The organism is Streptomyces sp. NPDC034084 (genome assembly GCF_055575535.1).
This window is the reverse complement of sequence record NZ_JBVISK010000001.1, coordinates 507,674-562,592: the sequence shown is the minus strand read 5'-3', so window position 1 is coordinate 562,592 and position 54,919 is coordinate 507,674. Positions and strand designations below refer to the sequence as shown.

General features: G+C 73.4%; 52 protein-coding genes and 1 other RNA gene (1 of these 53 only partly in view). 28 read left to right on the top strand and 25 right to left on the bottom strand.

Annotated features, from left to right (window positions below):
- Window positions 1-763, bottom strand: partial view of an N-acetylmuramoyl-L-alanine amidase gene (locus tag ACZ51I_RS02535; protein WP_468871003.1) — the 5' portion only. 167 nt of this gene lie to the left of the window's left edge; only the first 763 of its 930 coding nucleotides appear in the window; its start codon is at window positions 761-763; its stop codon lies off the left edge, out of view.
- 619 nt (window positions 764-1,382) lie between these two features.
- Here ACZ51I_RS02535 and ACZ51I_RS02530 point away from each other — a divergent pair.
- Entirely contained in the window at window positions 1,383-2,987 is a 1,605-nt protein-coding gene (locus ACZ51I_RS02530) for a hypothetical protein (protein ID WP_468871002.1), read from the top strand.
- Window positions 2,988-3,016: 29 nt separating this feature from the next.
- Here the strand turns inward: ACZ51I_RS02530 and ACZ51I_RS02525 are convergent, their stop codons facing one another.
- Window positions 3,017-3,646: a class I SAM-dependent methyltransferase gene (locus ACZ51I_RS02525; protein ID WP_468871001.1), complete on the bottom strand. Its 630-nt coding sequence runs from the start codon at window positions 3,644-3,646 to the stop codon at window positions 3,017-3,019.
- Between the two features lie 580 nt (window positions 3,647-4,226).
- Here ACZ51I_RS02525 and ACZ51I_RS02520 point away from each other — a divergent pair.
- Window positions 4,227-8,972 carry a ricin-type beta-trefoil lectin domain protein gene (locus ACZ51I_RS02520; protein ID WP_468871674.1) on the top strand — a complete coding sequence of 1,582 codons (4,746 nt, stop codon included), beginning with the start codon at window positions 4,227-4,229 and terminating at the stop codon, window positions 8,970-8,972.
- Window positions 8,973-8,982: 10 nt separating this feature from the next.
- Window positions 8,983-9,651 (top strand): hypothetical protein, encoded by a 669-nt coding sequence (locus tag ACZ51I_RS02515; protein ID WP_468871000.1) that lies wholly within the window; start codon window positions 8,983-8,985, stop codon window positions 9,649-9,651.
- A 101-nt stretch (window positions 9,652-9,752) separates the two neighbouring features.
- Here ACZ51I_RS02515 and ACZ51I_RS02510 read toward each other — a convergent pair whose 3' ends face one another.
- Window positions 9,753-10,334, bottom strand: a complete 582-nt coding sequence (locus ACZ51I_RS02510; RefSeq protein WP_468870999.1) for a hypothetical protein — start codon at window positions 10,332-10,334, stop codon at window positions 9,753-9,755.
- A gap of 120 nt (window positions 10,335-10,454) precedes the next feature.
- Between ACZ51I_RS02510 and ACZ51I_RS02505 the strand changes: the two genes are divergently transcribed.
- From ACZ51I_RS02505 to ACZ51I_RS02495, 3 genes are all read left to right on the top strand, one after another.
- Window positions 10,455-12,635: an acyl-CoA dehydrogenase gene (locus tag ACZ51I_RS02505; protein ID WP_468870998.1), complete on the top strand. Its 2,181-nt coding sequence runs from the start codon at window positions 10,455-10,457 to the stop codon at window positions 12,633-12,635.
- 12 nt (window positions 12,636-12,647) lie between these two features.
- Complete coding sequence (locus tag ACZ51I_RS02500; protein ID WP_468870997.1) at window positions 12,648-13,835, top strand: lipid-transfer protein; 1,188 nt, start codon at window positions 12,648-12,650, stop codon at window positions 13,833-13,835.
- A gap of 75 nt (window positions 13,836-13,910) precedes the next feature.
- Window positions 13,911-15,347 carry an MFS transporter gene (locus tag ACZ51I_RS02495; RefSeq protein ID WP_468870996.1) on the top strand — a complete coding sequence of 479 codons (1,437 nt, stop codon included), beginning with the start codon at window positions 13,911-13,913 and terminating at the stop codon, window positions 15,345-15,347.
- A gap of 28 nt (window positions 15,348-15,375) precedes the next feature.
- On the opposite strand, the gene ACZ51I_RS02490 is transcribed toward ACZ51I_RS02495, so the two are convergent.
- From ACZ51I_RS02490 to ACZ51I_RS02475, 4 genes are read right to left on the bottom strand one after another with little or no spacing between them, the layout of a single operon-like run.
- Window positions 15,376-15,981: a response regulator gene (locus ACZ51I_RS02490; protein ID WP_468870995.1), complete on the bottom strand. Its 606-nt coding sequence runs from the start codon at window positions 15,979-15,981 to the stop codon at window positions 15,376-15,378.
- Window positions 15,978-17,129, bottom strand: coding sequence for a sensor histidine kinase (locus tag ACZ51I_RS02485; protein ID WP_468870994.1), 1,152 nt, complete (start codon window positions 17,127-17,129; stop codon window positions 15,978-15,980). The genes ACZ51I_RS02490 and ACZ51I_RS02485 overlap by 4 nt, the downstream gene beginning before the upstream one ends.
- A gap of 9 nt (window positions 17,130-17,138) precedes the next feature.
- Complete coding sequence (locus tag ACZ51I_RS02480) at window positions 17,139-17,861, bottom strand: ABC transporter permease (RefSeq protein ID WP_468870993.1); 723 nt, start codon at window positions 17,859-17,861, stop codon at window positions 17,139-17,141.
- Window positions 17,858-18,757: an ABC transporter ATP-binding protein gene (locus ACZ51I_RS02475; RefSeq protein ID WP_468870991.1), complete on the bottom strand. Its 900-nt coding sequence runs from the start codon at window positions 18,755-18,757 to the stop codon at window positions 17,858-17,860. The genes ACZ51I_RS02480 and ACZ51I_RS02475 overlap by 4 nt, the downstream gene beginning before the upstream one ends.
- A 274-nt stretch (window positions 18,758-19,031) precedes the next feature.
- On the opposite strand from ACZ51I_RS02475, the gene ACZ51I_RS02470 reads away from it, so the two are divergent.
- Genes ACZ51I_RS02470 through ACZ51I_RS02460 form a run of 3 tightly spaced genes read left to right on the top strand, consistent with a single transcriptional unit; the run spans window position 19,032 to window position 21,972 of the window.
- A complete protein-coding gene (locus tag ACZ51I_RS02470) occupies window positions 19,032-19,886 on the top strand; it encodes a MaoC/PaaZ C-terminal domain-containing protein (RefSeq protein ID WP_468870990.1) in 855 nt (284 codons plus the stop codon).
- A 52-nt stretch (window positions 19,887-19,938) separates the two neighbouring features.
- Entirely contained in the window at window positions 19,939-21,015 is a 1,077-nt protein-coding gene (locus ACZ51I_RS02465; RefSeq protein WP_468870989.1) for a Zn-dependent alcohol dehydrogenase, read from the top strand.
- A gap of 15 nt (window positions 21,016-21,030) precedes the next feature.
- Window positions 21,031-21,972, top strand: coding sequence for a 3-oxoacyl-ACP reductase (locus ACZ51I_RS02460; protein ID WP_468870988.1), 942 nt, complete (start codon window positions 21,031-21,033; stop codon window positions 21,970-21,972).
- 68 nt (window positions 21,973-22,040) lie between these two features.
- Here the strand turns inward: ACZ51I_RS02460 and ACZ51I_RS02455 are convergent, their stop codons facing one another.
- Both ACZ51I_RS02455 and ACZ51I_RS02450 read right to left on the bottom strand, forming a co-directional pair.
- On the bottom strand, window positions 22,041-22,175 hold the full coding sequence (locus tag ACZ51I_RS02455) for a hypothetical protein (protein WP_468870987.1): 135 nt from the start codon (window positions 22,173-22,175) through the stop codon (window positions 22,041-22,043).
- Window positions 22,176-22,222: 47 nt separating this feature from the next.
- The gene (locus ACZ51I_RS02450; RefSeq protein ID WP_468870986.1) at window positions 22,223-23,371 is read right to left on the bottom strand and encodes a hypothetical protein; all 1,149 of its coding nucleotides are present in this window, start codon (window positions 23,369-23,371) and stop codon (window positions 22,223-22,225) included.
- A 261-nt stretch (window positions 23,372-23,632) separates the two neighbouring features.
- Here ACZ51I_RS02450 and ACZ51I_RS02445 point away from each other — a divergent pair, with 261 nt between their 5' ends.
- From ACZ51I_RS02445 to ACZ51I_RS02425, 5 genes are all read left to right on the top strand, one after another.
- Entirely contained in the window at window positions 23,633-24,667 is a 1,035-nt protein-coding gene (locus ACZ51I_RS02445) for an ABC transporter substrate-binding protein (RefSeq protein ID WP_468870985.1), read from the top strand.
- A 75-nt stretch (window positions 24,668-24,742) separates the two neighbouring features.
- On the top strand, window positions 24,743-25,561 hold the full coding sequence (locus tag ACZ51I_RS02440; RefSeq protein ID WP_468870983.1) for a Nif3-like dinuclear metal center hexameric protein: 819 nt from the start codon (window positions 24,743-24,745) through the stop codon (window positions 25,559-25,561).
- Entirely contained in the window at window positions 25,558-26,301 is a 744-nt protein-coding gene (locus ACZ51I_RS02435; RefSeq protein ID WP_468871673.1) for a zinc ribbon domain-containing protein, read from the top strand. The genes ACZ51I_RS02440 and ACZ51I_RS02435 overlap by 4 nt, the downstream gene beginning before the upstream one ends.
- Entirely contained in the window at window positions 26,301-27,776 is a 1,476-nt protein-coding gene (locus tag ACZ51I_RS02430; RefSeq protein ID WP_468870981.1) for a bifunctional RNase H/acid phosphatase, read from the top strand. Before ACZ51I_RS02435 ends, ACZ51I_RS02430 begins: the two co-directional genes overlap by 1 nt.
- A 67-nt stretch (window positions 27,777-27,843) precedes the next feature.
- Window positions 27,844-28,644 carry a GNAT family N-acetyltransferase gene (locus tag ACZ51I_RS02425; protein WP_468870980.1) on the top strand — a complete coding sequence of 267 codons (801 nt, stop codon included), beginning with the start codon at window positions 27,844-27,846 and terminating at the stop codon, window positions 28,642-28,644.
- Here ACZ51I_RS02425 and eda read toward each other — a convergent pair.
- A complete protein-coding gene (gene eda, locus ACZ51I_RS02420; RefSeq protein ID WP_468870978.1) occupies window positions 28,634-29,272 on the bottom strand; it encodes a bifunctional 4-hydroxy-2-oxoglutarate aldolase/2-dehydro-3-deoxy-phosphogluconate aldolase in 639 nt (212 codons plus the stop codon). The two genes, ACZ51I_RS02425 and eda, sit on opposite strands and share 11 nt — an antisense overlap.
- 64 nt (window positions 29,273-29,336) lie before the next feature.
- Window positions 29,337-30,104: a peroxide stress protein YaaA gene (gene yaaA, locus ACZ51I_RS02415; protein ID WP_468870977.1), complete on the bottom strand. Its 768-nt coding sequence runs from the start codon at window positions 30,102-30,104 to the stop codon at window positions 29,337-29,339.
- Between the two features lie 217 nt (window positions 30,105-30,321).
- Here yaaA and ACZ51I_RS02410 point away from each other — a divergent pair, with 217 nt between their 5' ends.
- Window positions 30,322-31,764 (top strand): RNB domain-containing ribonuclease, encoded by a 1,443-nt coding sequence (locus ACZ51I_RS02410; protein ID WP_468870976.1) that lies wholly within the window; start codon window positions 30,322-30,324, stop codon window positions 31,762-31,764.
- On the opposite strand, the gene ACZ51I_RS02405 is transcribed toward ACZ51I_RS02410, so the two are convergent.
- A complete protein-coding gene (locus tag ACZ51I_RS02405) occupies window positions 31,709-32,605 on the bottom strand; it encodes a hypothetical protein (protein WP_468870975.1) in 897 nt (298 codons plus the stop codon). The genes ACZ51I_RS02410 and ACZ51I_RS02405 overlap by 56 nt on opposite strands.
- On the bottom strand, window positions 32,602-33,375 hold the full coding sequence (locus ACZ51I_RS02400) for a MerR family transcriptional regulator (RefSeq protein ID WP_468870974.1): 774 nt from the start codon (window positions 33,373-33,375) through the stop codon (window positions 32,602-32,604). Before ACZ51I_RS02400 ends, ACZ51I_RS02405 begins: the two co-directional genes overlap by 4 nt.
- A 91-nt stretch (window positions 33,376-33,466) precedes the next feature.
- Between ACZ51I_RS02400 and rnpB the strand changes: the two genes are divergently transcribed.
- Window positions 33,467-33,865: RNase P RNA component class A (gene rnpB / locus ACZ51I_RS02395), an RNA gene on the top strand.
- A 60-nt stretch (window positions 33,866-33,925) separates the two neighbouring features.
- Here rnpB and ACZ51I_RS02390 read toward each other — a convergent pair.
- Entirely contained in the window at window positions 33,926-34,423 is a 498-nt protein-coding gene (locus ACZ51I_RS02390; RefSeq protein ID WP_468870973.1) for a DUF1203 domain-containing protein, read from the bottom strand.
- Window positions 34,424-34,717: 294 nt separating this feature from the next.
- Here ACZ51I_RS02390 and ACZ51I_RS02385 point away from each other — a divergent pair, with 294 nt between their 5' ends.
- The 3 genes from ACZ51I_RS02385 (at window position 34,718) to ACZ51I_RS02375 (ending at window position 36,756) form a co-directional block, all read left to right on the top strand.
- Window positions 34,718-35,179, top strand: coding sequence for a VOC family protein (locus ACZ51I_RS02385; RefSeq protein ID WP_468870972.1), 462 nt, complete (start codon window positions 34,718-34,720; stop codon window positions 35,177-35,179).
- Window positions 35,180-35,270: 91 nt separating this feature from the next.
- On the top strand, window positions 35,271-36,353 hold the full coding sequence (locus tag ACZ51I_RS02380; protein WP_468870971.1) for an excalibur calcium-binding domain-containing protein: 1,083 nt from the start codon (window positions 35,271-35,273) through the stop codon (window positions 36,351-36,353).
- A 79-nt stretch (window positions 36,354-36,432) separates the two neighbouring features.
- A complete protein-coding gene (locus tag ACZ51I_RS02375) occupies window positions 36,433-36,756 on the top strand; it encodes a nuclear transport factor 2-like protein (protein WP_468870970.1) in 324 nt (107 codons plus the stop codon).
- 49 nt (window positions 36,757-36,805) lie between these two features.
- On the opposite strand, the gene ACZ51I_RS02370 is transcribed toward ACZ51I_RS02375, so the two are convergent.
- Both ACZ51I_RS02370 and ACZ51I_RS02365 read right to left on the bottom strand, forming a co-directional pair.
- A complete protein-coding gene (locus tag ACZ51I_RS02370) occupies window positions 36,806-37,582 on the bottom strand; it encodes an SDR family oxidoreductase (protein WP_468870968.1) in 777 nt (258 codons plus the stop codon).
- A 225-nt stretch (window positions 37,583-37,807) separates the two neighbouring features.
- A complete protein-coding gene (locus ACZ51I_RS02365; protein ID WP_468870967.1) occupies window positions 37,808-38,809 on the bottom strand; it encodes a Gfo/Idh/MocA family protein in 1,002 nt (333 codons plus the stop codon).
- An 82-nt stretch (window positions 38,810-38,891) separates the two neighbouring features.
- On the opposite strand from ACZ51I_RS02365, the gene ACZ51I_RS02360 reads away from it, so the two are divergent.
- Both ACZ51I_RS02360 and ACZ51I_RS02355 read left to right on the top strand, forming a co-directional pair.
- Window positions 38,892-40,169 carry a Bcr/CflA family multidrug efflux MFS transporter gene (locus ACZ51I_RS02360; protein ID WP_468870966.1) on the top strand — a complete coding sequence of 426 codons (1,278 nt, stop codon included), beginning with the start codon at window positions 38,892-38,894 and terminating at the stop codon, window positions 40,167-40,169.
- Between the two features lie 9 nt (window positions 40,170-40,178).
- Window positions 40,179-41,183: a small ribosomal subunit Rsm22 family protein gene (locus ACZ51I_RS02355; RefSeq protein ID WP_468870964.1), complete on the top strand. Its 1,005-nt coding sequence runs from the start codon at window positions 40,179-40,181 to the stop codon at window positions 41,181-41,183.
- Here ACZ51I_RS02355 and ddaH read toward each other — a convergent pair.
- Window positions 41,180-42,010 carry a dimethylargininase gene (gene ddaH, locus ACZ51I_RS02350; RefSeq protein ID WP_468870962.1) on the bottom strand — a complete coding sequence of 277 codons (831 nt, stop codon included), beginning with the start codon at window positions 42,008-42,010 and terminating at the stop codon, window positions 41,180-41,182. The two genes, ACZ51I_RS02355 and ddaH, sit on opposite strands and share 4 nt — an antisense overlap.
- 142 nt (window positions 42,011-42,152) lie before the next feature.
- Here ddaH and ACZ51I_RS02345 point away from each other — a divergent pair, with 142 nt between their 5' ends.
- On the top strand, window positions 42,153-42,785 hold the full coding sequence (locus tag ACZ51I_RS02345; RefSeq protein ID WP_468870961.1) for a TetR/AcrR family transcriptional regulator: 633 nt from the start codon (window positions 42,153-42,155) through the stop codon (window positions 42,783-42,785).
- Window positions 42,786-42,886: 101 nt separating this feature from the next.
- A complete protein-coding gene (locus ACZ51I_RS02340; protein WP_468870959.1) occupies window positions 42,887-43,666 on the top strand; it encodes a bifunctional DNA primase/polymerase in 780 nt (259 codons plus the stop codon).
- A gap of 79 nt (window positions 43,667-43,745) precedes the next feature.
- Here ACZ51I_RS02340 and ACZ51I_RS02335 read toward each other — a convergent pair whose 3' ends face one another.
- The 4 genes from ACZ51I_RS02335 to efeO are packed head-to-tail and all read right to left on the bottom strand — an operon-like array spanning window position 43,746 to window position 48,059.
- Entirely contained in the window at window positions 43,746-44,774 is a 1,029-nt protein-coding gene (locus ACZ51I_RS02335) for an SCO2278 family lipoprotein (protein ID WP_468870958.1), read from the bottom strand.
- Complete coding sequence (gene efeU, locus ACZ51I_RS02330) at window positions 44,731-45,612, bottom strand: iron uptake transporter permease EfeU (protein ID WP_468870957.1); 882 nt, start codon at window positions 45,610-45,612, stop codon at window positions 44,731-44,733. The genes ACZ51I_RS02335 and efeU overlap by 44 nt, the downstream gene beginning before the upstream one ends.
- A gap of 18 nt (window positions 45,613-45,630) precedes the next feature.
- Window positions 45,631-46,893, bottom strand: coding sequence for an iron uptake transporter deferrochelatase/peroxidase subunit (gene efeB, locus ACZ51I_RS02325; protein ID WP_468870956.1), 1,263 nt, complete (start codon window positions 46,891-46,893; stop codon window positions 45,631-45,633).
- Window positions 46,894-46,904: 11 nt separating this feature from the next.
- On the bottom strand, window positions 46,905-48,059 hold the full coding sequence (gene efeO, locus ACZ51I_RS02320; protein ID WP_468870954.1) for an iron uptake system protein EfeO: 1,155 nt from the start codon (window positions 48,057-48,059) through the stop codon (window positions 46,905-46,907).
- A gap of 206 nt (window positions 48,060-48,265) precedes the next feature.
- On the opposite strand from efeO, the gene ACZ51I_RS02315 reads away from it, so the two are divergent.
- Complete coding sequence (locus ACZ51I_RS02315; RefSeq protein ID WP_468870953.1) at window positions 48,266-48,934, top strand: PhzF family phenazine biosynthesis protein; 669 nt, start codon at window positions 48,266-48,268, stop codon at window positions 48,932-48,934.
- Between the two features lie 35 nt (window positions 48,935-48,969).
- Here ACZ51I_RS02315 and ACZ51I_RS02310 read toward each other — a convergent pair whose 3' ends face one another.
- Together ACZ51I_RS02310 and map are read right to left on the bottom strand one after the other, a co-directional pair.
- Complete coding sequence (locus ACZ51I_RS02310) at window positions 48,970-49,620, bottom strand: biliverdin-producing heme oxygenase (RefSeq protein WP_468870952.1); 651 nt, start codon at window positions 49,618-49,620, stop codon at window positions 48,970-48,972.
- A 112-nt stretch (window positions 49,621-49,732) separates the two neighbouring features.
- Window positions 49,733-50,590 carry a type I methionyl aminopeptidase gene (gene map / locus ACZ51I_RS02305; protein WP_225805100.1) on the bottom strand — a complete coding sequence of 286 codons (858 nt, stop codon included), beginning with the start codon at window positions 50,588-50,590 and terminating at the stop codon, window positions 49,733-49,735.
- Between the two features lie 59 nt (window positions 50,591-50,649).
- Between map and ACZ51I_RS02300 the strand changes: the two genes are divergently transcribed.
- Entirely contained in the window at window positions 50,650-50,883 is a 234-nt protein-coding gene (locus ACZ51I_RS02300) for a hypothetical protein (protein WP_468870949.1), read from the top strand.
- A 27-nt stretch (window positions 50,884-50,910) separates the two neighbouring features.
- On the opposite strand, the gene ACZ51I_RS02295 is transcribed toward ACZ51I_RS02300, so the two are convergent.
- Entirely contained in the window at window positions 50,911-52,206 is a 1,296-nt protein-coding gene (locus ACZ51I_RS02295) for an MFS transporter (protein ID WP_468870948.1), read from the bottom strand.
- 128 nt (window positions 52,207-52,334) lie between these two features.
- On the opposite strand from ACZ51I_RS02295, the gene ACZ51I_RS02290 reads away from it, so the two are divergent.
- The 3 genes from ACZ51I_RS02290 to ACZ51I_RS02280 all read left to right on the top strand — a co-directional run bounded on the left by ACZ51I_RS02290 (window position 52,335) and on the right by ACZ51I_RS02280 (window position 53,943).
- Complete coding sequence (locus ACZ51I_RS02290; RefSeq protein WP_468870947.1) at window positions 52,335-52,937, top strand: hypothetical protein; 603 nt, start codon at window positions 52,335-52,337, stop codon at window positions 52,935-52,937.
- A 47-nt stretch (window positions 52,938-52,984) separates the two neighbouring features.
- Window positions 52,985-53,683 carry an NADPH-dependent F420 reductase gene (npdG, locus tag ACZ51I_RS02285; protein WP_468870945.1) on the top strand — a complete coding sequence of 233 codons (699 nt, stop codon included), beginning with the start codon at window positions 52,985-52,987 and terminating at the stop codon, window positions 53,681-53,683.
- A gap of 80 nt (window positions 53,684-53,763) precedes the next feature.
- On the top strand, window positions 53,764-53,943 hold the full coding sequence (locus ACZ51I_RS02280) for a hypothetical protein (RefSeq protein WP_468870944.1): 180 nt from the start codon (window positions 53,764-53,766) through the stop codon (window positions 53,941-53,943).
- Here ACZ51I_RS02280 and ACZ51I_RS02275 read toward each other — a convergent pair.
- A complete protein-coding gene (locus ACZ51I_RS02275) occupies window positions 53,940-54,734 on the bottom strand; it encodes a site-2 protease family protein (RefSeq protein ID WP_468870942.1) in 795 nt (264 codons plus the stop codon). The genes ACZ51I_RS02280 and ACZ51I_RS02275 overlap by 4 nt on opposite strands.
- Window positions 54,735-54,919 lie beyond the last annotated feature (185 nt).

Sequence of the window (54,919 nt, the reverse complement as noted above, 5' to 3'; positions counted from 1 at the left end):
CGTCCAACCCCGTACCGGAACCGATGTAGTTGGCGGGTGACGTGCCGGTGGCGCGGACGAACCGGTCCGCGATCCGCTCGCCGAGGGCGCGGGAGGGGGCGACGATCCGCGTGGTGTCGGCGGAGCCCGCCCGTACCTTCGCGGGCAGGATCACGTGGAAGCCGCGGTGGCCGGCGGCCGAACCGTCCGCGTGGACGGAGACGACGGCGTCGGCACGGGCGGCGTTGCCGATCCTGGCCCGCTCGTCGATGCAGGGGCCCCAGGGGCGGTCGCCGTCGTGGGTGAAGACCACCCGGGCGCCGCGCGCGGTGAGGAGGTCCCGAAGCCGGTGGGAGACGTCGAGGGTGAACGAGGCCTCGGTGTACCCGGCGTTGGTGGAGGTGCCGGTGGTGTCGCACTCCTTGCGGTTCGTCCCGATATCGACCTTCTGGTTGATTTCCGTGGAGTGGCGGAAATTTCCGGAGTTGTGGCCGGGGTCGATGACGACGGTCCTGCCCGCGAGCGGGCGGCCCGCCTGGGACTGGACCGGCGAGCGGGTCGGCCGGGGGGTGGCGGAGGGCGGGGCGACCGGCGGCCGGGACGCCGTCCCGCTCTCACCCTGGGGCGCCGCCTGGCTCCCCTGGGACGTCTGGGACGCAGGGGCCTTGCCTGACGGTGGTGAGGCCGGGGAGGCCGCGCATCCCGCGAGCACGGCGCAGCAGCCCGTGGCGGCGAGAGCGAGGACGAGGGGGCGGCGGGCGGTGTTCCGGTGGTCGTACGGCACCCCGCGACTTTAGGCCCTGTGCGGGGTGAAATGCCGCAGCGGGTACGTCGCAGCTTGGTCACCGGCCTCGCGGAACGGTGGACGCGTGTGAGCGAACCGTGAAGGGTAGGTGGGAAGAGGCGACGGTGGGGTGACACCGCGCATGGACCCACGAGGGGGAACCGTGGTGGGGGAAGAACCGAACGACGCACGTCCCGAGCCGAACGACGCACGTCCGGAGCCGAAGGACAGACCTCCGGGCGACGGCCTGAACCAGCAGAACGAGGCGGCCTCCGGAACACCTTCCGACGCGGGGGTGCCTTCCGGGGCGACTTCCGGGGGGTCTGCGGGGGCGCCGGAGCCGCCCTGGGCAGCTCCGGCCTCCACTCCTGCTCCAGCGCCGGCTCCGTCGGCCCCGGACGTCCCCGCCGCCTCCGGCGCGGGAACGCCCACGCTCGCCTTCGGCCCGCCGCCCGGCGCGGGGACCGAGGCCGCTCCTCCGGCGCCCGCGGCGACTCCGCTCGCCGCCGCGGCGGCCACGCCGTCCGGTGCTCCGTCGGGTCCGGCGGCCGGTGCCGGTCCGGGCCCGGCGGCCGGCCCCGGTCCCGCGCCCGCGCCCGGCTGGGCCGGTGCCGGGACCGTGCCGCCGCCGCCCGGCGCCCCGCCCGGCTTCGGTCCGCCGCCCGGCTACGGCCCGCCCGGTTACGGACCGCCGCCCGGGTACGGTGCCCAGCCGCCCGCGCAGCCCCCCGGCGAAGCGAACCCGGCGCAGGCCGCCATGATCGGCCTGCTCAACCTCTCCTGTCTGGGCCTCGGATACGTGCTGCTGCGGAACTGGATCGGCGCGGCGCTCTGCTGGCTCGCCACCGCCGCCCTGCTCGTGGCCGCGCTCCCCGCCGACGTCGACGGCGTGCCCTTCGGGCTCCTCGTCGGCTACGGCGTCTTCCTGCTCGCCGTCGCCGCCGACGGCGCCCGGCGCGGACTGCGGGCCACCCTCCGGATCGGCGCCTCCTTCCGGCGCCTGGCGCTGCCGCTCGCCCTCGTGCTGCTCGCCGTGCCCGCGGGCGGCTCCCTCGCGTACGGCGCGGCCCGCGACGAGGCGAAGGAGCAGGCGCTGCTCGAACGGCTCGCTGCGGCGGACGCGCAGGTGAAGTCCGCCGACGGCCTCGCCTTCGACAAGGCGGAGCCGACCCTCCGCAAGGCGCTCGACACCTATGAGGACCTCGGCACGCAGCACGCGGGCTCGCGGGCCGGGAAGCTCGTCCCCGACCGCCTCGACGCGTACTACAAGACGGTCTCCGCCCCGTACGAGAAGAAGGAGTACTGCGCGGCCGTCCCGCCGCTCAAGCACCTGCGGGAGCTGCCCGCCACGGTGGACAAGGAGCTGCTCGGCTCCCGGCCCGCCAAGACCGACGAGCCGCTGGCCGAGTCGCTCTACGCCTGCGGCACGGCGGCGCTGGGCGTGCAGACGGCGAACCCGCCGGCGAGCGAGAGCCTCAACGAGCTCCTCGACACCTTCCCGGAATCGTCCCAGGCGGCCCGCGTCGAACCGGCCGTCCGCGCGGCGATCAAGACCCGGACGACGGCTCTCGCCGGCGCGGAGCCCTGCGACGCCACGGAGGAGCTGCGCGCGCTCCGCTCCTCCCTCGACAACATGCCGGACCCGTCCTTCCAGGCCGCCTCGAAGGAGGTGGCGGACGGGGTCCAGAAGGGCGACTTCGCCTGCGGGACCGACCAGTTCAAGGACAAGGAGTTCGCCACCGCGGCCACGACCATGACCGAGTACGCCCAGACGTACCCGAACAGCCCGCAGGCCGCCCACGCCCGCTCGATCGCCATCGCCGCCGAGATCGCCGAGGAGGAGCCCGCCGCCGGCAGGAGCCTGCCCCCGGCCGACGTCCCCGGCGGCACCCGGATGGTCATGGTGGTCAGCAACGACGGCCCCGGTGAGGTCGAGCTGCTCTACACGGGCCCCATGACCGGCAAGGTCACCCTCAAGGCGTGCGGGACCTGCACGAAGTACAAGACGCCGCTGCTCGTGAACTCCCCGAAGATCAAGGCCTGCACGGGCCCGTCTTCGAAGTACCCGAAGGCGACCCTGCTGCTGCCCGCCGGCGACTACCACTTCCTCCAGAAGCGGGCGGCCACCCGCACCTCGACGGCGGGCGACACCAAGTCGAGCAAGACGAAGATCGAACCGGGCTACAGCTACACCAACTGCCTGTACGTGACCTCGCTGTTCTGAGCCGTCACGCCCCCCGCGCCGCCGACCCGTCAGCGGCGGCGCAGGACCCGCAGCGAGTCGGTGACCGAGACCTCCTCGAAGTCACCGGACTCCAGGGCACGGAGGTAGATCCGGTACGGGGCCTGGCCGCCGTCCTCCGGGTTCGGGAAGACGTCGTGGATGACGAGCAGGCCCCCGGGGGCGACCTTGGGGGCCCAGCCCTCGTAGTCGTTCGTGGCGTGCTCGTCGGTGTGCCCGCCGTCGACGAACACGAGCCCGAGCTGCCCGCCCCACACCCGCGCGACCTGCGGCGACCGCCCGACCACGGCGATCACGTACTCCTCGAGGCCCGCCCTGCGCAGGGTCCGGCGGAAGGTCGGCAGGGTGTCCATGAGCCCCACCTCCGGGTCGACCACGCTCGCGTCGTGGTACTCCCAGCCCGGCTGCTGCTCCTCGCTGCCCCGGTGGTGGTCCACGGTCACCGCGACCGTCCCCGCCCGCCGGGCCACATCGGCGAGCAGGATCGTCGACCGCCCGCAGTACGTCCCGACCTCGAGCAGCGGCAGCCCGAGCTCGGCGGCCTCGACGGCCGCCCCGTACAGCGCGAGCCCCTCCCCGACGGGCATGAACCCCTTCGCGGCCTCGAAGGCGGCAAGGATCTCGGGCGAGGGCTCGGACATGGTGACTCCTACTGGCGGGTACGCGGTTACGGGCGCCATGGTGCCCTATGCGCCCCAGGTGAACCACACCGTCTTCCCCTCGGCCGCCCCGTCGCCCCCACCGGTCCGTCACGAGTGCCGTCCTCGCCCTGTGGAGCCGCGCAGCGCGGCGACCTCTCCGGTGAGCGGATCTCCGTTCCGCGTAACGAACTTCGAGGCCGACTCTTGCCGAGCGATGTTTACTCGGGGTTAAGTAGCGTCGCGCGCGTCTCGGGACCGACCATCCCGTCGTGACGCGCGCTACGTCATCGGCGGTCGGGGGGACAGCACCGCCACGGGGAAGGGCGGCATCGCCACGTCGTGATGCCGGTTCGCTGTGAACGTCGCCCAGGTCACCCCTGCCTGCCCTCGTTCCCTGTGAAGGATGCCTTCCTTGCGGTTCAAACCGGGGTTGTTCCACTCCCGACCACGCTCGTCCACCACCCTCACCACCCGTCTCACCACGGCCGTCACGTCCGTCGCGGCCCTGGCCGTCCTCGGCGGCCTGGCCGTCCCGCCCGACCTGGCCGCGCTGAGCGCCGCCCGGAACGCGGCGCCGGACATGGCGCCGGTGGCCGACTCGTACGACGGCTACGACGCCAGGACGGCCCAGCAGCTGCGCGAGGACCAGTGCATGGGCACCGAGGCCCTGCGCATGGGCGGGCCCAATCTGTACGCCCTCGCGCAGGGCGCCCTCGTACTGCCGCCCGACCAGCTTCACGAGAAGCTCAAGCGGAACATGTACGACGACAAGACCCCGCTGCACGCGGCCTGGAACGCGGACGACGCTCTCGGGGACCAGTGGATCGACAAGGTCCAGAAGCAGGGGTACGCCTGGTCCAGCGCCACCAGCGGCCTGGAGTCCTACCCCGGCGCGCCGAAGGACCCCGGCAAGATCTTCGACCGGACCGGGCTGCTCCCGTGGCTGTACCAGGGGTACTCGGCCCCGCTCAACGTGTTCAACCCCTTCTACGACTCCTCGCCCACCGCCGACGACGAGACGAAGGCCGCCGCGCTCGCGATCGGCGACCCGCTCTACACCAGCGGCGGGACGCCGCAGGAGCAGGAGGCGTGGGCGCTGTGGAAGAAGAACTCCGGAAAGATCGAGCCCAACCAGCTCTTCGTGCCCCGGGTGTTCGCCGATGACGCCCGCATCTTCCTCGCCTCCGGCGGCTTTCCCCGTACGGCTCCGCAGCCGGACAGCCCCGAGTTCCGGATCGCGGTCGAGGACCTGAAGGCCCGCTTCGGGGCCTGCGCCTGGCACGACCCGATCGACCCGAACAAGGTCCTCGGCAAGGAGGTGGCGCAGGCGGCGGCCGAGTGGCAGCAGGAGATCAGTGGCCAGACCGCGCAGCGGCAGCAGATCCTGACCGCCGGCAAGGACGCCACGAAGGCGCTGCAGGACGGCACCTACGCCCTCAGCATGCTCCTCGGCCAGTCGTGGCTCGCCGACTACTACACCCGCTGGCAGGACCATTGGGCCCCCGGCGGCGTGGGCTGGATCGGTGACAGCCCCACGGTGATCGAGGTGCCGGGCGCGCCGGGCATGTGCCTGGACGTCCAGGGCGGCGGCAAGACCAACGGCACGCCGGTCCAGATCTACACCTGCAACGGCGGCGCCGCGCAGCAGTGGACGCTGGAGGGCGGCGAGGAGGACCTGCACCTCCGCAACGTCAACTCGTTCAAGTGCCTGGACGTGGCCGGGAACGCGTCGGCCAACGGTACGAAGATCCAGATCACGGACTGCTACAGCACCAAGGGGCAGTCGTGGAAGGGCGACGTCCGTGCCGCCTCGCCCCTGAAGAGCCTGACCACCGGCAAGTGCCTGGACCTCGGCGCGTTCACCAAGAGCACGGACGCGCGGCTGTGGGACTGCAAGGGCACCAGCGCGCAGAAGTTCCTGGTCAAGCCGTCCGGACACAAGGGCACCGACAGCCTGTCCTACCCGGACAAGGCGCAGTTCGACAGGGCGAAGAAGGGCCTCACCGACGCCCAGGCGGCGGCGAAGACCCACCTGGCCACCGTCAGGGCCCAGCTGGAGAGCGCCAAGAAGTCGGCCGTCTCCTCCGACGCGGCCGTGCAGGCCGCGTACGGCATCGCGGACGCCGCCGGCGCCCCGCGCGGCCGGGGTCTCCTGGTCGGCCAGCAGAAGGCGCAGGTCATCAAGGGGGCCGTCGCCGCGCTCACGGCCATGGTGAAGGCCGGTGAGACCGCCGAGGCCGCCACCAGGGCCGCCGCGGGTGACAGCGCGACCATCACGCAGCGCGCCCTCGCCCAGACCGCGCAGGTCAACGCCGAGTTCCGCAAGGAGGCGGCGCACACCGCCGCGTTGCAGGCGAAGGCCGCGGCCGACGGCGCCAAACTGCACCGCGACAACGCGAAGAAGGACAAGGAGACGGCGGAGGCCAAGCTCACCGTCGCTCTTAAGGCCGAGGGCGACGCCAAGGCGGCCGCCGCCGACGCCCACGCCAAGCGTCTCGCGGCCGAGTCCGAGGAGGCCAAGGCGAAGGCGGAGAAGGACACCGCCGCCGTCAAGCAGAACGAAGCGGCCCAGCACAAGCAGACCGCCCAGACCGAGGCGGCGAACGCCCAGGACGCCAAGGAGAAGGCCGAGGCCGCCGAGCAGACCGCCGTCGCGCGCAAGAACGACGCCGTCAAGGCGCGTGACAACGCCCGCGACCTCAACGCCGACGCGTGGGACGCCGCTCAGAAGGCGGACGCGGCCCGCGCCAAGGCGGACGCCAAGAAGGCGTACGCGCAGGCCCACGAGGCCGACGACAACGCCCAGGAGTCCAGGGCGGCGGCGGACGCGGCCGACGCGCACGCGAACGACGCCGAGGCCGCCGCGGGCCGGGCCCGTACCGCGGCGGACGCCGCGAGCCGGGCGGCGGCCGAGGCGGATGCCGCGGCCACGCGCGCAGAGGCGGCCGCCAAGCGGTCCCGCGCGAACGCGGACGCCGCCCAGGCCGCCAAGCTGAAGGCCGACGCCGCGGTGAAGACCGCGACCAGCGCCGCCGCCGACGCCATCGAAGCCTCCGGGCACGCCGCCGAGGAGGCCAAGGCCGCCGTCAGGCTGGCGGAGGAGGCGGAGAAGCTGGCCAAGACCGCCAAGACCCAGGCGGACGAGGCCAACAAGCAGGCCGCCAAGGCCCTCGCCGCCGCCGCGAAGGCGGCGGGCTTCGCGTACGTCACCGCGCAGGCCGCGGCCGACGCCGGCAACGCCGCCGTACAGGTCGCCAAGCCCGCCAACGACGCGATCCAGCTCGGCTCGCCCTACGCCGCCACCGACTCGGCCGCCGGCCTGGTCGTCCTGACCGGGCAGGCGTCCAAGACGATCGCCGACCAGCAGAAGGCCGTCGCCGACGCCCACGCCAAGAACGCGCAGGCCGAGGCCGCCGCCGCGAAGAACATCGCCGACCAGGCGACCGGCGACGCGAAGCTCGCCTACCAGTACGCGGCCGACGCCGCCGGACACGCGGCCGACGCCCGCACCTACTCCAAGGAGGCCCTCGGCTACGCGGCCGACGCCGCCGTGGCCGCCTCGAAGGCCGCCGCGTCCCTGGCCCGCACCGTCGAGTACGACCGCAAGGCCGCCGAGGACGCCGCCGCCGCCGACAAGGCCGCCGGCCGTGCCGAAGGCTACGCCCGCCAGGCTCGCGACTCCGCCGACCAGGCCGCCCTCGACGCCCAGGCCGCCCGCGACGCCGCCGCCGCGGCCGAGCAGTCCGCCAAGGACGCCCGCGCCGCCGCCGACCGCGCCGCCACCGCCGCCACCGAAGCCGAACAGGCCGCCAAGGACGCGCTGAAGTACGCCCAGGACGCGCAGAAGGCCGTCGACGAAGCGGTGCGCAACGCCGCGGACAAGCAGGTCTCGACCGGTGCGGGAACCGGAGTCGGCGGCACGTGGTACGTCGTCGACGAGGACAGCATCGAGATCACCGACGCCAAGCAGCACGAGCCCTGCGTGATCACCATCGGCTTCGAGGGCTGCACCACCACCTTCACGGTCACCTTCAGCGCGGTGGTCGACTTCTTCCTCTGCACCGATCCCGCGGTGGCGGCAGGCGCCGGCAGCTGCTCGAGGGCGGACACCCTGCTCATCGAGAGCAAGCGGATCCCCGGCCTGAAGAAGGACGTCACCCGGTACTTCTCCAAGCTGGAGCTCATTCAGGAGACCCTCACCTACAAGCTCATCAAGGCGGTCCTCGTCCAGGACTTCGTCGACTGCTGGCACGGCAGCATCAGCGGCTGCGCCTGGGCGGCGAGCAACTTCATCCCCGGCAAGGCGTTCGGCAAGGTCTTCGAGGGGATCCGGGCCCTCGACGCCGCCATGAAGACCGGCGTCGGCGTCCGGGACGCGTTCAAGGCCCTCCAGACCCTCGACCTGGACCCCGGAACCATCGCCAAGCTCAACTCCCTCGTCAACGCCGAAGAAGCCCTGTTCACCGCCTGCAAGGTGAACAGCTTCCCCGGGACCACCCGGGTGCTGATGGCCGACGGCTCCCAGCGGCCCATCAGCCAGGTCGGGGTGGGAGACCTCGTCAAGGCCACGGACCCGGCGACCGGCCGGATGGAGGCCCGACGGGTCACCGACACCTTCGCGCACGACACGCGGCGCCTGGTGGACATCACCGTCGCCGGCGGAGGGAAACTGGCCAGCACCGCCGGCCACAAGTTCTACGTGGTGGAGCACGGCTGGACACGGGTCTCCGACCTGCGCGTCGGTGACCGCCTGCGCACTCCCGACGGCTCCGTCCGCGCGGTGACCGCTCTCCTGGACCGTTCGGGTCTGGCGCCGCGTACGGTCCACGACCTCACGGTCGACGACCTGCACACGTTCTTCGTGCTGGCGGGCGTCACCCCGGTCCTCGTCCACAACTGCAACGTCGCCCTGGGGTGGCAGCGGGGCGGCGCGCTCGACGAGTGGGCCAGGGCGAACAAGTTCGCCACGTTCTCCCTCGCGTCCCCGAGCGACTTCGCCCAGATCGTGGAGAAGGCGGTCGCCGACCCGAAGGTGATCCTGCACATCAACATGACGGGGCTGAGCCAGCACGGAACCTTCGTGGAGGCCGCTCAGCGGGGCCTGACGTACGGTGAGGCCGGAAAGGCCACGGACTACGAGATGTCCATGATCGCGAGGGCTCTCGTCAACGGCCAGCGCCCGTGGAACTCGATCAAGTTCTACTCGCCGACGGGGCCGAACGGGGCCATGGAGCTGGTTCCCCCGACGAACATGCCGGACCTGTCGGTGCTGAAGGGGGACATGCCCCCGGTGAAGGGCTCGATCATCGGATACTGCCACTGCTGAGGAGGTGGACATGGACGCCCACAAGGAGGAAGACCTGTACCCGGACGTGACCGCGTCGGGCGGCCTCGTACCGGCCCTGCGGCAGGCGGCGGAGCTGCGCGGCCTCGACATCGGCCTGCCGCCCTGGGCCACCGACGCCGTCGGCATCGACACGACGAGAGGCTCTCTGTCGGTCACCACCGCGACCGGGGAGCGCCTGTTCCGGCTGCGTACGTACATCCCCGATTTCGGCTGGGACATCGGTTCCACGGACGATCTCGGAACGCTCGTGGAGGCGATCGCCGCATGGCGTGAGGGCGTGCCGATCGACGAGTTGAAGGAGAGGTTCGCCTTCCTGGACCTCGACGAGTTCACCGGGGCGCTCGAAGCCGGAGAGCCCACCTCCTCGCAGTGGGCGACCCTCCTGTCGTCCGAGTACTACCAGGGGCAGCGGAGCCTTCTGCGCCGCCTCCACGCGGACGAGGTGCTGCGGAACGCGTTCCCGACGATGACGCACCGCACCGTCCGCCTGCAGGTGGACCCGATGCACTGGATGAGCCGTCAGGTTCTGGTGCACGAACCGGACGAGGGCCGCTACGAGGTCAGGCATGTCGGGGCGCCGGGAGCGGACTGGACCGAGGTGCCGAGCGACGACCTGATCGCCCATCTGCGAGCCGCACTGTACGACCGGTCACCGTGACGGCTCGATGAAACCGAAGCCCCGCCGGGCGACCGGCGGGGCTTCTCCGCTCTCCGGTGCCTGCCAGGCCTCCGGGAATCGTGGCAGGCACCAACTGGGAATCAGTCGCCGATGCCGAGGTCGGTGCGCATGGCCTTCTTCATCGCCCCCAGGTACGGCCAGACGTCCTGATGCAGTTCGTCCTCCATGACCGCCAGTTCGGCCGCGTACGCGGAGGGCTCCGCCGCGTACCCCTTGAGCCTTCCGTAGGCGCCGTTGAGGCGTTTCTTCGCCGTGCTGGAGGCGCGCGACACCGGGTCGGGGACGATCATCTGGGACTCCGAGTAGCTGTCCCGGTAGGCCGCTCTGGCCACCTCCAGGTCTTCCAGGGAGGCGACGGCGTCCTCGCCGCGCCGCAGGGCGTGGAGATGGTTGGTCATCGCCGTGAGGTACTGGCGCGCGGCGGTGTTCAGCGCGATGTAGCAGGCGCGTCGGCGTTCCAGGCTCTCGCGCCGGGCTTGCCGCGTCTGCTCCGCCCGGAGCTGTTCCTCGGCGTGAGCGCGTTCCTCGCGCCGCTGCTCGGCGGCGGCCCGAAGCTCCATGCGCTTCGTGCGGTCCGCACGGTTCTGCGTCAGCAGCGCGGCCCCCAGCGTTCCCGCCACGCCGACCACCGCGATCAGCAGTGCCGTCAGGCTTCCTCCCATGTCGCCCCCTGTGTGCGGTTCGGTCTCCGCGACGATGCTGTCACAGCGCCGGCAGCAGGACCCGGGGCAATCCGGTTTCTGACCTTCCGTCAGAATGGAACGTGTTCTAGCCTGCGCCCCATGGGCATCGCCATCACGCACGAACAGCGGGAGCTCGCCCGATCCGTCCGGGGCTGGCTCGCCCGCGCCGTACCCCCCGGGGAGGTCCGCAAGCACCTGGACGTCCCCGGCACCGCCACCGGGCGGCCCTCGTACTGGGACGGCGCCGCCGAGCAGGGGCTCCTCGGGCTGCACCTTCCCGAGGAGTACGGCGGCGGGGGCGGCGGTCTCGGGGACCTCGTCGTCGTTCTGGAGGAGGCCGCGCGAGCCCTGCTGCCCGGGCCCTGTCTGCCCTCCGGACTCGCCGCCGAACTCCTCCACCGGTGCGGGCGGCACGAGGAGGCGGGCGCGCTCGCGCGGGGAGAGCGGATCGGGGCCGTCGCCCTCGGCGGCACCGGCACCCTCACCGCCGTCCGCACCGCGAGCGGATACCTCCTCGACGGCACCGCGCCCCCCGTCCTCGGCGGCGCCCAGGCCGACCTGGTGCTCCTCCGGGCCGCCACCGCCGACGGCTCCGTCTGGATCGCCGCCGCCACCGAGAGCCTCGCCGTCCGCCCGCACGAGAGCGCCGACCCCACCCGGCCCACCGCCGAGGTCACCGCACGGGCCCTCCGCGTCCCCATCGACCGCGGTCTCGACCTCGACACCGCCCTCGTCCATGACCTCGCCGCCGTCCTCTTCGCCGCCGACGCCTGCGGCACCGCCGCCCGCGCCGTCGAGACCGCCGCCGAACACGCCCGCACCCGCGAACAGTTCGGCCGCCCCATCGGACAGTTCCAGGGCGTCAAACACCTCTGCGCCGACATGCTCGTCCGGCTCGAACAGGCCCGCGCCCTCACCTGGGACGCCGCCCGCGCGGCCGACGACGCCCGCGCCGGCCACGACGAGGCCCGCTCCCTCACCGCCGCGCTCGCCGTCGCCACCGCCCTCGACAGCGCCTACACCTGTGCCAAGGACTGCATCCAGATCCTCGGCGGCACCGGTTTCACCTGGGAGCACGACACCCACCTGCTGCTGCGCCGCGCGGTCGTCGCCCGCCAGCTCCTCGGCACCGGCGACCACCACCGGCTCGCCGCCCTCCGGCACGCCGCCGCCGGTGTCCGGCGCGGCCTCCGCCTGGACCTGCCGCCCGAGGCCGACGTCTACCGCCGCGAGGCCCGCGAGGCCCTCGCCCCCGCCGTCGGGCTCGACCCGGCCGCCGCCCGGCGCGTCCTCGCCCCCACCGGTCACGCGGCCCCGCACCTCCCGGAGCCGTACGGGCTCGGCGCGGGCCCCCTCCAGCAGCTCGCCGTCCAGAAGGAGCTGGACGAGGCCGGGATCACCGTCGCCGGGCTCGGCATCGCCACCTGGGTCGTGCCGTCCCTCCTCGCCCACGGCACCCCCGCCCAGCAGGCCGAGCACCTCGGCCCGACCCTGCGCGGCGAACGCCTCTGGTGCCAGCTCTTCTCCGAGCCCGAAGCGGGCTCCGACCTCGCCTCCCTCCGCACCCGCGCCGAGCGCACGGAGGACGGGCGCTGGCGGATCAACGGGCAGAAGGTGTGGACGAGCGCCGCCCAGTGGGCCCATCACGGCATCCTGCTCGCCCGCACCGACCCCACCGCCCCCAAGCACCAGGGGCTCACCTACTTCCTCGTCGACATGCGCAACACCCCCGGGATCGACATCCGGCCGCTCAAGGAGATCACCGGGGACTCCCTCTTCAACGAGGTCTGGTTCGACGACGCCCTCCTCCCCGCCGACGCCGTCGTCGGCGAGGTGAACGACGGCTGGCGGGTCGCCCGCAACACCCTCGGCAACGAACGCGTCCACATGGCCGACCAGGTCGCCTTCGACACCGGCCTCGAAGCGCTCATCGAACGGGCCGGGACGGTCGACGGCTCCGTACGCGCACGGATCGGAGCACTGCTCGCCGAGGCGCACGCACTCGCGTGCATCGGCCTGCGCACCACCCTGCTCCAGGTCTCCGGTCTCGAACCCGGCGCGGGCGCCAGCGTCCGCAAACTCGTCCAGACACTCCACCAGCAGAAACTCGCCGAACTCGGCCTCGAACTCCTCGGCCCCGAGGGCGCCGTGCGCGAGGGTCCCGGCGAGCGGGCCGTCCACGGCCTGCTCATGTCCCGCTGCCTCACCATCGCGGGCGGCACCACGCAGGTCCAGCTCAACGTCGTCGCCGAGCGCCTGCTCGGCCTCCCGAAGGACTGAGGGGAAACTCGTATGGGCAAGGCGTACGTCGTCGGCGTGGGGATGACGAGGTTCGAGAAGCCGGAGACCCGGGACTGGCAGTACTGGGACATGGCCCGGGAGGCGGGCACCGCGGCCCTCACCGACGCGGGCGTCCCCTACGCGCGCGTGGAACAGGCCGCCGTCGGCTACTGCTTCCAGGCCTCCACCGCCGGCCAGCGCGCCGTGTACGAGCTGGGGCTCACCGGCATCCCCGTCTACAACCTCAACAACAACTGCGCGACCGGCTCCACCGCCCTCATGACCGCCCGGCAGTTCGTCGAGGGCGGCATCGCCGACTGCGTCCTCGCCCTCGGCTTCGAGAAGATGAGCCGGGGTTCCCTGGGCGGCGGCGCCGGTGACTTCGCGAGTTCCCCCGTCGCCCGGCACTACGGGATCATGGCCGCCCGTCACGGCTTCGAGGCCGGTCCCCCCACCGCCCAGATCTTCGGCAACGCCGCCCGGGAGCACATGGAGCGGTACGGGACGACCGAGGCGCAGCTCGCGGCCGTCGGCGCCAAGAACCACCAGCACTCGGTGAACAACCCGAACGCCCAGTTCCAGGACGTCCACACGGTCGAGGAGGTCCTCGCGGCGAAGACCGTCCACCGGCCGCTCACCCGGCTCCAGTGCTCGCCCACCTCCGACGGCGCGGCCGCGGCCGTCGTCGTCTCCGAACGCTTCGTCGACGAACACGGGCTGCGCGGGCGGGCGGTGGAGATCGCGGGCCAGGCGATGACCACCGACACCGAGGAGTCCTTCGCCTCCCGCTCCTGCATCGACGCCGTAGGCCGCCCGATGTCCCGGGCCGCCGCCCGCCTCGCGTACGAGCGCTCGGGCCTCGGCATCGAGGACGTGGACGTCGTCGAACTCCACGACTGCTTCTCCGTCAACGAGCTGCTCACCTACGAGGCGCTCGGCATGTGCGAGGAGGGCGCCTCCGGCGAACTCGTCGAGTCCGGCGCCACCACGTACGGCGGGCGCTGGGTCGTGAACCCCTCCGGGGGCCTGATCTCCAAGGGCCACCCGCTGGGCGCGACCGGCCTCGCCCAGGCCGCCGAACTCGTCTGGCAGCTACGGGGCGAGGCGGGAGCCCGGCAGGTGGCGGGGGCGCGGGTCGGACTCGCCCACAACATCGGCCTGGGCGGCGCGGCGGTGGTGACCCTGCTGCGGAGGGCGTAGGACGCCATCCCCTGCGCGGGGCGTAGGACTTAATCCCCATGTACGGGGCGGAACAGGTCTGCGACCATCACGCTCATGCCGCAGACCGACTCCGCCCCCACGGCCACGCCCTCCGTCCCCCGACCCTCGCCCCGTCCCTGGGCGGTCGTCCTGACCGCCTGCGCCGGGCAGTTCCTCGTCGTCCTCGACGTCTCCGTCGTGAACGTGGCTCTGCCGTCGATGCGCGCCGATCTCGGCCTGTCGGCGGCCGGGCTGCAGTGGGTGATCAGCGCGTACGCGATCGCCTTCGCCGGGTTCATGCTGCTCGGCGGACGGGCCGCGGACCTCTACGGGCGCAAGGCGATGTTCCTCCTCGGGCTCGGGCTGTTCACCGCCGCCTCGGTCGCGGGCGGCCTCGCCCAGGAGGGCTGGCAGCTCGTCGCGGGCCGCGCGGTCCAGGGCCTCGGCGCCGCCGTCCTCTCGCCGGCCACCCTCACCCTGGTCACCGGCGCCGTCGCGGCCGGACCCGCCAGGACCCGGGCGATCGGCACCTGGACGGCGGTGGGCGCGGCCGGCGGCGCGGCGGGCGGCTTCGTCGGCGGGCTCCTCGTCGACCTGCTCTCCTGGCGCTGGGTCCTCCTGGTCAACGTCCCCGTCGGCGTCCTCGTCCTGGCGGGCGCGGTGTTCTGGCTCCGTGAGAGCCGCACCGGCGCCGCCCGCCGCCTCGACCTGCCGGGCGCCGTCCTCGTCACCGCCGGCCTCGCCACCCTCGCGTACGGCATCGTCCAGACCGAGGAGGCCGGCTGGAGCGACCTGGCGACCCTCCTGACGCTCCTCGGCGGTCTGGTGCTCCTCGCCGTCTTCGTCACCGTCGAGGCCCGCACGGCGGCCCCGCTGATGCCGCTGAAGCTCTTCCGTACGCGCGCGGTGTCGGCGGCCAACGTGGCGATCCTGCTGTGCGGTTCGAGCTCCTTCGGCATGTGGTTCTTCATGACGACGTACGCGCAGAGCGTCCTCGGCTACACCCCGCTCCAGGCCGGCCTCGCGCTCGTCCCCAGCTCGCTGAGCGTCATCGTGGGCTCGAAGCTGGCGCCGCGCCTGATGCCGTCCGTCGGCGCCCGGAACCTCGCGGTGACCGGCGCGCTCATCGGGGCCACCGGTTTCGCCTGGCAGTCCACGATGACCGCCGACGGCGGCTTCCTGACGACGATCCTCGGCCCCGGGATCCTGATGATGGCCGGCATCGGCCTGGCCACCACCCCGCTGGCCACCCTCGCCACGTCCAGCGCCGCCCCGGGGGACGCGGGCCTCGTCTCCGGCCTCGTCAACACCTCCCGCACGATGGGTGGCGCCCTCGGCCTCGCGACCCTCGCCACCCTCGCGGCCGCCGTCACGGGCCCGGCCGCGACCCCGGCCGGCCTCACCGCCGGATACGCGGCGGCCTTCCGCGTCTCGACGGCCGTCCTCGTCGGCGCGGCCCTGCTGATGCTGGTCTGGCTCCCCGGGCGGAGGACTCAGAGCCAGGCCTGCTGATGCTGCTCCGGCTCCCCGGCCGGAGGGCTCACAACCACCCCTGCTGACGGGCCGCCCGTACCGCCTCCATCCGGTTGCGGGTGCCGGTCTTGCCGATCGCGGACGAGAGGTAGTTGCGGACGGTGGACTCCGACAGGTGGAGGGTCACCGCGATGTCCGCGATCGTCGCGCCGTCCACCGAGGCCGCCAGGGCGTCCCGCTCACGCCCCGTCAGCGGGTTCGGGCCCGCGCTCAGGGCCGCCGCCGCGAGGGCCGGGTCGATGACCGTCTCGCCCCGGAGGACCTGCCGGACCGCCTCCGCCAGGTCCTCCACGGGACCGTCCTTCACCAGGAAGCCCGCCGCGCCCGCCTCCATCGCCCGGCGCAGGTAGCCGGGGCGGCCGAAGGTCGTGAGGATGAGCACCCGGCACTCCGGGACCTCGTCCCGCAGGTCCGCCGCCGCGTCCAGGCCCGAACGCCCCGGCAGTTCGATGTCGAGCAGGGCCACGTCCGGGCGGGCGAGGAGCGCCGCGTCCACGATCTCGTCCCCGCGTCCGACCTGCGCGACCACCTCGATGTCCGGCTCCATGCCCAGCAGCAGGGCCAGCGCCCCGCGCATCATGCCCTGGTCCTCGGCGAGCAGAAGTCTGATCATTCCGTGGGCTCCCCCTGGTGCGGTACGGGGGTCTCCACGGGGAGTTCCGCGGTGACCCGGAACCCGCCCCGCGGAGCCGGTCCCGAGTCAAGGGTGCCGCCTGCCGCGGCGACCCGCTCGCGCAGGCCGCGCAGGCCACTGCCGGGCGTGGCGTCGGAGGGGCCGCGGCCGTCGTCCGTGACGGTGAGACGGACCCGGTCGGCGGAGCCGGAGAGGTCGATCTCGCAGCGGGACGCGCCGCTGTGCCGTACCGCGTTCGTCGCCGACTCGCGCACCACCCAGCTCAGCAGGGCCTCCGTCTGGGGCTCCAGGAGCGGGCCCGAGCGGCGGACGACCGGTTCGATGCCGGCCGAGGACAGCGCGTCGCGCGCCCGGTCCAGCTCGGTGGCGAGGCTGCCCTCGCGGTAGCCGGTGACCGCCTCCCGGATCTCGGCGAGGGCCTGACGGCCCACCGACTCGATGTCCGCGACCTGTGCGAGCGCCGCGTCCAGGTCACGCGGCGCGAGCCGCCGCACCACCTCCGACTTCACCACGATCACCGACAGCGTGTGGCCGAGCAGGTCGTGCAGGTCGCGCGAGAACCGCAACCGCTCCTTCTCCACCGCCGTACGGGCCAGCTCCTCGCGGGTCTCGCGCAGCTCCCGGACGGTCTCGTCCAGGGCGAGGATCGCCGCCGTCACCATGACGGAGATGAACGTGCCGTACACGACGCCGAAGGAGTCCCAGCCGTCGCGCCAGAACGTCACCGCCGCGACCGCCGCGACCAGCGGGAGGACGATGAACCGCAGCCGCTTCTTGCCCCGCACCACCGCCCCGACCGCGAGGCCCAGGAGCGGGAAGAGGAGCAGCCACTCCCGGCCGTACCCGATGGCCAGGGCGAAGGTGAGCGCCCCGAGGCCCGCGAGGAGTCCCCAGGTCAGCGGGGATTCCCGGCGGGACCGGTCGAAGGCCCGGAAGACGATCGCGATGTACAGCGTGTTGAAGGCGAGCAGCCCGAGGCCGCCGATCCAGGGGTGGGGCGCCTCGCCGCCGAGGAGGTGGGAGAGTGCGCCCAGGCCCATCAGGAGCCAGGGGAGGAGGCTCATTCCGGTGGGCGCCCGTGCGTCACGCTCGCGCGCCGCCGCTCTCCACCGCTGCCAGTTCGTCATGTCCACTCCCTACGCTGTCCTCGCCGAACGACGGTACGAGACCGCGGCGTACGCGCCGAACAGTGCCGCCCAGGCGGCGATGACCGCGAGCGCCGTCGCGCCCGGGGAGTGGCCTCCGGCGACCGAGACGCCGAGCTCGGCGAAGCGGTTGGTCGGGGTGTACTCGGAGAGGGAGCGCAGCCAGCCGGGGAAGAGGCTCACCGGGAACCACAGGCCGCCGAGGACCGCGAGGCCCAGGTTGCAGGCGATGTTCGCGACCCCGGTCGTCTGGGCGGTGAGCCGGTAGCCGTTGCCGATGCCGAGGAGGGTGAAGGGGAGCGAGCCGAGCCAGAGGGTGAGGGCGACCGCGGCCCACTGCCAGGCCGCCAGGTGGACGCCGTTGACGAGGCCGCCGGCGAGGAGGACCCCGACGATCGAGGGGAGCACCACCACCGAGCCGGTGAGGGCGCGGCCGGTGACGACCTGGCGCGGGCTCATGGGGGTGATCCGCAGCTGCCGCAGCCAGCCGGACCCCTTGTCCTCGGCGACGCCCGTGCCGATCGACAGGGCGGCCCCGAGCGCCCCGTACGCCGCCATGCCGACCATGGAGGCGGTCTTCCACTCCTCCTCGTTCTGGCCGCTGAGGTTGGTGAAGAGGAGGTACATCATCACCGGGACGGCGATGGTGCCGATGGCGAAGCCGGTGTCGCGCAGGGTGCGGCGGACTTCGAGGCGTACGTACTCGGTGATCATCGGGTCGTCTCCAGGGGGCGGGTGAGGGCGAGGAAGGCGTCGTTCAGGGACACGGGGGCTACTTCGAGGCCCCGGATCGCGTTCCGTTCGGCGAGCGCGCGGACGGTCGCGTCGGAGTCGTCGGTGTGGAGCCGGGCGCGGTCGCCGCGGATCTCGACGGAGGTCACTCCGGGCAGCAGGGTCAGGCCCTCGCTGGGGTCGCCGGCCAGGTCGAAGGCGACGAGGCTGCCGCCGGCCGCGCGCTTGAGCTCCTCGCCGGTGCCCTCGGCGAGGACGCGGCCGGAGTCGATGACGACGATCCGGTCGGCGTGGGCGTCGGCCTCCTCCAGGTAGTGGGTGGAGAAGAGGACGGTGTTGCCGCGCCGGGCGTATCCGCGCATCGAGTCCCAGAAGGTCTCGCGGGCCTCGACGTCGAGGGCGGCGGTGGGCTCGTCCAGGACGATCAGCTCGGGGTTGCCCGCGAGGGCGACGGCGAAGCGGACGCGCTGGACCTGGCCGCCGGAGAGGCGGTCGACCCGGCGGTCGGCGAGCTCGGTGAGGCCGGCGAGCGCGAGGGCCTCGGCGACCGGCAGGGGCTTCGGGTAGGTGCGGGCGACGAAGGTGACGAGCTCGCGGACGGTGACCCGGGGGACCGGGCGGCCGTCCTGGAGCATCGCGCCGGTCCTGCCTGCCGCGACGGCGCGGGCCGGGGTGTCGCCGAAGAGCCGCACCTCGCCGCCGTCGGGTTCGTCGAGGCCGAGGAGCAGGCCGATGGTGGTGGACTTGCCGGCGCCGTTGCGGCCGAGCAGGGCGACGGTCTCGCCGCGCCGGATCGTGAGGTCGATGCCGTCCACCGCGCGGACCGGTCCGAAGGACCGGGTGACTCCGGTGAAGGCGACCGCTGTCTCGTTCTTCATGGGGACGACGCTACGAATCGGGGGCCCTGGCGCGGCAGGCGTGGATGTACGGACCTGGCGGTGACAAATGTCCCGGGTGCGGTCCGCCGAAGGGGTTCTGACATGCCGTCAGGAGGGTTCACAACTCCTGCCGCCTCGGCTATACATGGGGTCCACCGACCTAGAACGCGTTCTAGAACGGACGTGTTCGGGACGGTCCCCGCACGGCCTCGGTGCGGCCGACGGTGCGGACGGCCGCGCCGAGGTCTTCCCCGGAACGAGGAGCAGCAGCCCGATGCCCATCGACCCCGCCAAGGCCGTCGCCGCCGAACCCCGCGGCGCCGAGATCTCCTGGGACCACAAGGACGTCCAGCTCTACCACCTGGGCCTCGGGGCGGGCGTCCCCGCGACCGACCCCGACGAGCTCCGCTACACCCTGGAGTCCCGGCTCCACGTCCTGCCCAGCTTCGCCACCGTCGCGGGCGCCGGCATGGGCGTCGTCGGCGGGCTCTCCGCCCCCGGCATCGACATCGACCTCGCCGCCGTCCTGCACGGCGGCCAGTCGATCACCCTCCACCGCCCCCTGCCCACCGCCGGCCGCGCCGTCTCCACCTCCCGCGTCGCCGCCGTGTACGACAAGGGCAAGGCCGCCGTCCTCGTCCTGCGCTCCGAGGCCGCCGACGAGGACGGCCCGCTCTGGACCAGCGACGCCTCGATCTTCGTACGGGGCGAGGGGGGCTGGGGCGGCGACCGCGGCCCCTCCGAGCGCCTCCCGCTCCCGGACCGCGCGCCCGACACCACCGTCGAGCGGCCGATCCGCGAGGAACAGGCCCTGCTCTACCGGCTGTCCGGCGACTGGAACCCGCTGCACGCCGACCCCGAGTTCGCCAAGCTCGCCGGCTTCGACCGGCCCATCCTGCACGGGCTCTGCTCGTACGGCATGACCCTCAAGGCGGTGGTGGACACGGTGCTCGGCGGCGACGTCACCCGCGTCCGCTCGTACCGCACGCGCTTCGCCGGGGTCGTCTTCCCGGGCGAGACCCTGCGCATCCGGATGTGGGCCGGCGACGGCCGCGTCCAGGTGGCGGTGACGGCCGTGGAGCGGGACGACGCCCAGGTCCTCGCCGACACCCTCGTCGAACACGCCTGACGCTTGACCGCTTGATCGCCCGACCGTTCGTCCGTCCGAGGGGAGCCGCACCATGCGCGCAGCCGTACTGCACGAGATCGGCCAGGACAAACTCGAAGTCCTCGACGACGTCGAGGCGGTGGGCTTTGGCCCCGGAAAGGTGCGGATCCGGGTGCGGGCCACCGGTCTGTGCCACTCCGACGTCTCCGCGATGAGCGGCGTCCTCCCGCAGCCCGCCCCCTTCGTCCCGGGCCACGAGGGCGCCGGTGAGATCCTCGACGTCGGCGACGGCGTCACCGGCCTCGGCCGGGGCCAGCGGGTCCTGCTCTGCTGGCTGCCCGCCTGCCGCGGCTGTCCCGCCTGCAAGCGCGGCCAGACCCAGCTGTGCCTGGCCGGCTTCATGAACGCCGGCACGCCCAACTTCAGGCGCCCCGGCGGTGACGTCTTCGGCTTCGCCGGCACCGGCACCTTCACCGAGGAGGTCGTCGTCGACGCGGGCTGCGCCGTCCCCATCCCCGACGACGTGCCCTTCGACATCGCCGCCCTCATCGGCTGCGGCGTCACCACCGGCCTCGGCGCCGCCATCAACACGGCGAAGGTGGAGGCCGGTTCGTCGGTCGCCGTCATCGGCTGCGGCGGCGTCGGCATCTCCGCGATCCAGGGCGCCAGGCTCCAGGGCGCCGCCCAGATCGTCGCCGTCGACCCCGTCGAGTCCCGCCGCGAGGCCGCGCTGAGGTTCGGCGCCACCGAGGCCGTCGCCCCCGACGCGCTCGCCGACGCCAAGCAGCGGATCACCGGCGGCGAGGGCTTCGACTACGTCTTCGAGGTCGTCGGCAGGTCCGCCACCGCGCGCACGGCGTACGAGACGACCCGGCGCGGCGGCACGCTCTGCGTCGTGGGCGCGGGCGCCCTCGACGACCACCTCCGGCTCAGCATGTTCGAGCTGTTCTTCGACGAGAAGCGGATCCTGCCCTCGATGTACGGAGGCGGGGACGTGCTCCGTTCGTACGAACGGGCCATCGCGCTCTGGCGCGCCGGCCGCATCGACCTGGAGTCGCTCATCACCCACCGGGTGCCCCTGGCGGGCATCAACGAGGCCCTGGAGCAGATGCGGACCGGCGCTGCCCTCCGTACCTGCGTCGAGATCTGAGAGGACTCCCGCGAGATGTCACTCCCCCTTGAGGGTCTGAGCGCGATCGTCACCGGCGCGGGGCGCGGTCTCGGCCGCGCAGAGGCCCTGGAACTGGCCCGGCTCGGCGCCGCCGTCGTCGTCAACGACTACGGCCGGCCCGGCCGCGACGGCTCGGGCGCGGCCTCCGCCGCACCCGCCGAGGAGGTCGCGGCGGAGATCCGCGCGTGGGGAGGCCGGGCGGTCGCGCACCTCGGCGACGTCTCCGACTTCGAGACGGCGCGGGCCCTGGTCGACCTGGCGGTGGCCGAGTTCGGGAAGCTGGACGTCCTGGTCAACAACGCGGGCATCCTGCGCGACCGGATGGTCTTCTCGATGAGCGAGGACGAGTGGGACTCGGTGATCCGCGTCCACCTCAAGGGCCACTTCAACACCACCCGCTTCGCGGCGGCGCACTGGCGGGCCCGCTCCAAGGCGGGCGAGGCCGGCGTCTACGGCCGCATCGTCAACACGTCCTCCGAGGCCTTCCTCGCCGGCTCGGCCGGCCAGCCCAACTACGCGGCGGCCAAGGGCGGCATCGTCGGCCTGACCACCTCGTCGGCGCTCGCGCTCGCCCGGTACGGCGTCACGGTGAACGCGATCTGTCCGCGGGCCAGGACCCGGATGACCGAGGACGTCTTCGCGGGCTTCGGAGAACCGGGGGAGGGCGAGCTCGACCCGCTGTCTCCTGACCACGTGGCGCCGCTCGTCGGCTATCTGGCGTCCCCGGCGGCGGCCGGGGTCAACGGGCAGCTGCTCGTCGTGCACGGCGGGATGGTGGCGGTCGTGGACCGGCCGAAGGTCGCCGCCACGTTCGACACGGCCAAGGAGGCGTTCACGTACGAGGAGCTGGACTCCCTCCTGACCCCGCACTACGCGTCCCGCCCGGCGGGCGAGACCTTCGCGGCGACGGAGGTGCTGGGTCTGAAGAGGGGCTGAGCCACGGGGGTGGCGGTGGGGACGGCGAAGGGCCCCGGGGAGACCCGGGGCCCTTCGCTCCGTGCTTCCTACCGCGCGTGGGCGTCGCCCTCGCGGCGGTGCCGGCCGTGCGGCGAGGACTGGGAGTCCTCCGTCGGCGACGCCTGGCCGCGGTGCTTCCCGGAGCCGTGCGACTCCGTACCCTGCGTGCTTGCTTGCGACATGCTGGAACTCACCCCGTACGTCTTGCTCTTGCTGTGCGGCCGTGAGTCTAACCAGCGGGTCTACGGTCCGTCAGGGGAGCCTGCTGCAAAGGCACCGGACGGCACACCCGGGGCTCCTCGACGACCACCACCGGCTCCGGCTCGGGCTCCGGCGGCACCTCCAGACCGGCGAGCCCGCACGGCACCTCGGCCGTCGCGTACGGCAGCCGCAGCACTCCCCCGGCCGTCCACAGGCCCGCCCCGGCCAGCCAGCCCTGCGGGGCGGCCAGCTGCGTCATCCGGCGGGACGACGGCTGCCAGACGCCCACCCAGCTGCCGGCGGCCGCGTCGATCCGCAGCGCCACCGCGCAGCTCTCCGGCATGAGCACCTGACCCGGCTGCACCGCGAACGGCGTCACCGCCGCGTCGTCGAGCCGCAGGCACTCGGGGAACCGCACCGGCAGCAGGCTCCCGAGCACGCCCCAGCCGAGCCGGTCGTGCCCCGGGGACGGCGCGTCGGAGCGGATCAGGAGCAGCCCGCTGTCCGGGTCGGCGAGCAGCAGCCGGTCGTCGCTCCCCTCGGTGATCTGGAGCAGCGGCGTCACCTCGCCGCCCCGCTCCAGGTCGACGGCGACCGCCTTCACCGGCCCGTCGCCGAGCCGCCGGTCGAGGGCGAGCATCCGGCCCGTACGGTCGAGCCACACCCCGCCCGTGCAGTGGCCCCTGACCTCCGCCACCTGCTCCGGGCCGAAGGCCCCGCCCGCCACCAGCCACAACGTGGTCGTCTCGGGGCCGACGCACATCGCGTACGCGCAGATGCCGTCCGGCGAGGGCGGGAGCAGCACCAGGCGCTCGGAGCCCGGCGCCTCCACCGAACCGAGGTGGAGCTCGCCGGTGTCCGGGCCGGTGGGGTACAGCAGCGAGAACGTGTTCCGCCGCCCGTCCACGCGGCGGGCCACGAGGACCCGCCCGTCCGCGAGGGGCAGCAGCTGGGCGCCCGGCTCCTCCGGCTGGCCGAGGGGGAGCGGCACGGCGTACGGCTCGGGGCCGTCGAGGGTCCACCTCTCCACGTACAGGGCGTCACCGGCGCCCGCGAGCCTGGCCGCGTACGCGCCGTTGGCCGTGATCGTGAACCCCGTCGGCCAGACCGCGCCACCGGGGCGCGCCCCGTCGCGGTCGTCGTCCTCGGCCGTCGTCTCGATGGCACACGCTGTCATCGACTGGTCACCTCCAGCCACGAAGCTAGTTTTCGCACTTCCAGCCGAACAACACGAGCAGGGTCACTTCACACATAAGGGTGGCCGTGCGGCGGTTCGGCTGAGGGGGAGGGGGTGGTTGTGCTGGAGTGGCCCGTGGTGAGTAAGGTAAGGCGAACCTAAGCGGAGTCTTGGGCTCCGGCCGGGGTGTCCGGTTTCCACCGGTCGCGCCCGTGTCCCCGCTCGATTCCCCGCACGGTCGACCCGTACAGGAGCCTTCTCATGTCCCTCCGCCGCCGCGGAACCGCCGCCGCCGTCGCCCTCGCCGCCGCGCTCTCCCTCGCGGCCTGCGGAGGGGGCGGCGGATCCTCCGACGCCGCGAAGAAGGAGGACACGTCCAAGAAGAAGGACGTCGCCACCGGCGGCAAGGACTTCGGCGACGCCGCCGCCAAGACCGCGGCCATGGGCACCGACGCGAAGCCGGGCCAGTTCCCCCGCACCCTCACCCACGCCCTCGGCACGACCGAGCTCAAGGCCGCCCCCAAGCGGGTCGTCGTCCTCGACGTCGGCGAGCTCGACAACGTCGTCTCCCTCGGCGTCAAGCCCGTCGGCTACGCCCCCTCCGAGGGCGACGACGGCATCCCCGGGTACCTCAAGAAGGACGCGGGCGACCCGAAGTCCGTCGGCACCATCAACAACCTCAACCTGGAGGCCATCGCCAACCTCCAGCCCGACCTCATCCTCGGCAGCCAACTGCGCGCCGCCGACAAGTACGACGAGCTGTCGAAGATCGCGCCGACCGTGTTCTCCATCCGTCCGGGCTTCACCTGGAAGGAGAACTACCTCCTCAACGCCGCCGCGCTCGACAGGACCGACGAGGCCAGGACGAAGCTCGCCGCCTACGAGACCAAGGCGAAGCGGCTGGGTGAGGACATCGGCCCGGACAAGCCGACCATCTCCATGGTCCGCTACCTCCCCGGCAAGATCCGCCTCTACGCCAGGGCCTCCTTCATCGGCACCATCCTGGAGGACGCCGCCCTGCCCCGGCCCAAGAACCAGCAGATCAACGAGCTGGCGGCCGAGATCAGCCCCGAGAAGATCGACGAGGCGGACGCCGACTGGATCTTCACCGGCGTGTACGGCGACGCCAAGGCCACCAAGAAGGACACCGCCCAGGCCAACCCGCTCTGGAAGAACCTCAAGGCCGTCAAGTCCGGCCGGGCCAAGGACGTCCCCGACGAGACCTGGTACCTCGGCCTCGGCGTCACCGCCGCGAACAGCGTCCTCGACGACCTGCGCGAAGACCTGGTCAAGTAGGCCCGGACGAGGTTGTCCACAGGCCGGGACTCCGGCCAGAGCAAGGGGGCGCGGGGGACAGGTAGCCTTTCCCTCGTGCCCCGTCTGTCTGAAGTCATCGCCGAGCTCGACGCCCTCTGGCCACCGGAGCGAGCCGAGTCGTGGGACGCCGTCGGCACCGTCTGCGGCGACCCCGACGCCCAGGTCACCCGTGTCCTCCTCGCCGTCGACCCCGTCCAGGAGATCGCCGACGAGGCGATCGCCCTCGGCGCCGACCTGATCGTCACCCACCACCCGCTCTACCTGCGCGGGACGACGACAGTCGCGGCCGGCCACTTCAAGGGCCGCGTCGTGCACACGCTGATCAAGCACGACATCGCCCTCCACGTCGCCCACACCAACGCGGACACCGCGGACCCCGGCGTCTCCGACGCCCTCGCCGGCGCGCTCGACCTCCGGGTCACCGGCCCCCTCGTCCCCGAGAACAACCTCGGCCGGATCTGCGAGCTCGACCACCCCGAGACCCTCGCCGAGTTCGCCGCCCGCGCCGCCAAGCGGCTGCCCGCCACCGCGCAGGGCATCCGGATCGCCGGCGACCCCGGCATGACCGTCCGCCGCGTCGCCGTCAGCGGCGGCTCCGGCGACAGCCTCTTCGACGCCGTACGCGCCGCGGGCGTGGACGCCTTCCTCACCGCCGACCTGCGCCACCACCCGGTCTCCGAGGCCACCCAGCAGTCCGCGCTCGGCCTGGTCGACGCCGCACACTGGGCCACCGAATGGCCCTGGTGCGAGCAGGCCGCCGCCCAGCTCGACGAGATTTCCGACCGCCACGGCTGGGACCTGCGGGTCCACGTCTCGAAGACGGTCACCGACCCCTGGTCCTCCCACCACACCTCCCCTGGAGCCCCCAACTGAACGCCGCGCCCGCCGACCAGATCCGCCTCCTCGACGTCCAGGCCCTGGACGTCCGCCTCCAGCAGCTCGCCCACAAGCGCGGCTCGCTGCCCGAGCACGCCGAGATCGAGGCGCTGACCAAGGACCTCACCCAGCTGCGCGACCTGCTCGTCGCCGCGCAGACCGAGGAGAGCGACTGCGGCCGCGAGCAGACCAAGGCCGAGCAGGACGTCGACCAGGTCCGCCAGCGCGCCGCGCGCGACCAGCAGCGGCTCGACTCCGGCGCCGTGTCCTCCCCGAAGGACCTGGAGAACCTCCAGCGCGAGATCGTCTCCCTCGCCAAGCGCCAGGGCGACCTGGAGGAGATCGTCCTGGAGGTCATGGAGCGCCGCGAGTCCATCCAGGAGCGCCTCGCCGAGCTGACCGAGCGGGTCTCCGCCGTGCAGGCCAAGACCGACGACGCCACCGCCCGGCGCGACGCCGCCGAGGCCGAGCTGGACGCCGAGGAAGCCTCCGTCGCCAAGGAGCGCGAGCTCGTCGCGGGCTCCGTCCCGGCCGACCTGATCAAGCTGTACGAGAAGCTGCGCGAGCAGCAGGGCGGCGTCGGCGCGGCCCGGCTGTACCAGCGCAAGTGCGAGGGCTGCCACATCGAGCTCAACATCACCGAGCTCAACGAGGTCCGCGCCGCCGCCGGGGACGCCGTCCTCCGCTGCGAGAACTGCCGCCGGATCCTCGTCCGCACCGCGGAGTCCGGCCTGTAATGCGAGAAGTCGTGGTCGAGGCCGACGGCGGCTCCCGGGGCAACCCGGGGCCCGCCGGCTACGGCGCGGTCGTCCTCGACCCGGCGACCGGGGAGACCCTCGCGGAGGCCGCCGAGTACATCGGCGTCGCCACGAACAACGTCGCCGAGTACAAGGGCCTCGTCGCGGGCCTGAAGGCGGCCCGGGAGCTGTTCCCCGACGCCCTCGTCCACGTCCGCATGGACTCCAAGCTGGTCGTCGAGCAGATGTCCGGCCGCTGGAAGATCAAGCACCCGGACATGAAGCCGCTCGCAGCCGAGGCCGGGCGGGTCTTCCCCCCTGGCCAGGTCCGTTACGAGTGGATCCCGCGCGAGCGGAACAAGCACGCGGACCGGCTGGCGAACGAGGCCATGGACGCGGGCAAGCGGGGTCTCCCGTGGGAGCCGTCCGCCTCCACGGCCGCCCTGGACGCGTCGGCCGCCCGCAACGCCGCGACCCCGCCCCTCTCGGGCCCGCCCGGCGACGCGACGGCGGGCGCGGCCCGCGCACGCGCGGCGCTGGCGGGCTCCTCGGGCGGTAAGGGTGCGGCCGGAGGCCTCGGTTCGAGCGGTACGGGCACGGGCTCGGGCGCCTGGCCGGGTGCCGTGACGCGCCCGACGGCCAAGGGCGCCGGGCCGGATGCCGTTCCGGACACCGGCATCGGCGCGGACGGCGCATTGTTCGCCGCCGAGGAGGCCGTCGCGGCCTCGGTGGCCTCCGGCGACTTCGAGGCCGAGGCGGGCGCCCTGGCTCCGACGGGTCACGTGGCGACCGCCACCGAGCCCGCCCGGACCGCCGCCCCCCGGCAAGGCTGGGCGGGGCCCGACATGGGGGCGCCCGCGACGTTCGTGCTGCTGCGGCACGGGGAGACCGCGCTCACGCCCGAGAAGCGCTTCTCGGGCAGCGGCGGCAGCGACCCCGAGCTGTCGGCGGCCGGACTGCGGCAGGCCGAGGCCGTCGCCGAGGCGCTCGCCGCGCGCGGCACCATCCAGGAGATCGTCAGCTCGCCGCTCACCCGTTGCCGCCAGACCGCCGGCGCCGTCGCCGCCCGCCTCGGCCTGGACGTACGGATCGAGCAGGGGCTGCGGGAGACCGACTTCGGTGCCTGGGAGGGCCTCACGTTCGCCGAGGTCCGGGAGCGCCACCCGGAGGACCTCGACGCCTGGCTGGCCTCGCCGAAGGCCGCGCCGACCGGCGGGGGCGAGAGCTTCGCGACCGTCGCCCGGCGCGTCGCCGCGGCCCGGGACCGGCTGACCGCCGCGTACGCGGGCCGCACGGTCCTCCTCGTCACCCACGTCACGCCCATCAAGACCCTGGTCCGGCTCGCGCTCGGCGCCCCGCCGGAGTCGCTGTTCCGGATGGAGCTGTCGGCCGCCTCGCTCTCGGCCGTGGCCTACTACGCCGACGGCAACGCGTCCGTACGGCTCCTCAACGACACCTCGCACCTGCGGGGCTGACCCGGGAAAGGGCCCAACCGGACAAAGGGGTGGCGCGGGGCCCCTCCCCGTACCACCATCACGGCTCATGACCTGGCATCACACCGGGGACGCCGAGGCGTTCCGTACCGCCGCGGCGGGGCACCTCGCCGCCGAGCCCGCCCGCAACACCGCCGTGCTGACCCTCATGCACCGGGCGGACCGGCTCGGCTGGTGGACGGAGCCGGACGGCCGCGTCACCGGAGTCCTCGCGCTCTCCCCTTCCGGCCTCGACCTCGGCGCGACGACGCAGGAGGCGGCGCGAGCCCTCGTTCCCGCCCCTCCGGCCGGAGCCGAGCCGGCCGCCGTGCGCGGTGAGACCCCCGCGGTCGAGACGTACGCGAAGGCCTGCGGGCGCCCCTGGGCGGTCACGACCCGGATGCGGCTCTTCCGCCTCGGCGAGCTCACCCCGCCGGACCCCGCCCCCGCGGGCAGCGCCCGGCTCGCCACCGCGGCCGACGTCCCGGCCCTCACCGCCTGGACGAGGGAGTTCGCGGTGGCCATCGGGGAGAAGCCCGCCGAGGACTACACCGGCTTCGTCACCGAGCGGACCTCCGAGGGGCGGCTCTGGCTCTGGGACGGTCCCGACGGCCGCCCCGTCTCGATGGCCGCCGTCTCCCGGACGATCGAGGGCCAGGCCCGCGTCCACCTCGTCTACACCCCACCCGCCGAGCGGGGCCGGGGGTACGCGGCCGGGGTCACCGAGGCGGTCAGCCGGGCCGCCCGTGACAGCGGCACGCCACACGTCCTGCTCTTCACGGACCTGGCCAACCCCACCAGCAACGCCCTCTACCAGCGCCTCGGCTACCGGCCCGTCACCGACCACCTCGGCGTGACGTTCACCCGCTGACCGGCCCCCACGGCTCCTCCGCCCCGCGCGCGAGGGACTCCACCCGCGCCCAGTCCCGGGCCGCGAGGGCGTCGGGCGGCACCATCCACGTACCGCCGACGCAGCCGACGTTCGGCAGGGAGAGGTAGGCGGGGGCGGAGGCGCGGGAGATGCCGCCCGTGGGGCAGAAGCGGGCCCGGGGGAGCGGGCCCGCGAGGGACTTCAGATACGGGACGCCGCCCGCCGCCTCGGCCGGGAAGAACTTCATGTCCTCCACTCCCCGTTCGAGCAGGGCCACGACCTCCGAGGCCGTCGAGACCCCCGGCAGGAACGGCACACCCGAGTCGCGCATCGCGCCGAGCAGCCGCTCGGTCCACCCCGGGCCGACCAGGAACCGCGCCCCGGCGGCCACCGCGTCCGCGACCCCGGACGCCGAGAGGACGGTGCCGGCGCCGACGACCGCCTCCGGCACCTCGGCCGCGATCGCGCGGACGGCGTCGAGCGCCGCCGGGGTGCGCAGGGTGACCTCGATCAGCGGCAGCCCGCCGGCCACCAGGGCCCGCGCCAGAGGGACGGCGTCCGCGGCGTCCTCGATCACGACGACCGGGACCACACGGACGTCCGGGGCAAGGCCGAACACGGTCGTCATGGGCGTCATCCTGCCCAGGCCGAACGCCACCCGCAACGAGCGTTGCGGAGGGTGCAACGTCCACCTAGTGGATCTCGTCCACGAGCACGTCCAGCGCCCCCGCCTTCCCGCTCTCCTCCACCACGTACCGCAGATCCCGCAGCGCCTCCGCCAGCTCCGCCGGCGACCCGGGCTCCGCACCCGCCTCCAGGAGGCTCCGCACGATCCGGCCCTTCGTCGCCTTGTTGAAGTGACTGACCACCTTCCGGGTCGGCGCGTGCAGCACCCGTACCGTCGCCGTCCGGGCCGCGACCTCCCCCTTGGGCTTCCACGCCGACGCGTACGCCGACGAGCGCAGGTCCAGGACGAGCCCGTCCCCGGCCGCCTCCGGCAGCACCGAGGCCATCGCACCCCGCCAGTGGGCGCCGAGCGCCCCGAGCCCCGGCAGCTTGACCCCCATCGAGCAGCGGTAGGACGGGATCCGGTCCGTCACCTTCACCGCGCCCCAAAGGCCCGAGAACACGAGCAGCGAGTTCCCCGCCCGCTTCCGCGCCGCCGCGTCCAGGGTCGCCAGGCCCAGCGCGTCGTACAGCACGCCGGTGTAGATCTCCCCGGCGGGACGCGCTCCCGCCGTCCGCAGCTCCGTGTTCTTCGCGACCTCGCCGCGCAGCCCCTCGCTCAGGCCGAGCACCTCGCGCGCCTTCTCCTCGTCGGCGGCACACAGCTCGACCAGCTCGTCCAGGACCGCCGCCCGCGCCTCCGCGAGCCCCGGCAGGGACAGCGACTCCGGCTTGAGCGGCGCCCCGCGCCCCGAGGAGGCCTTGCCTTCGGAGGGCGGCAACAGCACGAGCACGGTGGTTCTCCTTCGTACGGTACGGGGATGGGGGTGCGGCCCCGGCCGTCCAGCGTACGAGGTGCCGAGCCTTCCCCCGCCCACGCACGAGGTCCCGTCCGGCGTACGGGACATCGCCCCTTCGCCGTACGAGGCGCCGGTCCCTCCGGCGTACGAGAATCCGCCCCGCCCAGGTGTACGAGGTGCCGGTCGCCGCCCGGCCCCCTACGCTCGGTCCATGCCCCGCCGCCCTATACACGTGACCGGCGCAGCCGAGGCTCCGCTGCGGGCCGCCCTGCGCGCACTCCGTACCGAGCTCGCGATCCCCGAGGACTTCCCGCCCGCCGTCCTCGCCGATGCCGAGGCCGCCGCCAAGAACCCCCGCCTCCCCTCGTACGACGCCACCGACCTGCCCCTCTTCACGATCGACCCGCCCACCTCCACCGACCTCGACCAGGCCATGCACCTGGCCCGCCGGGCCGACGGCGGCTACCGCGTCCACTACGCCATCGCCGACGTGGCCGCCTTCGTCACCCCGGGGGGCGCGATCGACGCCGAGGCCCACCGGCGCGTCCTCACCCTCTACTTCCCCGACGGCAAGGTCCCCCTCCACCCCGCCGTCCTCTCCGAGGGCGCCGCCAGCCTGCTCCCCGGCGAACCCCGCCCGGCCCTCCTCTGGCGCATCGACCTCGACGCCGAGGGGCGGAGGGTGGCGACCGACGTCCGCCGCGCCCTCGTCCGCAGCCGCGCCAAACTCGACTACGCGGGCGTGCAGCGGCGGATCGACGACGGGACGGCCGAGGAACCGCTCGCGCTCCTCCGGGACATCGGCCGGCTCCGCGAGGCCCTCGAAGCCGAACGCGGCGGGATCTCCCTCAACGTCCCCGAGCAGGAGATCGTCGAGCGCGACCACACCTACTCCCTCGCCTACCGCGCCCCGCTCCCCGCCGACGCCTGGAACGCCCAGATCTCCCTCCTCACCGGCATGGCCGCCGCCGACCTCATGACCGCCGCCGGAACCGGCATCCTGCGCACCCTCCCCACGGCGCCCGACGGCGCCGTCGCCCGGCTGCGCCGCTCCGCACACGCCCTCGGCGTCGACTGGCCGCACCACGTCTCGTACGCCGACGTCGTCCGCTCCGCCGACCCCACGAACCCCCGCCACGCCGCCTTCCTCCAGGAGTGCACCACCCTGCTGCGCGGCGCCGGCTACACCGTCTTCACCGACGGCCACGTCCCCGACCCCGCCCTGCACGCCGCCGTCGCCGACGAGTACACCCACTGCACCGCGCCGCTGCGCCGCCTCGTCGACCGGTACGCGGGCGAGCTGTGCGTGGCGGCGGTCGCCGGGGACGAGCCGCCCGAGTGGGTACGGTCCGCCCTGCCCGCCCTGCCCGACGAGATGGCCACCGGCGCCCGCCGCGCCAACACCGTCGAGCGCGAGAGCGTCGACATCGTCGAGGCGGCGCTCCTGAAGGAGCGGATCGGCGAGGTCTTCGACGCGTACGTCATCGACGTGAAGGAGCGGGAACCGGCCGTCGGCACCGTCCACCTGGACGACCCGGCGGTGGTCGCCCGGATCGAGGGCGGGGAGGCGAAGCTGCCGCTGGGGGAGTGGCTGCGGGTCAGGCTGTCGGCAGCGGACCCGGGGACGTCGAAGGTGCTGTTCGCGCCCGCGTGAGCGCGCCGTACAGGGCCTTGGGGTCGTCGGCGTGCACGCGGACCAGCCGCACGGGGCGGGGCGCGCCGAGCAGCCGGGGCGCGTCGACCGGCTCGGTCAGTTCGATCGTGAGGGAGGTCTGGGAGCCGACGGCGAGGTTCAGCTCGCCCTCGCGCTTCTCGTGCGAGAAGAGGGATTCGCGGCGGACGGCCGCGATCCGGTCGAGCGGGACGGGCACGTCGACGTGCGCGCCCTGCCGCAGCCGGAGGACGCTCCCCGTGAGCGTGTGCGGGCGGGTCACGGCGGCGGCGTGCAGCCCCAGGACGAACAGCACGGTGTAGACGTCCAGGACGAGGAAGACGGCGTGGACGACGGGCCACTCGTCGAGCAGGTAGGACATGCCGACCGTCTCGACCAGACACACGAACGCGAAGCCGTACATCAGCGCCGCCTGATCCCGGGCGTGCGGGAAGACGCCGTCCGCGCCCGCCACCCCGTGGGGCCGCCGCGCGACCCACCGCCCGAGGCTCGCCAGGAGCCGCAGCTCGTGGCCGAGGAGCCGCAGGACGGGCTCGGGCACCAGCTCGCCCAGGGCCTCCCGGGCGGAGAGCCCGCGCCGCCGGAGCCGGAGGAGGACGAACCCCTCGGCGGCGAGGAGGCCCAGCACGAGCAGTTCCCCGGCGAGGAGCACGGCTCCGGGTATCCGCGCCCCGGCGAGCAGACCGACGAGGAGCACGAGCTCGGCGGGCAGCGCGACGTACGCGACCGCGCGCAGGAGCCGCGGCCGCCGCCGACGGCGCGGCACCTGTCCGCGCGTGATCCGACCGCCCAAAGGCCTCCTGGCCGCCCCCGCGCTCGTCATCGCTCAGCCTCCCCCTGCTCCGTCATGACTTCCCTCCGTCGTGCCACGGCCAGTTCCATCGCCCGCCGTACCGCCGCGGACTGGGCGGGGGCGAGGTCCGCGAAGAACGTGTCGGCGAGGCCCCCCGCGCCGGCCGGGGGCAGCTCCACGGCGATTCCGTCCGGCAGGACGTCGGCCAGGGCACGGGCCGCCCCGTCCACCCGGGGATCGTCCACCTCCGCGTCCGCGAGGGCGTCGAGGAGCCCGTACAGCTCCCGCGCGCTGCCCGCCGCCCCGCGCATCAGCTCCATCAGCCGGACTCGCTCCGCCTCGGGGGCGACGACGTCGAGGAGGGCCAGGATCTCCCGGTCCTTCGCCGCCATCGGGGACCCGGGCAGCTCACCCAGGCCGGCGAGCAGCGCCGCCAGCTCGGGCGACACGGGCCCCTCGGCGGGCAGCCGCCCGGCCCGCGCCTCGGCGAGGAGCGGGGCGAGGCGCTCCCTGCGCCCCCGGATCACCGCCTCCTGCCGGGCCAGGTCGTCCTCCAGCTCCTCGAGCACGTCCACGAGCTCCCGCCCCTCGTCGTCGGCGAGGACGCCCCGCACCTCGTCGAGCCCGAGCCCCAGCTCGGCCAGCCGCCGGATCCGGGCGAGCAGCACGGCGTCCCGGACGCCGTACTCCCGGTACCCGTTGGCCCGCCGCTCGGGCTCGGGCAACAGCCCCGACTGGTGGTAGTGCCGTACGGCCCGGGGGGTGACCCCGACGAGCGCGGCGATCTCACCGATACGCATGCGCCCAGTAGAAACCCTGACGTCGCGGCAAGGTCAAGCGGCGGCGGGCGGCCTGGTCGCCTTCGCCAGGTAGCATGGTCGGCACGGCAGACGAGCCGGGCGGACGGCCGCGTGGAGATCCTCGGATCTCCCCGAGGAACGTCCGGGCTCCACAGAGCAGGGTGGTGGCTAACGGCCACCCGGGGTGACCCGCGGGACAGTGCCACAGAAAACAGACCGCCGGGGACCTCGGTCCTCGGTAAGGGTGAAACGGTGGTGTAAGAGACCACCAGCGCCTGAGGTGACTCAGGCGGCTAGGTAAACCCCACTCGGAGCAAGGTCAAGAGGGGACACCCCGGTGTCCCTGCGCGGATGTTCGAGGGCTGCTCGCCCGAGTCCGCGGGTAGACCGCAGGAGGCCGGCGGCAACGCCGGTCCTAGATGGATGGCCGTCGCCCCGACGACCGCGAGGTCCCGGGGCACAGAACCCGGCGTATAGCCCGACTCGTCTGTCGGCCCCCGTGGGAAGGGCCCCTGGCCAGGCATTTCGCCTGGTCGGGGGCCCTTCGTCATCAGGGGCGCCGGACCTCGAAGTGGAAGCAGCCGTACTCGACCGCCCGGACGTGCACCAGGGCCACGGCCGGGTCGGCGAAGGCCTCGGTGAGGGCCTGGTCGAAGCCTTGGGCGGGCGTTTCGGGGAGCTCCAGGAGGCGGCCCCCGACGATCCGCCCGGCCGCGTCGTAGCGGCGGAGGGTGCGGAGCGCGCCCGTACGGGAGAAGGGGTACGTCTCCGAGGGCGCGGGGCCGCCGCAGCCGTCGGCGTGGATGAAGACGGGCCCCTGCTCGTCGTACGCGCCGGGCTCGGCACCGGTCTCGGCGGCCCAGCGGCGCAGGGGCGCGTACGAGACGAGGGCGATCCGCTCGCCGGGGGCGGAGAGGCGCAGGCAGCAGCGGAGGGGATCGCCGCCCTCGGCGGCGGTGTGCGGCACGCAGACCTGTCCGGCGTCGTCGACGGCGCGCAGCCGGGCGAGGGCGGTGGGGGAGATGGCACGGGCGGAGTAGGTGGTCATGGCGCCAGGGTGGCCGGGGGCGGTACCGCGGCGCTGGCGAAATTCGGACACCGCGCTGGGGGCGTGACGTCCGCGGGGTGGGGGTGGGTGTCGGGGTGGGACCGTCCTCGAGGCCCGGGCGGTGCCGGGGGTGGGTGTGCGACTCCCGGAAAGAGGGGTCACACCAGAAGCCCTCGAAGCCGGACCGCACCGACAGCCTCCGAGACCCGCCCCCTCGAAGTCCGCCCGATCCCGGCGGGTCCCCCTCGGCTTCGGTACGGTCGCCTCGCGAGCCGCTACGAACGGAGCCGTCCGATGAGCCGTCAATTCCAGGTCACCTTCGACGCGCACGACCCGCGCGCGCTGTCCTCCTTCTGGCGCGACGCGTTGAGGTACGTCCACCCCGGGCCGCCCGGGGTCGAGTTGCCCGACGGTGCCGACCCGCTCGCCGCCTGGGACGAGTTCCTCGCGCGGATCGGCGTACCGGAGGAGCAGCGCAACTCGCGGTCCGCCATCGAGGACCCCGACGGGCACGGCCCGCGGGTGTTCTTCCAGCAGGTTCCCGAGGGCAAGGTCGCCAAGAACCGCGTCCACCTCGACGTCCGTGCCGCCCCCGGGCTCCAGGGCGAGGAGCGGATGGCGGCGCTCGAAGCCGAGTGCGACCGGCTCGTCGGCCTCGGCGCGAAGCGGGTGCGCCGCTTCGAGCCCGCGCCGCCGATGGGCGCCGGCCACATCGTGATGGCCGACCCCGAGGGCAACGAGTTCTGCCTGGACTGACGCGCGGCGCCCCTGGGTGCGGCCGGTGAACGCGCAGGTCATACCCTGTGTGCGCCGAGATGTCGTCAGGGAGGGGCAGGGTCGGGTGGGCGTGTCTTCGGACAAGGGGCAGGGCCGGGACGTGCCGTGGTGGCGGCGGCCCGGGTTCGTCGTCTTCTGTCTCGTCGTCCTGCCGCCCCTCGGCATCCTGCTCGCCTGGCGGAGCCGTTGGTCCCCGGGGCGGAAGGTGCTCGCGACCGTGCTGTCCGGCGTCTGGTTCGTGGCCATGGGCACGAGCGATCCGCCGGCGGACCAGCCCGCGGTGGCCGACGCCGAGCCGCGGGCCGGCAGGTTTCCGTCCTTCACGCCGTACACCCCGCCCACCCCCACCCCGCCCCCGGTCGTGAGCCGGGTGGTCGCCGACTACATCGGCCAGAACCTGGAGACCGCGTCGCGGGCGGCGTACGAGGCGGGGTTCCGGGCGCGCTCGCACGACGCCACCGAGGACGACAGGATGCAGCTCGTCGACGGCAACTGGAAGGTCTGCTTCCAGGAGCCGGCCGCCGGGGAGACCGCCACGACCGAGGAAGGGCGGCGGATCCGGATCGAGTTCGCCGTCGTCGAGACGAGCAGCCCCTGCCCGGCGCGGGACGGGGAGGCCGTCGTCTTCCCCAAGGTGCCGAACGTCGTCGGCAAGACCTTCGAGGCCGGCTCCGCCGTCCTCCGGAAGGTGGGCCTCACCGAGATCCGGGGCGCAAGCGCGTACACGGACGTCGACCTGGCGGCCCGTCACGACGACTGGCGGATCTGCTTCCAGGACCCGGAGGCGGGTGAGGACGTCGAGCGGCCGGAGTACATGTCCGTCCGTCTCTCCCTCGCGCGGCCCGGTCTCTCCTGCCCCTCCGAGGAGTACGCCCGGCTGAACCCGGACCCCGACCCCGACCCGGATCCCCATCGCCATGGCTCCGGCTCCGGCTCCGGCGGATCCGGCTCCGGCTCCGGCTCCGGCTCCGGCGGGTCCGGCTCCGGCTCCGGCTCCGGCGGTTCCGGTGGCTCCGGCGGTGGCGGACTCGCCTACTACAAGAACTGCGACGCCGTCCGCGCCGCCGGCAAGGGCCCCATCTACCGCGGTCAGCCCGGCTACCGCTCCGGCCTCGACCGCGACGGCGACGGCAAGGCCTGCGACTGGTCCTGACGCTTCCGGACCGCTGTCGGAGGGACCTCACGGCCGGGGTGCGCGGTGGGACGGGCCTCGCGGGTGTACGGGTGGAGGCATGACGATCTCCGTGAAACAGCTCAGCGACCCGGCCGTCCGTGCCTTCGTCACGGCCCTCAACGCCCACGACGAGGCGGCCCTCTACGAGGCCCTGACGCCCGACGCGACCATGTCCGACGACGGATCCGACCGCGACCTCCGGGAGTGGCTCGACCGCGAGGCGCTCTCCTCGCGCGGGCACATGGACGTCGAGTCCGAGGCGGACGACGGGCGCGTGCTCGTCGCCCGCTACCGCAACGACACCTGGGGCGAGATGCGCACCAAGTGGGCCTTCACCGTCGACGGCGGGAAGATCTCCCGCTTCGAGACCGGCCAGGCCTGACCGCCGTCGGCCGGGGGTGGGGCGGCATCACACCAGCCCCACCCCCGTCTCACCCCCTGCCGATGTACGGCATCGCCGTCGCCATCACCGTCGCGAACTGCACGTTCGCCTCCAGCGGCAGTGACGCCATGTGCACCACGGTCGCCGCCACGTCCGCCGCGTCCATCACCGGTTCCACCGCCAGCTCCCCGTTGGCCTGGAGGATCCCCGTCCGCATGCGGGCCGTCATCTCCGTCGCCGCGTTGCCGATGTCGAGCTGACCGCAGGCGATCCGGTACGGGCGGCCGTCCAGCGACAGGGACTTCGTCAGGCCCGTCATCGCGTGCTTCGTCGCCGTGTACGCGATCGAGTGCGGGCGCGGCACGTGCGCCGAGATCGAGCCGTTGTTGATGATCCGGCCGCCCTGCGGGTCCTGCTCCTTCATGGTCCGGAAGGCCGCCTGGGCGCAGAGGAAGGCGCCCGTCAGGTTCACGTCGACGACCGCGCGCCAGGTCGCCGGGTCCAGGTCCTCAACGGGGACGCCGCCGCCCGCGAACGTACCGGCGTTGTTGAAGAGCAGGTCGACCCGGCCGTAGCGGTCCCGTACCGCCGTGAAGAGGTCCGTGACGTCCCGCTCCGAGGTCACGTCCGTCGGGACGGACAGGAAGTCGCCGGCCGGGAGGGCCGCGGCCGTCTCCTCCAGGGCCTCGGCCCTGCGGCCCGCCAGGGCCACCGACCAGCCGGCCGCCGCGAGGGCCAGCGCCACGCTCCGGCCGATGCCCGACCCGGCTCCCGTCACCACTGCGATGCTCATGGGCGCGCAGCGTACGCGAGACGCGTGCCCCATGAACTCATCCGTCCGACACGTGGATGTTCTGTACCCGACAACGTGAGGTCGTCGGGGCCCCCTCGAATGACGGACGGACGGCATCCGTCTGGGGAGGGGCACATGACCCACGTACAGCACTCGGAGGAACACGCGCCGACTTCCGTACGGTCCCGTAGGTGACCCGGCCGGGCGCCCCCGTCACCACCGCCGCCTCCTTCGTCACCGAGGCGGGCAACCCGGGCCTCACGCCCGCGTGAGGACGGCCTCCTGCGGATAGCGGACGCCGACCCGGTCCCGTACCGCGTCGAGCGTCCGCATCACCGCGAGCGAGCCTTCGAGCGGGACGAGCGGGGACTCCGTCTCGCCCGCCCGCAGGCAGCGCATCACCTCGGCGGCCTCGTGGCGGAGGGGATGCGGGTCGTCCGCCGCCACGAACTCCTCCGGCTCGTGGCCGTGGCGGTGCAGGGTGAACCGCTCGGGGAAGAAGAAGCCGCGCGGGACGTCGATCCTGCCCTTCGTGCCCGTCACCGAGGCCGTCAGGGGGGTGTCCGCCTCCAGCGAGCAGGACAGCAGTGCCGAGGCGCCCGAGTCCCAGCCCAGCAGCATGCCCGTGTTCACGTCGACGCCCTCCGGTGAGAGGAGCGCGTGCGCGTGGACCGTGGACGGCTCGCCGAGCAGCAGCTGTGCGAACGACACCGGGTACACCCCCAGGTCGAGCAGCGCCCCGCCGCCCAGCGCCGGGTCCCGCAACCGGTGGCCGGCGTCGAAGGGGCCCGCGAGGCCGAAGTCCGCCTGGACCGTGCGGACCTCGCCGATGGCGCCCTCGCGGACGAGCTCGGCGATCCGGCGGATCAGCGGGTTGCAGTACATCCACATGGCCTCCATCAGGAAGAGGCCGCGGTCCCGGGAGAGGGTGACGAGTTCCTCCGCCTCGCCGGCGTTGAGTGTGAGAGCCTTCTCGCAGAGCACCGCCTTGCCCGCCTCCAGGGCGAGGCCCGCCGCCGCGCGGTGCGCGTGGTGCGGGGTCGCCACGTACACCACGTCGACGTCCTCGTCGGCGAAGAGCCCGGCCCACTCCCCGTACGCCCGCGGAATCCCGAACCGGTCCGCGAAGGCCCGCGCCGACGCCTCCGTACGGGACGCCACCGCGACGACCTCCGCTCCGTCGAGCGTCAGCAGGTCCGTGGTGAACCGCTCCGCCATACCGCCCGTCGCCAGGATCCCCCAGCGCACCGTGTCACCCATGTCCCCACCCGTCCCGAAGAGGTCTCGACCATGCCGGTCGAGCTGAGAGCATAGGCAAGGTTTCAACGAAATGGAGCGGTCGATGCCGGAGAGCGGCCAGAAAACCACGCAAGGACACATAACCGAACCTGCCGTCGCCGCCACCCGGCGGACGGGGCTCCTCGTCACCCTCGTCCTCGGCGGACTGACCGCCCTGCCCCCGCTCTCCATGGACATGTACCTCCCGGCCCTGCCGGAGGTCACCGGCGCGCTGCGGGCTCCCGCCGCCACCGTCCAGCTCACCCTCACCGCCTGCCTCGCCGGCATGGCCCTCGGGCAGCTCGTCGTCGGCCCCATGAGCGACAAGTGGGGACGTCGGCGCCCGCTGCTCATCGGCATGATCGTGTACGTCCTCGCCACCGCCGTCTGCGCCCTCGCGCCCACGGTCGAACTCCTCGTCGGCTTCCGGCTGCTCCAGGGCCTGGCCGGCGCCGCGGGCATCGTCATCGCCCGCGCCGTCGTCCGCGACCTGTACGACGGCGTCGAGATGGCCCGCTTCTTCTCCACCCTGATGCTGATCTCCGGCGCCGCCCCGATCGTCGCCCCGCTCGTCGGCGGACAGATCCTGCGGCTCACCGACTGGCGGGGCGTCTTCCACGTCCTCACCGCCATCGGCGTCCTCCTCACCGCCGTCGTCTGGCGCTTCCTCCACGAGACGCTGCCCGCCGAGCGCCGGCACGAGGGCGGGGTCGGGCAGGCCCTGCGCACCATGCGGGGGCTCCTCGCCGACCGCGTCTTCACCGGCTACATGCTGACCGGCGGGCTCGCCTTCGCCGCCCTCTTCGCGTACATCTCCGCCTCGCCGTTCGTCGTGCAGGAGATCTACGGCGCCTCCCCGCAGACCTTCAGCCTGCTCTTCGGCCTCAACTCCGTCGGGCTCGTCGCCGTCGGGCAGATCAACGGCAAGCTCCTCGTCGGCCGCGTCAGTCTCGACAAGGCGCTCGGCTGCGGCCTCGGCATCATCCTGCTCGCCGCGACCGCGCTCACCCTCATGACCACCGGCGTCTTCGGCGAGACCGGCCTCGCCCCCGTCGCCGCCGGACTCTTCGTCCTGATGTCCGCGATGGGCCTCGCCATGCCCAACACCAACGCCCAGGCCCTGATGCGCACCCCGCACGCCGCCGGCTCCGCCTCCGCCCTCCTCGGCACCTCCTCCTTCCTCATCGGCGCCGTCGCCTCCCCGCTCGTCGGCATCGCGGGCGAGCACACCGCCGTCCCCATGGCGGTCGTCCAGCTCGCCTGCGCCGTCCTCGCCCTCGCCTGCTTCCTGGGCCTCTGCCGCCCCTGGCGCACGACGGAAGCCCAGGCCCGGCCCGCCTAGACTGTCTCGGTGAACGCCTCCGCTCCCTCCGCCGACTCCCTGCGCGCCGCCCTCGCCGCGCTCCTCGACGGGCTGCCGCCCAACCGGACGGCCCAGGCCGTCGAGCGGCTGATCGCCAGCTACCGGGGCACCACCCCGACGGACGCCCCCGTGCTGCGCGACCGCTCCGACGTCGCCGCGTACGCCGCGTACCGGATGCCGGCGACCTTCGAGGCGGTACGGGGCGCCCTCGACGCCCTCAGGGAGGCCGCGCCCGACTGGGAGCCGCGCACCCACACCGACGTCGGCGGCGGCACGGGCGCGGCGAGCTGGGCCGTCGCCGAGGCCTGGGCGGAGGAGCCGCCCCGCACCACCGTCCTCGACTGGGCGGAGCCCGCGCTCGCGCTCGGCCGCGAGCTGGCCGGCGGGATCCTGGACGCCGAGTGGCGGCGCGAGCGGATCGGCGGCGCGCTGCGCCTCGCCGAGGCCGACCTCGTCACCGTCTCGTACGTCCTCAAGGAGCTGACGGAGGCCGACCGGACGGCGCTCGTCACCGAGGCGGCCCGCGCCGCGCAGGCCGTCGTGATCGTCGAGCCCGGCACCCCCGACGGCTACGAGCGGATCATCGCCGCCCGCACCCTGCTGGTCGGCGCCGGGTTCACCGTCGCCGCGCCCTGCCCGCACAGCGGGGCCTGCCCGATCGTGCCCGGCACCGACTGGTGCCACTTCTCCGCCCGGGTGAGCCGCTCCTCGCTGCACCGGCAGGTGAAGGGCGGGTCCCTGCCGTACGAGGACGAGAAGTACGCGTACGTCGTCGCCGTCCGGTTCCCGGTGACCCCGGCCCCCGCGCGCATCACCCGCAGGCCGCAGATCCGCAAGGGCCAGGTGCTCCTGGAGCTCTGCGGGCCCGAGGGTCTTGCCCGCGACACGGTCACCAAGCGGCACGGGCCCCTGTACAAGCAGGCCCGCGACGCGGAGTGGGGCGACTCCTGGCCACCGGAGGAGGACCGCCAGGGGCTGTCGGACAGCCCCTAGGGGCGCAGCTCCTGGGTGCAGCACTTCACGCTGCCGCCGCCCTTGAGGAGTTCGCTCAGGTCCATGCCGACCGGCTCGAAGCCGCGGTCGCGGAGAGGGCCGAAGAGGCCCACCGCCGTCTGCGGCAGCAGGACGTGCCGGCCGTCGCTCACCGCGTTGAGCCCGAGGGCCGCCGCGTCCTCGCCCGTCGCGATCAGGGCGTCGGGGAAGAGCCGGGCGAGCACCGCGCGGCTGCCGGGGGAGAAGGCGTCCGGGTAGTACATGACCTCGTCCCGGGCGTCGTCCAGGACGGACAGCGCCGTGTCCAGGTGGTAGTAGCGCGGGTCCACCAGCTCCAGGCCGATCACCGGGCGCCCGAAGAACTCCTGCGCCTCGTCGTGCGAGAGCGGGCTGGAGCGGAAGCCGCGGCCGGCGAGGATCCAGGAGGCGGTGACGGCGAAGTCGCCCTCGCCCTCGTTCACGTGCTCCGGGACCCGCACGTCCTCATCCGCCCAGCCGTTCCGGCGGAACCAGGCCACGTGCGCGTCGGCCTCACGGGACCGCTCCGGATAGGCGAACTTCGCGCCGAGGACCCGGCCGCCGACGACCGTCGCGCCGTTCGCCGCGAAGACCATGTCCGGCAGCGCCGGGTCGGGCTCCAGGAGCTCCACCGTGTGGCCGAGCGAGCGGTAGCGGTCGCGCAGGTCCTCCCACTGGGCGAGGGCGAGCGGCAGGTCGACCGGTTTCGTGGGGTCCATCCAGGGGTTGATGGAGTACGTCACCGTGAAGTGCGTGGGTGGGCACATCAGATAACGGCGGGGCGAGGACATGCGCGGAGTGGGGCGCAATGAAGCCTCCTCACGGAGAGCGGTGGTGAGCGGTGGACCCCATGGTCCGCTCTCGGCGGCCTCCGCGCTGTGGACCGTTCGGGTGGTTCCCGCACCACTCACATGCGAGACGCCGCGTCTCGTCCACTGCTAGATTGAGGCCATGTCCGAGACCAGACCCCCCAAGGCGGCCCCCGACGCCTCCCGCCGCAGCGAGCGCTCCCGCCGCGCCATCTTCGACGCCGCCCTCACCCTCGTCTCCGAGGCCGGCTACGCGAAGACCACCGTCGAGGGCATCGCCGCCCGCGCCGGCGTCGGCAAGCAGACCATCTACCGCTGGTGGCCCTCCAAGGCGGCCGTCCTCCTCGACGCCTTCCTCGACCTCGCGGCCAGGGCCAACGAGGCCCTCGGCGGCGACGCCGACAGTGAGATCCCCGACACCGGGGACCTCGCCGCCGACCTCCGGTACGTCCTGCGCGCCACCGTCGACGAGATGACCGACCCCGCCTTCGACGGCCCCTCCCGCGCCCTCGCCGCCGAGGGCCTCGTCGACGCCGAGCTCGGCGCCCGCTTCACCGAGGCACTGCTCGAACCCCAGCTCCAGTACTACGTGCGCCGTATCGAGGCCGCCCAGGCCGCGGGCGACATCGACCCCGGGATCGACCCCCGCCTCGCCGTCGAACTCCTCGTCGGACCGCTCCACCACCGCTGGATCCACCGCACCCTGCCGCTCACCCACGCCTACGCCGACAGCCTCGTCGACCTGGCGCTGCGCGGTCTCGCCCCCCGCTCCTGAGCACTGGAAGCACCCCGGTTCCGCACTCCGGTCACCCGGAGAGCAGGATGGTGGGACCATGGGCAGAGCCGAACGGGCGAGCATGAGGTGTGAGGGGATAGATGGGCGACGGCATCGGCCGCTACCGCGGCACGGAGAGCAAACTCGCACAGTGGCTGCGCAGGCGCCCCAAACGCACCGCGGCCGACGACGAGAACGACCGCGAGAAGCTGCTCCTGGCCAGCGCCGCCGCCGGGCTGCCCCTGGCCCCCGCCGCGTACCCCGTGGGCTACAGCTGTTCCTGTGAGCGGATCGGCTGTCCCACCCCCGGTCGCCACCCCGTCTCCTTCGCCTGGCAGACGCAGTCGACCACCGACCGCGCCCAGATCGAGCGCTGGGCGCGCAACGCGCCCGAGGCGAACTTCGTCACCGCCACCGGCATGGTCCACGACGTCCTCGACGTGCCGCTGGCCGCCGGCCGCGCCGCTCTGGAGCGCCTCCTGGCCGAGGGCGTCGAGGTCGGGCCCGTCGCCGAGTCCGCCGACGTCGACACCGTCGGCGGCCGCATGCTCTTCTTCACCGCCACCCGCGGCACCCCCGAGGACGAGGACGAGTGGTGGCCGTGTGAGCTGGACTGCCACCCGGAGACGATGGACGAGCACCCGGGGCTGCGCTGGCACTGCCGCGGCAGCTACGTCCTCGTCCCGCCGGCCCGGCTCCCCGGGGACGAGGACGCCCACCCGGTCGTCGCCTGGGTCCGTGGGCCCGAGCATCCGCTGCCCGACCCGCTGAACCTCCTGGAGACCCTCCAGGACGCCTGCGCGCGTCACGTGGCCGAGCGCGAGGCGGACGGGGACGGGGAGCACACGGCCCACGAGATCGCCTGGCCGCTGACCCGCTGACCCGCTGACCCGCTGACCCGCTGACCCGCGGTCGCCCTGAGCCGTCGCCCGCTGACGACGGACCTGCCGGGCGGGAGGGTTACGAGCCCTCCGCGCCCACCACGCCCTGGAGCCGGCTCGCGACCGTGACCGCGTTCCGCTCCGTGCCCGCCGGCTTCACCAGGACCGCCTGGCTGGACACCCACTCCCGGGTGACCGTGTTCTTGATCTCGCCGGTCAGCAGCGCCTTGGTGTCGGGGCCGACCTTCGGCCGGTAGCCCTTCGCCGCCGTCTGCCGCTCGAAGTACCGGGTCGCGAAGAAGACGAGCGCGCCGCCGTCCCGGGTCCGCAGCCCGAGCGGCGCGAAGTCCCCCTGGTCCGTGACCCGGTCGAGGTACTGGGTGGCCATGCCCAGCCGCTTCGCGGTCTTCCGCCGCTCCGCCCGCCACACCGTGGTGTGCATGCCCGGAGCGAACTTCGCCCCGCCGTCCTTGAGATACGCCACGTACTCCTTGCCGAGGTCCCGGGGCGCGACCGCGAGCGCGTCGGTGTCCGCGGCGACCGGCACCGCGTACCCCTCCTCCTCGGCGAACTCGGGCACGTCACCCCGGGGGAGGATCGTGAGGTAGGCGGCCTCCCACAGCTGCTCGGGCCCGTTGCGCACGAAGACCAGCAGCCAGCGCTGGTCGCCGGAGGACCGGTTGGACGCCGTGTCCGCCACGAACCAGCGCGGCCAGCCCGCCTTCCGGGGCAGCACGAAACGCGCGTCGGTCAGTGCGAGGGGCTTGTGGTCAGGGTTGCCGCCGGGGGTGCTGATCGACCGCGCGCGCAGGCCCGCCTGGTTGACCTCCCCGAGCGGACCGGTGACCCGGCCCGCGTCCAGGGCCGGGTCGTACGCCTTGTCGGCCCGGTTGTAGGCCGCCGTGAAGTCCGCGAGTGCCTGCGCGGCCTCGGCCTTCGTGGCCGGCGGCAGCAGCGCCAGCTCGCCGTGCACGGTCACGCAACCGCTCGCCGTCAGCGACAGGACGGCCGCCGCCGCCGTCGCCGCGAGGAACCCCGCCGGTCGGCGGACCCCCCGCGACCGCTCAAGCGTTCGTCCCGGCGCTCGCCTCAGCCTCAGCCTGCTCATCGGTCGCCTTCTGCTTCTTCACCCGCACGGACGGACCCGACCCTATCGGGGCCAGGAACAGCGCGAGCGTCGGGATCAGATACAGCGCCCACACCGTGACCTGAAGGACCGTCGGGTCCGGCTGGAAGTTGAGGACACCCTTGAGGAGCGTGCCGTACCAGCTGTCCGGCGGGATCGTCGCCGAGATGTCGAAGGCCTTGTCCGCGAGGCCGCCGAGGAAGCGGGCCTCCTGCAGGTCGTGCACGCCGTACGCGAGCACGCCCGCCGCCACCACGACCAGCATCCCGCCGGTCCAGGTGAAGAACTTCGCCAGGTTGATCTTCAGCGCGCCCCGGTAGAACAGCCAGCCGAGCAGGATCGCGGTGAGCAGCCCGAGGAGGACCCCGGCCAGCGGCGCGTACGTGCCGTCGGAGGAGGCCCGTACCGACGCCCACACGAAGAGCGCCGTCTCCAGGCCCTCGCGGCCCACCGCCAGGAAGGCGGTGGCGACCAGCGCGCCCGTGCCCATCTGCAGGGCCGCGTCCAGCTTGCCGTGCAGCTCCGCCTTGAGGTGCCGGGCCGTGCGCCGCATCCAGAAGACCATCCAGGTCACCAGGACCACCGCGACGATCGACAGCGAGCCGCCGAGCAGCTCCTGCGCCTCGAACGTCAGCTCCTGGGAGCCGAACTCGAGCCCGGCGCCGAAGGCCAGGGCCACGCCGACGGCGACGCCGATGCCGATCCAGATCGGCTTCAGCGCGTCACGGCGCCCGGTCTTCACCAGGTACGCGATGAGGATGCAGACGACCAGACTGGCTTCGAGGCCCTCGCGCAGGCCGATCAGATAGTTACCGAACACGTCGGTTCCCCTCCTCGATCACGAGAACAGCGCCCGGCCCCACCAGTCGTCCTTGTCCCGGACGCCCGGCGGGATCGCGAACAGCGCCGAACCCACGTGCTGGATGTATTCGTTGAGGGCGTCGGACGCCAGCGAGGTCTGCACCGGGATGAAGCCGGTGCGGACGTCCCGCTGGTACGCCAGGAAGAACAGGCCCGCCTCCAGGCGGCCGAGACCGTCCGTGCCGTCCGTGAAGGAGTAGCCGCGGCGCAGCAGCGTCGCCCCGTTGTTGCTGTCCGGGTGGGCGAGCCGGACGTGCGAGTCCGGCTTCATCGCCTTCAAGAACGGCTCGTCGTGCTCCTTGGCCTTGCCGACGGGAGCGCCCTCGCGCTTGTCGCGGCCGAAGATGTCCTCCTGCTCGGCGAGCGGGGTGCGGTCCCAGGTCTCGACGTTCATGCGGATGCGGCGGGCCACGAGGTAGGAGCCGCCGTCCATCCAGGCCGCGGCGCCCTCGGCGTCCTTTCCGGAGACCCACACGTGCTTCGCGAGCCGGTCGGTCTCGGTGCCCGCGATGTTGCGGGTGCCGTCCTTGAAGCCGAAGAGGTTGCGCGGGGTCTGGGCGTCCGGGGTCGTCGAGGACGTCTTGCCGAAGCCCAGCTGCGACCAGCGCACCGCGACCTTGCCGAAGCCGATCCGCGCGAGGTTGCGGATGGCGTGCACGGCGACCTGCGGGTCGTCCGCGCAGGCCTGCACGCAGATGTCGCCGCCGCTGCGCGCCGGATCCAGGTTGTCGCCCGGGAACCTGGGCAGGTCCACCAGGGCCCCGGGCCGCTTGTCCTTGAGGCCGAAACGCCCGTCGAACAGGGAGGGGCCGAAGCCGATCGTGAGGGTGAGGCGGGACGGCTTGAGCCCCAGGGCCTCGCCCGTGTCGTCCGGCGGGGCCTCCGGCAGACCGCCGTAGGCGCCCTCGCCGACCTCGGCGCCGGCCGTCATCCGCTCGGCGGCCCGCGTCCAGTCCTTGAGGAGCTGGATCAGCTCGTCCCGGTCCTTCGTCTTGACGTCGAAGGAGGCGAAGTGCAGCCGGTCCTGCACGGCGGTGGCGATGCCGGCCTGGTGCGGGCCGTGGAAGGGCACGGCCCCGTGGTCGTCGGCGACGGGCACGGCGGTGTCGTCGTCCCGGATCAGCAGGGCGGCGCCGCCGGCCGCGGCGGCACCGAGCGCGAGCCCCGCACCGCCCCAGCCGATGACCGTACGGCGGGAGGGCGCGGCGGCCTGCTCCGTGGTGGTGGTCTCGTCGCTCATGGTTCCCCCTGTTACTTCACGACCGCGGCGGCGAGCTTGGAGAGCGGCTCCGCCAGCGCGTTGACGCCGTCGGAGAGCTCCTTGCGCTCGTCCTTGCCGACCTTGTCGTACGAGGTGAAGACGTAGCCGCTCTTGTCCGTGCGGTACTTGTCGAGCAGCGTGTTCAGCGCGGCGAACTGCTTGTCGAGTTCGGCGACGAGCTTGGCGTCGTTCTTCACGGCGACCGGCTTCAGCAGCTCGAAGGACTTCTGCGCGCCCTCGACGTTCGCCTTGAAGTCGACGAGGTCGGTGCGGGAGTAGCGCTCCTCCTCGCCGGTGACCTTGCCGCTCGCGACCTCGTCCAGGAGCTCCTTGGCGCCGTTGGCCATGGAGGTCGGGGTGATCTCGGCCTTGCCGACCCGCTTCACCCAGTCCGCGAGGTCCTTGTCGAGGAGGTCGGCGAGCTGCTTCTCGCGGTCGCCGATCTTCTTGTCCTGCCAGAGCGCCTTCTCCAGGCGGTGCCAGCCGGTCCAGTCCTTCACCGGGTCCTGGCCGTCCTCCAGGCCGTCCTCGCGGACGTCGACCTTGGGGTCGATGTCGCCGAAGGACTCGGCGACCGGCTCGGTGCGCTCCCAGCCGATGCGGGACTCGGCGTAGGCCTTCTTCGCGGCCTCGACGTCACCGGCGCGGACGGCGTCGGTGAAGACCTTCACCTTGGGGAGGGTCGCGTCGGCCTGCGCCTGGACGTACTGGCGGTAGGCGGCGACGGCGGCGTCCATCTCGGGGGAGCGCTTGGCGGCGGCCTTGCCGCCTGTGGCCTTGACCTCCTGGCGGATGCCGTCGCCCTTCATGCCGGGCTTGCAGGCGATGGCGTAGTCGCCGGCCTTGATCTCGGCGGTGATGGTGGCCTTGGTGCCGGGGCCGATGTTCTCGCGCTCGGTGACGATCCGGTCGTCCGGGAAGAGGACGTAGACCTCGGTGATCTTGGAGCCGCGGTTCTCGACGGCCAGCTTCACGTGCCCGGCCGGGAACTCCTTCTTCGAGACCTCGCAGGAGTCGTCCTTGGCGACGACGGTGATGGCGTCGTCGCCCGCCTTGGAGTCGCTTTTCTCGGCGCAGCCCGTGACGGCGGTCAGAGCGGCCGCGGTCGCGGCGGCGGTGACGACGGAGAGGCGGACGGCTCGCATGAGGACTCCAGGAACGCGGGGACGGACTGAGGCGGACCTAACTTAACCGAGGCTTACCTCAGCATCCCCCGCGCGTCCAGTGATTCAGCTCTCAGGCCGGGCGTACCGGACACAGGCGAGTCACAGGGGCTCCATCGGGTCCCCATGGCTTGGTCAAGGGCAGGTCAAGGAGGGGCTCGTCCCGCCCCGGGTGGTTGAATTCCGGCATGAACACGACGGCCACTGACATCGACGTCCTCCGGGTCTTCTGTGCGGGCGACGGCCGGCACGGCAACCGCCTCGGAGTCGTACGGGACGCGCGGACCCATCCCGACGAGTCCTCCCGGCAGGCCCTGGCCAAGGAGCTCGGCTTCAGCGAGACCGTGTTCGTGGACGACCCGGAGCGCGGGATCGTCGACATCTACACCCCCGGCATCCGCCTGCCGTTCGCCGGACACCCGGTCGTGGGCGCCGCCTGGCTCCTCGACCTGGAGGTCGTCCGCCCGCCCGCCGGCGAGGTCTGGGTGCGCGGCGACGGGGAGTTCACCTGGATCGAGGCGCGCCCCGAGTGGGCCCCGCCCCGCACCCTGCGCCGGTACGGCTCCGTCGCCGAGGTCGAGGCGCTCGAGGTGCCCGAGCCGGGGGAGTGGATCTACGCCTGGGCCTGGGAGGAGGAGGCCGCCGGCCGGATCCGGGCGCGCGGCTTCCCGGGGCGCGGCGACGGCATCGACGAGGACGAGGCGACCGGCGCGGCGGCGCTGCTCCTCGCGGCCGAGCTGGGACGGGCCCTGAACATCACCCAGGGCCGGGGCTCGCAGCTGCTCACCGCCCCCGGGCCCGACGGCATCGTGGAGCTGGGCGGCCGGGTCCTCCTGGAGGGAACGCTCACGCGCTGACCCTCGGGCGAGGATGCCGGGCCGCCGGGGTCCCTTCACGCGCTCAAGGGGTACTCCCCGGCCAGCTCCCGGAAGACCGCGCAGTTGAAGCCGAAGGCGCGCCCGCACTCGTCGACGATCCGCTGCTTCTCCAGGTCGTCGGCCTCCAGCCCGTCGAGCAGCTCCCGGTACGCCCGCTTGAACGCCGCCGGGTTGGCGATCCCCTCGAAGACGTAGAAACGGACACCGTCCCCCGCGCGGTCGAAGCCCCACGTCCGCTCCGCCCTGTCGCGGATGATCTGCCCGCCCGACAGGTCCCCCAGATAGCGCGTGTAGTGGTGGGCCACGTAGCCGGCGGGCCAGTCACGGGCGCACTCGGCGATCCGCGCGGCGTACGCGGCGGTGGCGGGCAGCGGTGCGAGCCCCGTACGCCATCCGGGGCCCCGCAGGTGCGCGAGGTCCTGCTCCAGGGCGGCCGTGCGGAACAGCTCGGGCCGGACGAACGGCCCGGCGACCGGGTCCTCGCGCAGCGCCTCGGCGCCCTCCTCGAGTGCCCGGTACACGAACCAGAGCTGCTCGGTGTAGCGCGCGTACGCGTCGACGGCCAGACGTCCGCCCAGCAGGTCCCCCATGAAGGGCGAGGTCTCCGCCCGCGTGTGCTGCTCGCGCGAGGCCGTGCGGATGAGCGTCGAGAACGGCGTGGTCAAAGCGTGCCTCCGGGACCGAGCGGACGGGAACCAGCGGCGCCGGCGAGGCAGGCCTGCCCGAGCCGGCTGGTTCCCGACGTCCTGTCGGTAAAAACGCTACCCGCTCGGCGGCTCAGGGCAACGTGAGGATCTCGGCGCCGCTCTCGGTCACCACGAGCGTGTGCTCGAACTGCGCGGTCCGCTTCCGGTCCTTCGTCACCACGGTCCAGCCGTCGTCCCACATGTCGTAGTCGTGGGTGCCGAGCGTCAGCATCGGCTCGATCGTGAATGTCATGCCGGTCTTGATCTCGGTGGTGTGGTGGGGCGAGTCGTAGTGCGGGACGATCAGGCCGGAGTGGAACGACGAGTTGATGCCGTGCCCGGTGAAGTCGCGCACGACCCCGTAGCCGAAGCGCTTGGCGTACGACTCGATGACCCGCCCGATGATGTTGATCTGGCGTCCCGGCTTCACCGCCTTGATCGCCCGGTTCAGGGACTCCCGGGTGCGCTCCACGAGCAGCCGCGACTCCTCGTCGACGTCACCGCACAGGTAGGTGGCGTTGTTGTCTCCGTGGACGCCGTTGATGTACGCGGTGACGTCCAGGTTCACGATGTCGCCGTCCCGCAGGACGGTGGAGTCCGGGATGCCGTGGCAGATGACCTCGTTGATCGAGGCGCACAGCGACTTGGGGAAGCCGCGGTAGCCCAGCGTGGAGGGGTAGGCGCCGTGGTCGCACATGTACTCGTGCGCGACCCGGTCGAGCTCGTCGGTGGTGACGCCCGGGGCGATGTGCTTGGCGGCCTCCTCCATCGCCTGCGCGGCGATGCGGCCGGCGATCCGCATCCGCTCGATGGTGTCGGAATCCTGCACCTCTGGCCCGGTGTACGGGGCGGGGGCGGGCTTCCCGACGTACTCGGGGCGGCGGATGGAACCCGGAACGGAGCGGTGGGGGGAGAGCTCCCCCGGTACGAGAAGCGACTGGCCAGACATGCCAGCGAGTGTAACGACCGGGTCTGGGGCACCATGATCTTCGGAGGAAGGAGCCGACGATGGCCCTGTTCAAGAAGCGCACGGCGGGCAAGCCGGGCGAGTGGTACTACTGCCTGGAGCACAAGAAGGTCGAGGAGGGCCCCGACTGTCCGGCGAAGAACCGCTTCGGCCCGTACACCAGCCGTGAGGAGGCCTCCCACGCCATGGAGACCGCCCGCGAGCGGAACCAGGAGTGGGAGACCGACCCCCGCTGGCACGACGCCGGCGGGAAGGACCGGACGCCCGAGGAGTAGCGCTCCGCCGGGGGCGGCCGGGACCCGTCAGAGGGACCCGGCCGCCCCTTGCCGGGCGGTCTCCTGCTGGGCCTTGCGGCGCAGCGAGTCCTCGTCCGTCGCGGAGTCGTACGCCAGCAGCTTCGGCAGCACCAGACAGAGCAGCCCCACCGAGGCGAGGCACGCCACGCCACCCGTCCAGACGGCCGCCCGCGTGCCGGTCCAGCCGGCCATCGCGCCCGCCCGGACCTGGCCCAGTTGCGGGCCGACGCTGTAGGAGAGCACCTCGATGCCGGCGAGCCGGCCGCGCAGCTCCTCCGGGATCGTCTGGTTCCAGATGGTGGAGCGGCCGAGCCCGCTCAGCATGTCGCCCGCGCCCGCGAGCGCCAGGCACAGCAGCACCAGCCAGACGTTCCCGAACCATCCCGCCGCCGCGATCGCCAGACCCCACCCGGCCGCGCCGCCCGCCACGAGGAGTCCGTGGCGCCGCAGCTTCGAGGTCCAGCCGCTGGTCAGACCGAGGACGAGCGAGCCGGCCGAACCCGCCGCGTACATCAGACCGAGCGACCAGTCCGCGTCCAGCTCGTCCGCGAGGAACGGGAAGACCGCGTTCGGGAAGGCGAAGAGCATCGCCGCCAGGTCGATCGCGTACGTGCCGAGCAGCACCGGCCGCGACCAGGCGTACCGCGCCCCCTCCGCGATGCCCCGCAGCGAGGGCTTGTCCGCGTCGTGGGCGGGCGGCGCGGCAGCCAGCCGGCGGCACATCAGGACCGAGACCGCGAAACAGGCGGTCGTCACCCCGTACGCGGGCGCGTGACCGGCGTACGCCACCACCAGGCCCGCGATCGCCGGGCCCGCGATCGAGCCGAGCTGCCAGCGCAGCGAGTTCAGCGCGGCCGCGGCCGTCTGCTGCTCGTGCGGCACGATCCGGGCGAGCAGGGAGTCGAGCGCCGGACGCTGGAGTCCCGAGAACGCCGAGACCCCGGCCGCCACCACGTACAGCGGCCAGAGCATCGGCTCCGGAAGCAGCGCGTCGAGCAGCAGGAGCACGGCGAGCAGCCCGAGCCCCGCCTCCGTCCAGAGGATCACCTTCCGCCGGTCGACCGCGTCCGCGAGCGCCCCGCCGTACAGGCCGAACACCACGAGCGGCACCAGCTCGACCGCGCCCATCGCGCCGACCGCCAGCGGCGAACCCGTCAGCTCCTTGATCTGCAGCGGCAGGGCGATCATCGCCATCGCACTGCCGAAGTACGTCACGAGCCCCTGCACCCACAGGAGCCGGAAGTCGCGGGAGGAACGCCACGGCGCGAGATCGGGCAGCAGGGCGGAGAGCTTGGAGGACACAAGGGGTCATGGTCCGGCCGCCGGATGCCGGGCGGCAACCGAATTCCGCCGGCACGGGTGGTCCCGTACGGGTGGAAGCTCCCCCGATCGGCCACGCGCGGTCCCCGGCTCGGGCAGGATGCGGGCCCATGGATGCCGTACGGGTCGCCTTGCTGCGGGACGTGCTCGCCGGGACGGAGTGGCCGGGGGCGGCCCGCCGGTTCGCGGGCGCGCTCCGGTCCTCCCTCGTGCCGCACCGCGGCGGGCTGCTCCTGGTGGGCACGGAGCAGTACGAACCCTGGCACCTGGCGGCGCACCTGGCCGACGAGTCCGCCTGGTCGGGGCTCCCGGAGCTGGCGCCCACCCTGGTACGCCACCGGGTGCGGCCGGGTGCCCCGCCGCACCTCGCGGTCGGACTCGGCCGGCTGGAGGCCGCCGGGCGCGGGGCGACGCTCCTGATGGTCGCGCCGGAGCGGCCCGACGCCGGCCTCCTCCAGCGGGTCCACGACGCCCGGCGGGCCGGGGCGACGGTGCTCTCGCTCGACGGCGGCGACGAGGAGGTGCGGGGCCTCGCGCACGAGACGCTCACCGTGGCGGAGGGGGCCGAGGTCGACCTGGACACGGTGCAGCACCTGGTGAGCGCGGCGGCCGGCGAGAACAGCCTGCCGTCGCCGCGCGGGAGCCGCCGCTTCCGGGACCGGCTCTCGGCACTCGCGGACCGGCTGACGGCCCCGCCACCGGCCCGCTGGTAGCGCGCGGTCCGTCCCCGCCGCCCCGACCGGTCGGTAATGTCGGGGCCATGACTACGACTGACAGCAAGCCCGCCCCCAAGGACCCGTGGGACCTCCCCGACGTCTCCGGCCTCGTCGTCGGCGTCCTCGGCGGCACCGGTGACCAGGGCCGCGGGCTCGCCTACCGGCTCGCGAAGGCCGGACAGAAGGTGATCATCGGCTCCCGCGCCGCCGACCGCGCGCAGGGCGTCGCCGCCGAGATCGGCCACGGCGTCGAGGGCGCCGACAACGCCGAGACCGCCCGCCGCAGCGACGTCGTCATCGTCGCCGTGCCGTGGGACGGCCACGCCAAGACCCTGGAGTCCCTGCGCGAGGAGCTCCGCGGCAAGCTCGTCGTGGACTGCGTCAACCCGCTCGGCTTCGACAAGCAGGGCGCCTACGCCCTCAAGCCGGAGGAGGGCTCCGCCGCCGAGCAGGCCGCCGCGCTCCTCCCCGACTCCCGGGTCGCCGCCGCCTTCCACCACCTCTCCGCCGTCCTCCTCAAGGACACCTCCCTCGACGAGATCGACACGGACGTCATGGTCCTCGGCGAGGAGCGCGCCGACGTCGAGATCGTCCAGGCCCTCGCCGGCCGCATCGCGGGCATGCGCGGCGTCTTCGCCGGCCGGCTGCGCAACGCCCACCAGGTCGAGTCGCTCGTCGCCAACCTGATCTCCGTCAACCGCCGCTACAAGGCCCACGCGGGACTCCGCGTCACGGACATCTGAGCCGGAGGCCGGACGCTTCGGGGCATGGGGGACACTGGACGGGCACGACAGCCGCACCCGTCCCGTCAGGAGCCGACCCCATGCCCCGCCTCGCCCTCTACGCCCTCGTGGTCTGCGCCCTCGCCGTCACCGCGGCGGTCGTCTCCTTCGTCCAGGGCAGCTTCCTCGGCATCGTCTGGGTCCTCCTCGCCGGCCTCTCCTCCAACATGGCCTGGTACTACCTCCGCCGCGCGAAGACGCAGGCGCGCGCCGAGGGTTAGACCCGGCAGAACTCCGGGGACGCCTCCCAGAAGCGGAACAGCTGCGAGCCGCAGTACCGGCTCGCCTCCGGCACCCCGAGGGAGCGCAGCAGGGCGTCGATCGCGTCGAAGAAGGCGTCGTTGACCGCCGGCACGAACAGCAGCGCGATCACGATGAAGAAGCCGTACGGCGCGTACGGCTCGATCTGCCGCTTCACCTTGTACGACAGCCAGGGCTCCACCACCCCGTAGCCGTCGAGCCCCGGCACCGGCAGGAGGTTCAGGAGCGCGGCCGTCACCTGGAGGAACGCCAGGAACGCCAGCGCGAACCGGAAGGGGAGCGGCACGCCGTCCAGTGCGTCCAGCCAGAACGGCGCCGTGCAGACGAGCGCGAACAGCACGTTGGCCAGGGGGCCCGCCGCCGAGACCAGGCTGTGCTTCCAGCGGCCCTTGATCCGGCCCTGCTCGATGAAGACCGCACCGCCGGGCAGACCGATTCCGCCCATGATCACGAACAGCACCGGCAGGACGATGCTCAGCACGGCGTGCGTGTACGCGAGCGGGTTGAGCGTCAGATAGCCCTTCGCGCCCACCGTGATGTCCCCGCCGTGCAGGGCCGTCCGGGCGTGCGCGTACTCGTGCAGACAGAGCGACACCACCCAGGCCGAGGTCACGAAGAGGAACACCGCCAGGCCGGGCGAGGCGGCGAAGTCCGTCCACACCGCCCAGCCGGTGACGGCCATGACGGCGAGGATCGCCAGGAAGACGGGGCTGATCCGCCGTTCGTGGCGCCGGGTGGTGGCCGTGGTCATCGCGGGGGCTCCCAGAGGACGGAGGATCGGACGTGCGGGCAACGTACCGGCCCCGCCCCGAGTTCCAGCCCGGGGGCGGCGCCCCCGCCCCTTGTGGGCAGCCGTGCCGCGGGGCGGTGCCCCCGTCCGCCGCGGGCAGCCGTCCGGCTGAGCGGTGCCCGCCCCCTCCGCCGCCGCCGCCCGTT

Coding starts and splice junctions, on each gene's coding strand:
- ACZ51I_RS02450 (WP_468870986.1), bottom strand. CDS start 23,371: ATGACAGCGTGTGCCATCGAGACGACGGCCGAGGACGACGACCGCGAC.
- ACZ51I_RS02335 (WP_468870958.1), bottom strand. CDS start 44,774: ATGAGCAGGCTGAGGCTGAGGCGAGCGCCGGGACGAACGCTTGAGCGG.
- ACZ51I_RS02500 (WP_468870997.1), top strand. CDS start 12,648: ATGGGCAAGGCGTACGTCGTCGGCGTGGGGATGACGAGGTTCGAGAAG.
- ACZ51I_RS02280 (WP_468870944.1), top strand. CDS start 53,764: ATGCCCCGCCTCGCCCTCTACGCCCTCGTGGTCTGCGCCCTCGCCGTC.
- ACZ51I_RS02375 (WP_468870970.1), top strand. CDS start 36,433: ATGACGATCTCCGTGAAACAGCTCAGCGACCCGGCCGTCCGTGCCTTC.
- ACZ51I_RS02290 (WP_468870947.1), top strand. CDS start 52,335: ATGGATGCCGTACGGGTCGCCTTGCTGCGGGACGTGCTCGCCGGGACG.
- ACZ51I_RS02465 (WP_468870989.1), top strand. CDS start 19,939: ATGCGCGCAGCCGTACTGCACGAGATCGGCCAGGACAAACTCGAAGTC.
- ACZ51I_RS02425 (WP_468870980.1), top strand. CDS start 27,844: ATGACCTGGCATCACACCGGGGACGCCGAGGCGTTCCGTACCGCCGCG.
- ACZ51I_RS02300 (WP_468870949.1), top strand. CDS start 50,650: ATGGCCCTGTTCAAGAAGCGCACGGCGGGCAAGCCGGGCGAGTGGTAC.
- map (WP_225805100.1), bottom strand. CDS start 50,590: ATGTCTGGCCAGTCGCTTCTCGTACCGGGGGAGCTCTCCCCCCACCGC.
- ACZ51I_RS02365 (WP_468870967.1), bottom strand. CDS start 38,809: ATGGGTGACACGGTGCGCTGGGGGATCCTGGCGACGGGCGGTATGGCG.
- ACZ51I_RS02455 (WP_468870987.1), bottom strand. CDS start 22,175: ATGTCGCAAGCAAGCACGCAGGGTACGGAGTCGCACGGCTCCGGGAAG.
- ACZ51I_RS02390 (WP_468870973.1), bottom strand. CDS start 34,423: ATGACCACCTACTCCGCCCGTGCCATCTCCCCCACCGCCCTCGCCCGG.
- ACZ51I_RS02490 (WP_468870995.1), bottom strand. CDS start 15,981: ATGATCAGACTTCTGCTCGCCGAGGACCAGGGCATGATGCGCGGGGCG.
- ACZ51I_RS02370 (WP_468870968.1), bottom strand. CDS start 37,582: ATGGGGCACGCGTCTCGCGTACGCTGCGCGCCCATGAGCATCGCAGTG.
- ACZ51I_RS02430 (WP_468870981.1), top strand. CDS start 26,301: ATGCGAGAAGTCGTGGTCGAGGCCGACGGCGGCTCCCGGGGCAACCCG.
- ACZ51I_RS02445 (WP_468870985.1), top strand. CDS start 23,633: ATGTCCCTCCGCCGCCGCGGAACCGCCGCCGCCGTCGCCCTCGCCGCC.
- ACZ51I_RS02345 (WP_468870961.1), top strand. CDS start 42,153: ATGTCCGAGACCAGACCCCCCAAGGCGGCCCCCGACGCCTCCCGCCGC.
- ACZ51I_RS02460 (WP_468870988.1), top strand. CDS start 21,031: ATGTCACTCCCCCTTGAGGGTCTGAGCGCGATCGTCACCGGCGCGGGG.
- ACZ51I_RS02510 (WP_468870999.1), bottom strand. CDS start 10,334: ATGGGAGGAAGCCTGACGGCACTGCTGATCGCGGTGGTCGGCGTGGCG.
- ACZ51I_RS02400 (WP_468870974.1), bottom strand. CDS start 33,375: ATGCGTATCGGTGAGATCGCCGCGCTCGTCGGGGTCACCCCCCGGGCC.
- npdG (WP_468870945.1), top strand. CDS start 52,985: ATGACTACGACTGACAGCAAGCCCGCCCCCAAGGACCCGTGGGACCTC.
- ACZ51I_RS02525 (WP_468871001.1), bottom strand. CDS start 3,646: ATGTCCGAGCCCTCGCCCGAGATCCTTGCCGCCTTCGAGGCCGCGAAG.
- efeO (WP_468870954.1), bottom strand. CDS start 48,059: ATGCGAGCCGTCCGCCTCTCCGTCGTCACCGCCGCCGCGACCGCGGCC.
- ACZ51I_RS02315 (WP_468870953.1), top strand. CDS start 48,266: ATGAACACGACGGCCACTGACATCGACGTCCTCCGGGTCTTCTGTGCG.
- ACZ51I_RS02480 (WP_468870993.1), bottom strand. CDS start 17,861: ATGATCACCGAGTACGTACGCCTCGAAGTCCGCCGCACCCTGCGCGAC.
- ACZ51I_RS02360 (WP_468870966.1), top strand. CDS start 38,892: ATGCCGGAGAGCGGCCAGAAAACCACGCAAGGACACATAACCGAACCT.
- ACZ51I_RS02405 (WP_468870975.1), bottom strand. CDS start 32,605: ATGACGAGCGCGGGGGCGGCCAGGAGGCCTTTGGGCGGTCGGATCACG.
- ACZ51I_RS02470 (WP_468870990.1), top strand. CDS start 19,032: ATGCCCATCGACCCCGCCAAGGCCGTCGCCGCCGAACCCCGCGGCGCC.
- ACZ51I_RS02515 (WP_468871000.1), top strand. CDS start 8,983: ATGGACGCCCACAAGGAGGAAGACCTGTACCCGGACGTGACCGCGTCG.
- efeB (WP_468870956.1), bottom strand. CDS start 46,893: ATGAGCGACGAGACCACCACCACGGAGCAGGCCGCCGCGCCCTCCCGC.
- ACZ51I_RS02385 (WP_468870972.1), top strand. CDS start 34,718: ATGAGCCGTCAATTCCAGGTCACCTTCGACGCGCACGACCCGCGCGCG.
- ACZ51I_RS02495 (WP_468870996.1), top strand. CDS start 13,911: ATGCCGCAGACCGACTCCGCCCCCACGGCCACGCCCTCCGTCCCCCGA.
- ACZ51I_RS02520 (WP_468871674.1), top strand. CDS start 4,227: ATGGCGCCGGTGGCCGACTCGTACGACGGCTACGACGCCAGGACGGCC.
- ACZ51I_RS02475 (WP_468870991.1), bottom strand. CDS start 18,757: ATGAAGAACGAGACAGCGGTCGCCTTCACCGGAGTCACCCGGTCCTTC.
- ACZ51I_RS02485 (WP_468870994.1), bottom strand. CDS start 17,129: ATGACGAACTGGCAGCGGTGGAGAGCGGCGGCGCGCGAGCGTGACGCA.
- ACZ51I_RS02340 (WP_468870959.1), top strand. CDS start 42,887: ATGGGCGACGGCATCGGCCGCTACCGCGGCACGGAGAGCAAACTCGCA.
- ACZ51I_RS02410 (WP_468870976.1), top strand. CDS start 30,322: ATGCCCCGCCGCCCTATACACGTGACCGGCGCAGCCGAGGCTCCGCTG.
- ACZ51I_RS02505 (WP_468870998.1), top strand. CDS start 10,455: ATGGGCATCGCCATCACGCACGAACAGCGGGAGCTCGCCCGATCCGTC.
- ACZ51I_RS02275 (WP_468870942.1), bottom strand. CDS start 54,734: ATGACCACGGCCACCACCCGGCGCCACGAACGGCGGATCAGCCCCGTC.
- eda (WP_468870978.1), bottom strand. CDS start 29,272: ATGACGACCGTGTTCGGCCTTGCCCCGGACGTCCGTGTGGTCCCGGTC.